Origin of the sequence: Oceanicola sp. 22II-s10i (assembly GCF_002210105.1) — a bacterium.
Classification (GTDB): domain Bacteria; phylum Pseudomonadota; class Alphaproteobacteria; order Rhodobacterales; family Rhodobacteraceae; genus Pseudooceanicola.
This window is the reverse complement of sequence record NZ_AQQU01000001.1, coordinates 1501356-1559026: the sequence shown is the minus strand read 5'-3', so window position 1 is coordinate 1559026 and position 57671 is coordinate 1501356. Positions and strand designations below refer to the sequence as shown.

Here is a 57671-nt window from a genome sequence, read left to right as displayed (position 1 = left end):
CCCGGCGCGCGATGTCGACGACGATGTCGACGGCCGAGTTGCCGATGCCCACGACCATCACGCGCTTGCCCTCGTAGGGGGCGGCAGTGCGGTAGTGGTGGGAATGGATGGTGTCGCCGTCGAACTGCCCGTCGAAGGCCGGCAGGCGTGGGGCCGAGAGGTGGCCGTTCGCGACGACCACCGCGCGGTAGTGGCGGGTCTCGCCCCCCTTCAGCGTGACGAGGAAACCGTCGCCATCGGGCAGAACGCTTTCGACCTCGGTGTTGAACGTCACGAGCGGGCGGATGCCGAAATGATCGGCGTAGCGCTCGAGGTGGCCGAGGAACTGCGCGTGGCTCAGGAAATCCGGCAACGTCGGGTCGATCGGGAAGTCCGGATAGCCGAGGTTGGGCCGAGAGGTGTCGATGTGGAGCGAGGCATAGCAGGACGACTGGCCGTTGTCGTTCTCGTAGCGCCACATGCCGCCGATGTCCGACCCCTTTTCGAAGATGTCGAAGCTGACCCCGGCCGCCTTCAGCGACTTGGCGACCGTCACGCCGGACGATCCCGCGCCTATGATGCAGACCTCGGCCATGTCAGCCCTCCCTGTTGTCCAGATGGTCGCGGATCAGCGCGTCAAGATCGGCGTCCGGTGCGATGCCCAGCCCCGCCGCCGCCTCGGACACGAAATGGCGCGGCCAGCCGTCGACGATGGCCTGCACCTGTGGATCGGGCCTGTAGGTGACCCGGCCGGTGGCCCCGTGGCGCTGCCCGGCGGCGACCATCTCGGCCACGGTCACGGTCAGCGCCGGCAGGTTCAGGGCCCGCTTCTGCGGCAGGTCGGCGGCTTCGGTGTCATGCAGGCGGATGAGCGCGGCGACGACGGCCCCGGCCGAGACGATGGCCACGGGCGTGTCCGGTGCCAGCGGCGCGGTCAGGTCGATACCGGCGAGCGGTTCGCGGATGATCCCGGCGACCTGGTCCGAGATTGCCGGCAATGGCGCGCCGGGCCGCGTGACCACGATGGGAAGCCGCAGGCAGCGACCGTCTATGCGTCCATGCCGGGAATAATCGGCGATCAACAGTTCGTTGATCGCCTTGTGCGTGCCGTAGGTCGTCGCCGGAACGGGGTTCAGCCCGTCGCCGACGCGATCCGGCAGGGTGCCGCCGTGAATGGCGATGGACGAGGTGAAGACAACGCGGGGGCAATTCTCGGCACCGTCGATCAGACGGCGCAGCGGTTCCACGTTGACGGCGAAGGCGCGGGATGGATCGGCCTCGGCCTGAAGCGTGAGGAGAGAGGCGAGGTGGAAGATGGTGTCCGGCCGCTCGGCAACGAGGGTGTCGAGGAACGCGGGGTCGGAAATGTCTCCCTGCCGGGTCACGATGTCGATGCCCCCCGCCTCGGGCACGGGCACCGCGGCAAGGTCGGCCAGCACGAGCCGACCGATCGGGCTTCCGTTCAGCGACCCTGTCGATATAAGCGCGGACGTCAGCCGGCGACCGAGGAAGCCCGCGGCACCCGTGATCAGGACGGTTCGCATCGGATCGCCAGAAAACCGTTGAAATTTCCCATCTTTTTCGCGCCTCCAGTCCGAAGTCTATGCCCGCCACACGGCACGCTCAACCCGCCTGCGCAGGCGCGCACCGGACTCGCCAAGAATGTGAAACGTTGGGGGGTCCAAGGTGCCTGCGGATCGGGCGGCGCTTATCGTCCGGCAGGTAAAACAGGGCCCTCTTAGGGCCGCACGCCGCCTGCCCAGAGGACATCCATGCTGACCGAAGACTTCCTGAACCCCAAATCCGTGGTGCTCTACGGCGCGTCGACCGACCCGAACAAGATGGGCGGGCGGGTGCTCGCCAACATGATCTCGGGCGGCTACACCGGGGATATCTTCGTCATCCACCCCAAATCGGACCTGGTGCAGGGGATGCCGGCCTTCCGCAGCGCGGCGGACCTGCCCAAGGCGCCGGATTGCGCGGTGATCTGCATCCCCTCGGACGGCGTGGAACCGGCCCTGACCGAATGCGCCGCCAAGGGCGTGAAGACGGCGATCATCCTGTCGGCGGGCTTCGGCGAGGAGGGCGAGGCAGGCAAGGCGGCTCAGGCGCGGATCAAGAAGATTGCGCAGGACGCCGGGATGCGGTTCTCGGGCCCGAACTCGCTGGGCTGCATCAGCGCGGCGAACAAGTTCAACGCGACCTTCTCGGGCTACCTGATGGCGAACAAGCCCAAGCCGGGGCATGTGGGGATCATCACCCAGTCCGGCGCGCTCGGCACCCACGTGATGGGCCGCGCCTTCGACATGGGGCTGGGGCTGTCGCACGGCATCTTCTGCGGCAACGAAGGCGATCTGGAGGCTGCGGATTTCATCGAGGCGATGGCCGAGGATCCGAACACCCACGTGATCTGTGCCGCGCTGGAGGCGTGCAACGACGGACCGAAACTGCGCAAGGCGCTGATGGCGGCGGCGCGGGCGGACAAGCCGGTCTTCATGTGCAAGGTCGGCCGGTCGGATGTCGGCGCTCAGGCGGCGATGTCGCACACGGGCCGGATGGCCGGAAACGACGTGGCCTTCTCGGCGGTGTTCGAAGCGACCGGCGCCGTGCGGACGCGGTCGATCGACGATATGCTGGAATACGCGCTTGTGGCCTCGGTCGCAGGGCGTCCCCAGAACGACAAGGTCGCCGTGCTGACCATCTCGGGCGGCGCGGGGATCATCGCGGCGGACGCGGCGGCGGACGTGGGGCTGGACGCGGCCCCGGCCAAGCCCGAGACGCTGGCCAAGCTGCACGAAATCTACCCGCTCTGCATCGGTCAGAACCCGATCGACGCGACCGCGAACGTCGGCACCGACATCGGCAAAGCGGGCGCGCTGCTGGAGGCGCTGGCGCAGGACGGGCAATACGGGACGATCCAGCTCTACTTCGCCTTCGTCGGGCGCAGCGAACGGATCAAGGTGTTCTCGGAACGCGTGATCGAGGTGAAGAAGAAATACCCCGACCTCGCCGTGGTCCTGTCGACCTTCCTCTACGACGAATACCGCCCGATGATGCACGAGGCCGGTATCGCCGACGTGCTGGACCCCGACCGCGCCATCCGCGCGATCGCCGGGGCGTGGAATTCCCGCCGCCTGCAGACGGCGGCCCGCGCGGCCGAGGCCGAGGTGTCCGCCCCCGCCCTGCCCTCCGCGCCGTTCGGGGGCGGGGACGAGGTGGCGGCCAAAAAGTACCTGGAGGGCGCGGGCCTGAAGGGCCCGGCGGAGGTGCTCTGCCAGAGTGCCGACGAGGCGGCTGCGGCAGGGGCGAAAATCGGCTTTCCGGTGGTCGCCAAGATCGTCAGCGAGGACCTGCCCCACAAGACCGAGATCGGCGGCGTGGTGCTGAACATCCGCGACGAGGCGGCGCTGAGAGAGGCCTATGACGGCATCCTCTCCCGTGCGAAAGCCGCCAAGCCCGACGCCCGGATCGCCGGAATCGCGGTGATCGAGCAGGTCGAGGGCGGGGTCGAGATGATCATCGGCGGCTCGCAGGACGCGAATTTCGGACCAATGGTGATGGTGGGCCTCGGCGGCACGGCGGCGGAACTGTTCCACGACGTGGCGCTGGCCCCCGCACCCGTCTCGGCGCGGCAGGCGAAAGAACTGGTGCTGTCCACCAAATCCTCCGCCCTGTTGACCGGCTGGCGCGGCGGGCCGCAGATGGACCTCGACGCGCTGAGCGAGGCGGTGAGCGCGGTCAGCCATCTGGTCGCCGACCCGAAATTCAACATCAGCGAAATCGACATCAACCCCTTCCGACTGAAGGAAAATGGCGGGCTCGTGCTCGACGCCCTGATCGGCACCCGCGACTGAACGGAGACGCAAAATGGAAAACATCCGCTACGAAGTGAAGGACTACGTCGCCGTCGTGACGCTGGCCCGGCCCAAGGTGAACGCCCTGTCGCGCGCCATGCGCTACGAGCTGACCGAGGCCTTCGACGAGATCAACGAACGCCCCGACGTCCGCTGTGCCGTGCTGGCGGCCGACGGCCACGTGTTCTGCGCGGGCGCGGACCTGAAGGACCGGCCGGACCCGTCCAAGGCCGGACAGGGGCCGCTGCACAACCGGATCGTGCGCGAGACCTCGCTGCCCATCAAGGACAACGACAAGCCGGTGATCGCCGCCGTGAACGGCGCGGCGCTCGGGGCCGGGATGGGGCTGGCGATGGCCTGCGACATCATCTTCGCGTCCAAGAACGCGACCTTCGGGATGCCCGAGATCAACGTCGGCCTGGCCGGGGGCGGGTCGATGCTGGCGCAGTTCTTCAGCCGCTCGCGGATGCGGCGCATGATGTTCACCGGCGAGAACTTCGATGCCGAGGAGCTCTATCGGCTGGGCATCATCGAGGCGGCGCTGGAGCCCGAGGACCTGATGCCGACGGTCATGGCGATGGCGCATGACATCGCGTCGAAGAACCCCACGGGCATGAAGATCGCCAAGCGGTCGGCGAACCTCGTCGAACTGATGTCGCCGCGCGACGGGTATATCTTCGAGCAGAAATACACGCTGGAACTGGGGCGGACCGAGAACGCGGTCGAGGCCCGGACGGCGCGGCTCGAGAAGCGGCCGCCGGTGTTCAAGGACGAGTGACGTCGGAGGGGGGCCAGCCCCCCGTCGCGGCCTTCGGGCCGCGTCTCCCCCCGGAGTTTATCGGGCCAGATGAAGCTGGGAATCAGCTCCAGGGACCGTCGTTGCGCGGACGGCGGCGGGTGTTGGGGACGCTCGTCTGCGACATGCGGGGCGCCGCGTTCGCGGTCGGAGACCGGCCCATGGTCTGGGCGAGTTGCTGCAGGGCCGCGACGCGGTTCTCGGTCGCCGGGTGGGTCGCGAAGAGGTTGTCGCGCTTGTGGGCGTGCAGCGGGTTGATGATGAACATATGCGCTGTGGCGGGGTTGCGTTCCGCCGCGTCGTTGTCGATCCGCGCCGCGCCCTGCTGGATGCGCTGAAGCGCCGAGGCGAGCCAGAGCGGCTGGCCGCAGATCTCGGCCCCCGCCTTGTCGGCGGCGTATTCGCGGGTCCGGCTGATCGCCATCTGGACCAGCGCAGCGGCCGTCGGGGCAAGAATCATCATCATGAGCGTGCCGACGAGGCCGAGCCGTTCGCGCGAACCGCCGAAGAACAGGGCGAAGTTGGCCAGCATCGAGATCGCACCGGCGAAAGTCGCGGTGACGGTCATGATCGCGGTGTCATGGTTGCGGATATGGGCGAGTTCGTGGGCGATCACGCCCGCCAGTTCCTCACGCGAGAGGGTGTTCATGAGGCCCGCAGTCACGGCCACGGCGGCGTTCGACGGATTGCGGCCGGTGGCGAAGGCATTGGGCTGCGGCGTGTCGATCAGGTAGACGGCGGGCATCGGCAGGCCGGCGTTCTTCGCCAGTTCACCAACGAGGTCGTGCAGGCCCATCCGGTCGCGGGGCGCCACGGGCTGGGCGTTGTGCATCCTCAGGACCATGCGGTCCGAGTTCCACCACGTGAAGACGTTCATCGCCGCCGCGACCACCAGCGCGATCACTGCGCCGCCGGAGCCGCCGATCAGGTAGCCCACGCCCATGAAGAGCGCGGTCATCGCCGCCATCAGTATCCCGGTCTTCACGTAGCCCATCTGAGCCTCCTTGCCCGCGTGTCGCGGATGAACGCTTTGGATATGGGGAGGGTTTCGCGGGCTGCAAGCGACGGACCGGGGGCGCTGCCTCCGGACCCCGGGCATATTTTCGGCAAGATGAAGCCGGAATGCGGTTAAAGAAATTTGTGGGCAAGCGCGTCCCTGGCCGCCTGCGCCTCGGCCATCAGGCGCGTGACGATCTCGGTCGCGCTCTCGATCCGGTCGGCGTGGCCGACGGCGGAGGAGCAGGACATCAGGCCCTCGTCCATGTCGCCCTCGCCATAGGCGTGGCGACGGGCGTGCGCGCCCATGATGACCTCGCCGAAATCGGCGCGGGTGGCCTGCCCGGCCAGTTCGACCTCGCGCGCCGCGACCCATTCCGAGGTGCGGTTGCGCAGCACGCGCCACGTGTCCTTGAGCGAGCCGAGGACGGCCAGCGTGTCGTCCATCCCGGCCTCGAGCATGCGGGTCTTGTAGTTCTCATGCACCTCGATTTCCGACGCGGTGAGGAAACGTGACACGACCAGCGCCGCCTCGGCCCCCTGCGCCAATGCGCCGAGGATCTGCGCGCCGGTGCCGATGCCGCCGCCGAGCACCACCGGCACGTCGGTCTGCCGGACGAGGTGCGAGAGCAGGACATGGCCGGGATGCGGGTTCATGCCGGGGTGGCCGCCGGCCTCCATGCCGACGACGATCAGGCCATCGGCGCCCTCCTCGGCGGCCTTGAGCGCATGACGGACCTGCGTGGACTTGTGCAGCACCACGCCGCCCGCGTCGTGGATGCGGGGCAGCAGATCGCCGGGCGGGCTGCCCGCCGTCTCGAACCGGGTGACGCCATGGGCCAGCGCGATGTCGAGGCAGGCGTCGTTCATCTCGTTCGAGCGGAAGCGCGAGATCGAGAAGTTCACGCCGAACGGATTGCCGTCGGCGAGGTCGAGGCATTCGGCCACGCCCTCGCGGAAATGATCCGGCGAGTCGAAGCTCTTGGCCGTCATGTAGGCCATCGCGCCCGCCCGCGCGCAGGCGGCGACGAACCTGGCCTTGCTGTGGTGCTGCATGCCCCCGACGATGATCGGATGCGGCACGCCCAGCATCTCGGTCAGCCGGGTGCGGAAGACGGGCGGATGCACCTCAGCGGCCCTTGAACACGGGTTTGCGCTTTTCGAGGAAGGCGGCCATGCCCTCTTTGCGGTCCTCGCTGTCGACGATCATAGAAGCGGCGAGGCGTTCGTATTCCAGCCCCTCCTCGATCCCGACCTGCATCCCCTTGTTGATCGCCTGCTTGATGAATGCGACCGACAGCGGCGGCTGCGCGGCGATCTCGTCGGCCAGTTCGCGGGCGGTGGCCATCAGGTCGGCCATCGGGACGACGCGGTTGACGATGCCGTAGTCCAACGCCTCCTGCGCGGTGATGTGGCGGCCGGTGAACATCAGCTCCTTGGCCTTGGGCCCGCCGATCAGGCGCGGCATCCGCTGGGTGCCGCCCGCGCCGGGCAGGACGCCCAGCTTGACCTCGGGCAGACCGAGTTTCGCATGATCCGCCGCGATGCGGATGTCGCCGCAGAGTGCGATCTCCATCCCGCCGCCCAGGCAGACGCCGTTGATCGCGACGATCACGGGGCGTTCGAATTCCTCGATCAGCCGGGTGAGGTCGTGAGTGAACTTCTGCTTGGCGTAATATTCCGCCGCAGGGGGGCGGTTCGCGGCGCGTTCCTTGATGTCGGCACCGGCACAGAAGGCGCGTTCACCCGATCCGGTCAGGATCACGCAGCGCACGTCGCGGTCGTTCAGCATCTGGTTCTGGAACGCGTCGTAGAGGTCGGGCTTCATCGTGCCGCCGAGGGTGTTCATCCGGTCGGGGCGATTGAGGGTGATGGTGACGACGCCGTTGTCGGCCTTGTCGTAGATCAGGGTTTCGTACTGGGGCATCTCGTCAGTCCCTCTGGAATACATGCGCGATGGAAATGGTGCCGAGGCCGATCATGTGGGCCATGCCGGTGCGGGCGTCGGGCTGTTGCCTGTCGCCGTTCTCGTGCCGGAGCTGGCGGACGATCTCATGGATCTGGCCGATGCCCGTGGGCCCCAGCGGGTGGCCCTGCGCGATCAGCCCGCCGGAGGAGTTGACGCAGCACTTGCCGCCGATGGCGGAACCGCCGTCGCGCAGGTAGTGCTGGCCCTCGCCCTTGGCCGCGAGGCCGAAGGTCTCGGTATAGAGGATTTCCTCGATGGCGAAGGCGTCGTGCAGTTCGACGCAGTCGAGGTCGTCGGTGGTGATCCCCGCCTCGGCATAGGCCTGTTCCGCGACGTCCTGCGCCACGGTGACAGAGGGCAGTTCGCGGCCCTTCTGCGGCTCCTCGGATCGCAGGACCGAGGACAGGACGCGGATCGGTTTCGCGCCGCTGATGCCGAGGCGTTTGATGCCCTCTTCAGAACAGACGATGGCCGCCGCGCCGCCTTCGCCGCGCGGGGTGCACATGAGCGAGGTCGTGGTGCCCGCGACGAGGGTGGAGTTCAGGATGTCCTCGACCGTGCGGGGCTTCTGGAACTGGGCGAAGGGGTTCTTTGACCCGTTCGTGTGGTTCTTGGCCGCGACCATCGCCAGATCCTCCTGGCTCAGGCCCTTCTCCTTCTTCAGGTACTCGGCCATGATCGCGTAGCGGATCAGCGGGATGTTGGCGGTGTCCGAGAGCTTGTTGACGCCCTCCTTCTCGACCGCCCGGACCTGGTCGCCGTACTTGTCGACCCCAACCGCCATCACGCAGTCCTTCAGCCCCGCCGCAACCTCGAAACAGGCCAGCTGGAAGGCCGATGAGCCGGAGGCGGAGGCGTTTTCCACCTGCGTCACGCCAAGGCCGGTGGAGCCCATGTGGTTGAACATGATCCGCCCGGCAGCAAGGCCGATGCCGGTGCAGCCGACATAGGCGCTTTCGATGGCCGGAAATTCGATCCCCGCATCACTCAGCGCACCGCGCACGGCGGTCAGGCCGAGGGTGATGTAGGGCGTCTCGGATGCGAACTGGTAGCGGTGCATGCCGACGCCGACGACGTAGACGGGGCGGAGATCCCTGAGAACCTGTGCCATGCCTCAGCCCTCCGCCGGTGCGAAACGGCAGGCGATGACGGACTTGTCGCCGCGCGTCACCTCGACCGGGACGGCGCGGACGGTCATGTCGTCGGCAAAGCGGTCGCCCGCGCCTTGCAGCATGATCTCCTGTATCCGGCCATTGGCCAGCCGCGCCTCGCCGACGACACAGGGTGCGTCGATCTTGGGCGAAAGCTTCTGGTGGATGGTGATGAAGGTCAGAAGCTGGGCATGGCCGTCCATGTCCTCCTCGACCAGCTTCGCGGGCTCGGCCCCGCAGGCGTTGCAGCCGAAGGGGCTGAGCGGAAAGTTCAGCTCTCCGCAGGTGCCGCAGCGGCCGGCGCGCAGGACAAGCGACGCGCCATCCTCCGCGACCCGGTAAAGGTCCGGTTTTTCGAGTTCCACCTGAATTTCCTCCTCCCGTATCGGCCCACGGGCCGTCATTTACTCCAGAGTAGAATTTATACAGTTAGTCAGCAATGGAATTTCTTGCGGATTTCAAGCATGAGTGGTTATCTCCTGTCTCACGGGTAAATGGAATACCAAGGGAGGAGACGACATGGATCTCGGTCTGACGGGCCGCGTGGCAGCGATCACGGGCGGTGGCGGGGCCATCGGGCGCGCGACGGCACGGCTGCTGGCGGCTGAAGGCGCGGCGGTTGCGCTGCTCGACGTGAGCGCGGACGCGGCGGCGGATGCCAGGGCATGGATCGAGGGCGAGGTGCCGGGCGCCAGCGTGGCGACGGCGGTCTGCGACGTGACCGACAAGGCGAGCGTGGCCGCGGCCTTCGATACGGTCGTGGAACAGCTGGGACCGATCGACATCCTGATCAACAACGCAGGCTTCAGCCGTGACAAGTACATGCTGAAGATGGCCGAGGACGACTGGGACGACGTGCACAACACCGTGCTCAAGGGCACCTTCCACTGCTGCCGCGCCGTGCTGCCGGGGATGATGGAGCGGAACTGGGGCCGGATCGTCAACACCTCGTCGATGGCCTATCTCGGCAACAAGGGGCAGACGAACTATTCCTCGGCCAAGGCGGGCCTGATCGGCCTGACCAACGCGCTGGCGCGCGAGGCGGGCGGGTTCAACATCACCGTCAACGCGGTCGCGCCGGGTCTGGTCGCGACCCCGCGCCTGCGCGCCCGTCCGGATTTCGAGAAGCTGCAGCAGCGCAGCCTCGCCACCACGCCCCTGCCCCGGCTGGCGGACGAAACGGACGTCGCCAAGGCGATGCTGTTCTTCTGTTCCTCGCTGGGGGATTTCATCAGCGCCCAGTGCCTGAATGTCAGCGGCGGCCGCTAGGGCCGCCCGCACGACATATCCGGCCCGCTGCGGCACGGCTCAGCGCGGCCCCTGATCCAGATCGGGGGCCGTTTCGTCGTAGGGGCCCATTCCCTTCAGCCGCACCGGGAACGGCGTGATCGGACCGGCGACACTGTCCTGCATCAGCCCGCGCGCCGCGAAATGTTCGGACGCCACCGCCTCGGCGGGCGTCAGAACCGGCGAGGCCGGAACATCATGCGCGTCGAACAGCGCCATCGCCTGATCCCGCGTCATCGGCGCGATCTGTTCGGCGAGCCGCGCATTGATCGCCTCGGCCTCGGCCCGGCGGGCGGCCGTGTCCTGATACTTCGGATCGGCGAAAGGCCCCATGTCGAGCGCCTTGACCACCGAGCCCCAGAAGTGCCCTTCCAGCGCCGCGACGCTGACCGCGCCGTCGCTGGTGGCGAAGACCCCGTAGGCCGGACGGACCAGCGCGATCCGGCGCTGCGTCTCCAGATCCTCCGCCCCGTCCTGCGTGTAGACCGCGCGGCGGGCGTTGACCCAGTGGGCGAGGCAATCGGTCATGGACAGGTCGATGAACTGCCCCTCGCCCGTCCGGTCCCGCTGGATCACCGCCGCCAGCACCGCCGACAACCCATAGAGCGCGCCGCCCAGATCGGCCACCGGCAGGCCGAAGGTATGCTCCGGCGCGCCACCCGGACGGCCACACAGCGCGGTGACGCCCGACAGCGCGAGGTAATTCAGGTCGTGCCCCGGTGCCTTGGCCATCGGGCCGGTCGCGCCATAGCCATACATCCCGATGTAGATGATCCGCGGATTGACCGCCTTCGCCGCCTCGTAGCCGACGCCCAGCCGGTCCATCACGCCGGGCCGGAAGCCGTCGATCATCACGTCGGCGTCCCGCAGCATCTCCAGCGCCTGCGCGCGGTCCGCGTCGTCCTTGAGGTTCAGCGCGACCGATCCCTTGCCCCGGTTCACAAGCAGGAACAGCCCCGGCAGCGCGTGGCGCAACGCGTCGCCCGCAGGGCGGCGTTCCACCTTGGTGACGGAGGCCCCCATCTCGGCCAGCGCCTGACTCATGAACGGCCCCGGCAGCAGTTCCGAGAAGTCGAGGACCTTCAGCCCGGTCAGCGGCGCCTCAGTCATCCCGGACCACGATCACCGCGTCGAGAGCCTGAACCCCCTCGCCTTCAGCACCCACCCAGACCGGGTTGATGTCCATCTCCTCGATCCGGTCGGCGTTCGCCGCCACGTAATCCGACACCCTTGCCACCAGCAAGGCCAGGGCATCCAGATCACGTGGCGGCTGACCGCGATAGCCGGTGAGCAGCTTCGCGGATTTCAGTTTGCCGATCATCTTCTTCGCCTGGGATTCCGTGACCGGCAGCATGGCGCGGGTCACGTCCTGGAACATCTCGACATAGATCCCGCCCAGACCAAAGGTCATGACGTGACCGAAGACCGGGTCGCGCGACACGCCGACGAATGCCTCGACCCCGCCGGCGGGCGCCATCGGCTCCAGCAGGACACCGTCGAGAGCCGCGTCGGGTTTCGCCTGTCCGGCATTCGCCATGATCTCGTCGAAGACCGCGCCGGCGTCGCCCGGCTGGACGTTCAGCTTCACCCCGCCCACGTCGGACTTGTGGGTGATCTGCGCGCTGACGATCTTCATCGCCAGCGGCTGGCCCATGCGGGCCGCGATCTCTTCCGCCGCCGCGCGGGTCGCGGCCACCTCGGGCGCGGTCGCGGGGACGCCCGCCGCCGCCAGTTCCGCCTTGCCCTCGGCCTCGGTCAGGGTGCGGGTCTTGTCCGCCGGGCCCGGCACGCCGGTCTCGACGATCAGCGGCCGCCAACTGGTTTCGCGTTCGGACAGGTAGGTGCCGTAGTCGATCCAGCGGCGCACCGCCTTGCCCATGTTGCGCAGGCTGCGGAACGGGACGAGGCCGGAGCGCGCGAGTTCGTAATAGCCCTCGCCGATCTTTTCCGAGAACCAGATCGGCACGATCGGCGTCTCGGTCGTGTCCTGCGCGATCTTGAAGCTCTTGGCGTTATGGGCCGTGTAGGGGCCGTAATCCATCGGGATCGGTGCCAGCACCAGGTCGGTATTCGCGTCGTTGGCGCAGGCGATCAGGCTGTCCAGCAGCGCCTGCGGATCGCTGATCGAGATCGAGGTCGTGTCGATCGGGTTCGAGATGTTGGCGTAGCTCGGCAGGGTGTCCGCCAGTTTCTGCGTGGTCTCGGGCGTGAAGGTCGACAGGGTCAGCCCGGCCGTCCCCACGTTGTCCGCGCAGAGCGACGCGGCGCCGCCGGACGAGGCGAAGACCGCCACCTTCTCAGCCCCGGTGGGATGCTTCCGGGTGAAGAGCATGGCGACGTCCATCGCCTCGTCCAGGTCGTCCACCTCGATCACGCCAAGCTGTTCGAACACGGTCGAATTGACCTGTGCCGAACCGGTGATCGAAGCGGTATGTGATTGCGCGGCCTTGGCGCCGTATTCGGACCGGCCGACCTTGAGCCCGATGATCGGCTTGCCCATCTCGGCCGCCCGCGCGGCGGCGGCGGCAAAGCGGGGGCCGTCCTTGAAACCCTCGACGAGGATCGCGATGGCCTTGCAGTCCGGGTCCTCGGCGAAGTGATGAACGAAGTCGGCCACCTGCAGATCGCATTCGTTGCCCGACGACGACCAGGCCGAAAAGCCCATGCCGCGGAAGTTGTGCTGCATCATGTTCCGGCCCAGCCCCCCGCCCTGCGTCGCCAGAGCGATCGAGCCGGGGAAGATGTCGGTCTTGTAGGCCGGGCTGAACGACATGCCGATCGGCACGTTCAGGTTGACGAGGCCGGGGCAGTTCGGGCCGTAGATGCGGATGCCGGTGCGCTTGCCGATCTCGACCAGCTTCTTCTCTTCGGCGATCCCCCACTCGTCGGCCTCGGAGAAGCCGGACGTGAGGATCACCGCGAACTTGCAGCCCTTCTCGCCCGCCTGCTCGACCGTCTCGCGCACGAACTGGGCGGGGACGACGATCACCACCACATCCACCGGTTCCGGCAGCGAGGCCATGTCGGGATAGGCCTTCAGCCCCATCACCTCGGTCTGCTTGGGGTTCACGGGGTAGAGCGTGCCCTCGAACTTCGAATGCTCGACGATGTTCCTGAAAGTGTGGTTGCCGATCGAATGTTCCTTGTCGGACGCCCCCACCACCGCGATGCTGCGAGGATTGAACAGCGGGTTGAGATCCTGGAACTGATAGGGCTGATGCGTGTCTTTCATCTCGGCCTCCCTCAGGTGATCGCGTTCAGGCCGAGGATCTCGCGCCCCGCGATCAGGGTCTGCACCTCGACGGTGCCTTCGGGGATCATGCCCCCCTTGGTGTCGCGGAAGATGCGCTCGATCGGGTAGCCGACGGCGTAGCCGAGGCCGCCGTGGACCTGCAGCGCCATGTCCGCCACCTCGAACGCCGCCTTGGTGGCATACAGCTTGGCCATCGAGCAGTCCTCGCGCGCCTCGAGCCCCCGGTCCAGCGCCTGCGCGGCGGTATACCCGAGCGCGCGGGCGGCCTTCACCCGCATCGTCATGTCGACGATGTATTTCTGGACCAGCTGGAATTCCCCGATGAGCTTGCCGAACTGGCGGCGCGACTTGACGTAGTCGATCGAGATGTCGAGCGCCGACTGCGCCTGCCCGACCGCGCCCATGGCGATGTTGACCCGCGCGGTGTTCAGCCCGGCCAGCGTGCCCGACAGCGCCTTGCCCTCGGGGCCCAGCCGGTTCTCGACCGGGACCTTCACGTTGTCGAGCGTCAGTTCGGACGTGCCCGTCGGACGCAGCACCAGCTTCTCGACGCGGCGGGCGGAATACCCCGGCATACCCTTTTCGACGATGAAGGTGGACAGCTCGCCATCGCATTCGTCCGAGTAGGTCCGCGCGACCAGCTGGCAGATGTCGGCGTTGATGCCGTTGGTGATCCACAGCTTCTGACCCGAGATCACGTAGTGGTCGCCCTGTTTGACCGCCTTGCACTCGATCCCGCGCACGTTCGACCCGACGTTCGGTTCACTGAGCCCGGTGCAGCAGCGGATTTCGTTGTTCAGGAGCGGCTTGAGCCACTTTTCCTTCTGTTCGGGCGTGCCGAACTTGCTGAGCTTCTGGATCGTGCCGTTGGTGATATTGACGATGGTCCGCAGGCTGCCCCAACAGTAACCCGCGCTTTCCATCAGCATCGCCCAGGTGACATAGGGCAGGTCGAACCCGCCGTCCGCCTCGGGGATCTTGCCGCCGAGGTAGCCGAAGTTCTTCAGATCATCGAGGATCTCGAACGGAAAGGTGCAGTCCGCCTCGTGCTTGTTGATGATCGGCGTGACGTTCTCGCGCAGCCACTTGTCGACCTGCTCCTTGAGCATGATTTGTTCGGCGTCGAGGTAGGCGGACATTGCTGGTGCTCCCGTTCCAGTTGCCCCAGCATCGCGATACCGGCTGCGCGATGCATCTGTCGTGGGCGTTTAAGCAAGAACATGGAAGATACCGGGAAACTTTTGACCCGCAAGTAAAATAGTTTTCGGATCAGTAAGCTTTCGGGCTCTGACTGCCCTTGCGGTCGGGGGCCCGGACCGGCCAGGCCCCCGATTTTTCAGTCTGCGGGACCTGCTCCTAGCCGTAGAACAGGTTCGGCAGGTAGAGCGCGATGCCCGGGAAGAGCACGATCAGCAGCACCCCAAGCAAGGTCACGATCACGTAGGGCACGACCGACGAATAGATGTCGCCCATGGTCACGCCCGGAGGGGCCACGCCCTTGAGGTAGAACAGGTTGAAGCCGAAGGGTGGCGTCATGTAGCCCACCTCCATCATGATGATGAACAGGATGCCGAACCAGATCGGGTCGAAGCCCGCGTCGCGCACCACCGGCAGGAACACCGGCAGCGTGATCAGCATGATCCCGACCGGGTCCAGCACCATCCCGAAGAAGAACAGCACCGTCAGCATGAAGAACAGCGCGCCCCATTTCCCGCCGGGAATATAGGCCATCAGGTCCTGGATCAGGTGCTGCGCCCCGAGCGCCGTGTAGGCGGTCGAGAAAGCATGGGCCGCGAACAGGATCCACATGATCAGTGCCGCCAGCTTCAGCGTGGCGATGGATGCGTCGTGGATCACAGACCAGCTCAGCTGGCCGTTCACCGTGGTCGCGAACATCGCGCCGAACACGCCGATGGCCGCCGCCTCGGTCGGGGTGGCGAAGCCGCCGAAGATCGCGCCCAGAACGATGGTCACGATCAGGATCGGCAGGATCACAGCCTTGAGCGACCGCAGCTTCGGCCCCCAGCCGGCGCGTTCCTCGATCGGCAGGGCGGGGCCCATGTGCGGCTGCAGGAAGCAGCGGCCGCCGATATAGATCGACACCAGCACGAACAGTGTCAGACCCGGCCCGACGCCCGCGGCGAAGAGACGACCCACCGAAACCTCGGTCAGCAGCGAATAGAGCACCATCAGGATCGACGGCGGGATCAGGATGCCCCAGCCGCCGCCGGCGTTGATGGCCCCCAAGGCGAGCTTTTTATCGTAACCTCGCTCCAGCATCTTGGGCAGCGCGATGGTGCCCATGGTGACGACCGCCGCGCCGGAAATGCCCGACATGGCCGCGAAGATCACGCAGATCAGGACGGTGCCGATGGCCAGACCGCCGCGCAGACCGCCGAACCAGACGTGCATCATCTCGTACAGGTCGTTCGCGACCCCTGACTTCTCTAGCAAGATCGCCATGAAGACGAAGAGAGGTATCGCCATCAATGTCGGGTTCGACATTGACTCCCACATCTTGGAGGCCAGCAGGTAGAACCCGATCTGCCCCATTTCGAAGTAGAGGAACACGACCGAGATGCCGCCCAGCACGAAGGCCAGCGGCGTGCCCAGCATCACGAACAGCAGCAGGCTGCCGAAGAACAGCAGCGTAAGGATTTCGACACTCATTCCTGGATCTCCCCCGCGGCAGCCTGCGTCGCGGCGGTTTCACCCGCGGCCGGCGCACCGAAAATCTCGTCCGGGATCGGCTTGCCCTGCAGCACCCGGATATCCGACCAAAGACGCACAATGCCCTGCAGCAGCAGGAGGATGGCGGCGATCGGGATGAAGATCTTGGTGGGCCAGAGATATGGCTTCCAGATCGAGTTGGACCGCTCGGAATCCGCGATCGACTCGGACGCGATATCCCAGCCCTGCCACAGCAGGACGCCGACGAAGAGGATGAACAGCGGGTAGGTGATGATGTCGATCAGCGCCTTACGCTTCTGGCTGAAGGCGCCGTAGATGATGTCGACATTGACGTGGCCGCGCTCGGCCAGAAGGAAGCCGCCGCCGATGATGGCGTAGACGCCGAAGATCAGCGTGGCCAGTTCCGCCGTCCAGATGGTCGGCTGACCGACGAGATACCGCATGACCACGTCGGCCAGCAGGAAAGCAAAGAGGATGAGGACGGCGAGCGACGCCCATTTTCCGATAAACCTGTTGAGGCGTGTTATGCCCCCAGCAAGCTGCAACATCGGGCTACCCTTTTCGGTATGAGAGACCAGACGCGAGCGTTCGCGGCCGTCTCACCCCGGTCGCGCGACTGTCTGGTCGAATTGCTGGTGAGGGCGGCACATCCCCCGCAGGACGTGCCGCCCGGTAACGTCAGTCGGACTGCTTACGCGTAACCGAGGTCCTTCATCAGGTCGGTGTAGACGGTGGCGGCGCGCGCCGCGATCTCACCCTTCTGACCCTCGGTTTCGAGGATGTTCTTGGACGCTTCGGCCAGCATCTGCAGCACGTCGTCCGGCAGCTGGATCACCTCGACGCCCTGCTCGGCGATACCCCAGGACAGCGCCTGCGCCTCGCCCAGCTGGTACTCCGACGACCGCTCGTAGAAGCGGGTTTCGTAGGCGGTGTCCAGGACGCCGCGCAGATCGTCGTCCAGATCCTCGTACTGCTGCACGTTCATCAGGTAGCTGTCGGTGGTGAAGCCCAGGGCCGGCTTGTAGTGGTATTTGCAGACCTCCCACAGCGACATCGACTTGGCGCCGATCGCGGCACCCCAGTGCGCACCGTCGACCACACCCGACGACAGCGCCTGATACAGTTCCGAACCCGGAATGTACTGCGGCGCCGCGCCTGCGGCCTTCAGGTAGTCCAGCATCGTGCCCGAGGACCGGATCTTGACGCCCTGGAAGTCGGCGGCGCTTTCGATCTTCTTCGACAGCACGAATTCGGTCGGATAGGCCTTGTCGGACTTGAGCATCACGCCGTCCGGCACCAGCTCTTCGTTGACCATGGCTTCCAGCCCGCCCTGCTTGGTGGCGTACTGCTGTTCCCAGCTTTCGCGGAGCGTGCCGGGGATGCCGTAGACGAAGGACGCGGCCTGCGCCTTTTCCTGGAAGTAGGAGGCCGAGGCGGTGCCCATCGGGACCACGCCCTTGCGGATCAGGTTGTAGATTTCCGGACCCTTGGCGAATTCGCCGGCGCCGAAAAGCTCGAACTGGAACGCGCCTTCGGTCTGTTCCGTGACCCGCTGGGTCAGGACGCCGAGGCTGTCGTCGAAGGATGCCGAGGCCTTGGGCCAGTGCGACTGGACGCGCCAGGTCACCTTGCCCTGCGCGATGCCCTTGCCGATCAGCGCGGGGGTCGCGAGCGCGGCGACGGCACCGCCGCGCAGCATGGCGCGCCGATTCATGTTACCGGATTTGCTGGTCATGTTTTCCTCCCTGGTCATGACACGTGGAATCAAGTTCCACTGTTATTTTGGCACATGCCGTTGGCCCTCCCAACTGGCCAGCAGGCAAGGTGCAACACGGACCAGACCAGCTTTTTACCCATGCGTCAATAATCGAGGCCGCGCAGAACGCGGCCTCAACGAAAATTTATTCCGCATGGCGGTCAGACGTAGCCGAGATCCTTCATCAGCGTCGTGTAGGCGTCCGCGGCCTTGGTCGCGACCTCGCCCCGTTCCGCCTCTTTCGCCAGGATGTCCGAAGACGCCTTGACCAGCATTTCGGACACGTCGGGCGGCAGGTTGATGACCTCGACCCCGTTTTCGGCGACGCCGGAGGCCAGCGCGATGGCTTCCTTGTGCAGGTAGCTCGCCGATCGCCGCCAGAAGCGCGATTCGATGATGTCGAGCAGGATCTGCTGCATGTCATCGTCGAGGTCTTCGAAGGCGGCAAGGTTCACGATCAGGCCTTCGCCGGTCAGGCCGAGCGGCGGCTTGACGTGGTATTTGCAGACCTCCCACAGCGACATCGACTTGGCCCCGATCGCCGCACCCCAGTGCGCGCCGTCGACCACACCCGAGGACAGCGCCTGGTAGAGTTCGGAGCCCGGAATGAACTGCGGCGCCGCGCCCGCGGCCGCGAGGTAATCCAGCATGGTGCCCGAGGACCGGATCTTGAGCCCGCGGAAGTCGTCGGCACTCTCGATCCGCTTCGACACGACCATCTCGGTCGGGATCACCTTTTCGGCCCGGTAGAGAACACCGTCTTCCTGCAGTTCGGAATCGAGCAGTTCCTCCAGACCGAGGTTCTTGGTGAGGTGCTGCATCTCCCAGCTTTCGCGGAACGTGCCGGGAATGCCGTAGTTGAATGCCGCCGACTGCGCCCGATCCTGGAAGTAGGAGGGCGAGCAGGAGCCGATCGGCACCACGCCCTTGCGGATCAGGTTGTAGATCTCGGAGCCCTTGGCAAACTCGCCGTCACCGAACACCTCGAGCGTGAACGCCCCCTCCGTGCGGCGCGACAGCTCTTCCGCGATCACCAGATAGCTGTCGTTGAACGAGCCCGACGCCTTGGGGACGTGCGATTGCATCCGCCAGTTCACCTTGCCCTGCGCGATGGCCTTGCCGACCAGCGCCGGCGCCGCAACCGCGGAAACCGCCGCACCGTGCAGAACGGCACGACGGGAAATCCGACCTTGTGTCATCTTCGTATCCTCCCAAAAATCACCAGCCCTGAGGTGATCGGACGCAGCGTCACCCGGCAAGGGCGGCTTGGGCCAATCACTTGTATGTGCTAATCAGCGGAAATCGACTGGCCGGAACTCAATTTTACTTGCGCGTAAGCTTTGTGTTGCAAGTGCGAAAAAATCTGTAAGGTGGGCTCAGTCCTGTTGTATTGTCCGTCAGGTCGAATAGATGGCCCCGGACGCAAGTCCTGGACCGCAAGGGTAAGAGTATATGGCGAACTGGAATGGCGCAGTGGCGTCGCGGGAAGAAATCCGTGAACTGAAACGTCGGGCCGCCCTCAGGGTCGCTGCACGGATCTTCAACGAAAAAGGCTACCACGCCACCTCGCTGGACGAGATCGCGGACGAGATCGGCGTGACCAAGACCGCGCTCTACTATTATTTCAAGAACAAGGAGCAGCTGCTCTACGAATGCATCAAGGTCACCTATGACTGCGGTGCGAATGCGCGGCTGGAAGCAGAGAAATTCAATGGCACCGCTTTCGAAAAGCTGCAGGAACTCTATCGCCGGTTCATGGAGAACCTGATGGAGGAACGCGGGGCCTATACGACCATGGCCAATATCCGTTCCCTGCCCGCCGAGCAGCAGCAGGAACTGATGGAGCGCCGGCGCAATCTGGACCGCTACTCCCGTATGCTGATCGAGAAGGCCATTGCCGAAGGCTCCGTCCGTAAACTGGACGTGCGGATCACGTCCAACTTCTTTCTCGGCGCGGTGAACTGGATCCTGCGCTGGCACACCGAAGACGACGCGATGAAGCCGAGCGACGTCTCGGCCCATTTCCTCGATCTCTTCATGAACGGCATCGTGCAGCGCCCGGCCTGAGCCAGACGCCCTTTGCGGGACGCGGGCGGGTCAGGTCCCGCCCGGCACCGTGTCGATCTCGTATTGCAGGAACACCGGCACCGGGTCCGCCTTCTTGCGCTTGGACAGGCTGACCGCGCCGCGCGTCGTCTGGCCGAACCCGGCCTCGTCCAGCAGCCCCTTGATCCCCTCGGGCCCCGGCCCCGCCGCGCGGGTCAGCGCCAGCGGGTTCTGTTCGAGGAACGACAGATCCTCGGTCCCCGACTGTCCGCTGACCGGGGTCAGGATCACGATCAGCCGGTCGCGGCCAAAGCTTTCCGGCGCGATCAGGACGAAATCGTCATCCAGCGCCGATCCCGGCTGCATCCTGCCGTTGCCCATGAAGGTGATCGAGTAGTCCGCCCCCACGTAGAGCAGGTTGAAATCGACCGGCGTCTCGCCGTTGTTGGTCAGCCGCAGGCCCACCACGTCATCCGGCACCAGCTTTGGCACATCAGCGCCCTCGACCGCCCGTCGGCTGGTCTGGTCGACCTCTTCCTTGACCGTGTCGAACCGGGCCGTCACCAGTTCCGCATCCACCGGCAGACTGGCCGAGGCGGTCGCCGCGCCGACCTTCATCAGGTTCAGCGCCTTGGCGATGGTGGCGAAGCTGTCGGCCATGACCGCCGCCAGTTCGTCCGCATCCTTGTCGTCCGTGGAAACCGAGGGCGTTCTGGCTAGTTCCTCGGGATCGACCAGCCCGGTCGAGGGCAGGATCCAGATCGCATCGGGGCGCGGGCTGTCGGGGATCACCGCCAGCCGCAGGTCGGCCCCCTCGGTTCCGGCGGGGACGAAGGACACCCGCGCCGCGATCGCCGGTTCGCGCATCATCTGGGCCACCGCGCCCGCCATCGCCTCGGCCGGCGCGCTGCCGTCTTCGGGCAGCGCCACGGTCAGCGAAAAGTCGATGCCGTTCGACATTTTCCTGAGAACCGCGCCCGACGGCACCTCGGACGGTGCCGCCCCTTCGACCGCCGCGCTGGCGGAGAACGTCGTGGCCCCGGTCACGCGGTATTCGGCCAGCATCGCCTCGTCCGGATCGGCGGGCGAAGCGAAGAGCCCCATCACCGTGCCCTGCTGCAGCCCGTGCAGTGTACCGGCGGGCACCTTCAGCCCATCGCCCTCGGGCGCGGCCTGCCATTGCAGGATCAGCCCGGCGCCGCCCTCGCCGAACACCGCCTGATCCAGATCGCCCTCGAACAGCGGGGTCGAGCGGGCGAGGTTCAGGACGGAGTACTTGCGCAGCACCTCCTGCGCCAACTGGCGATAGGTGATGCCGGGTCGTTCGGCCAGCGTTTCGAAAATCGTGTAGGTGAACACGCCCTGCGGCCGCCGGTCGGGCTGGCCACGCGGCATGTTCTTCTCGGGCGTCGTCTCGTTCGTCTGGGCCGCGAAGAAGGCGACCAGTTGGCCCTTGCCCTCGGCCGGGGCCTCCGCGCCCGCCTCGACCGCAGGCGCAGGGCGCGCACGCGGGTCGTCCTTCGGCATCCCGCGGGATTTGCTCTCGGCCTCGGCCATCGCGCTGTCGGGGATCTTCAGCATCTCGGGCTTCAGCTGACGCTGCCGCACCTCGTCGTCACCCGACGGCGCGGCGCGGGTGGCGGTGCCGGAATGGCAGCTGTCGAACACCACCCAGACATCCGCGCCCTTGGCCCGGATCGCGTCGATCATCTGGCCGATCTCGTCGTCGATCAGCGCGTTCTCGACCGTGCCGACGGTATCGTTCCACGGCCCGATGTCGACCGGCAGGAACAGTTCGTCCAGCCCGTCGAGTTCCGTCGACGGGTCGAGCGCCGGAGCCTGCGTGCCGTGACCGGCGAAATGGAGATAGACGAAATCGCCCGCCTCGACCGTCTCGGCCAGTTCGGCAAAGCCCGCCCGGATCGCGGCCAGCGTCGGGGCCTCGGCCCCTTCCAGCCCGTCGGCCAGCACATGAACCCGCTCGGGCGCAAAGCTCATCACCGGATTGGCGAGCAGGTACTTGCGGACCAGGTCGACGTCGTTCTTCGGCCCGTTCAGCCATGCGCTTTCGTCGAGGTTGACGTATTGCGACGCGCCGATCAGCAGCGCATGCGCCTCCTTGGCCAGCGCCGGGCACGCGGCGGTCAGGGCAAGAACGGAAACGAGGCCGATGCGGCGGAGCGTTTTCATCGAGGTCCCCTCAGTTGGTGATCAGCGTGTAGGACGTGCCGCCGCCGCCCTTGTTCTCGACAACGACGGTGAACGCCTCGCTCTTGGCGGGACGCCAGCCGCAATAGGCGATGGCCGATATGTCGGTGTCGGAACAGACCAGCCGCCCGGCGCTGTCAAAGACGCGAACATTCAGGTCGGCGGCGCTGGCGCCCTCGATATAGACCTCGGCATAGGCGTTGCCTTCATACTCCAGCGGCTTGTAGGTGTCCGCGCCGCCCGCCCGGATCTGGCTGATCGAATAGACCTTGCCCGACACCACACCGCGCGCCTGCACCGCCAGCATGTCCTCGGCGATGCCTTCGATGAACGGATCGCCGCCGCCAAAGGCCAGCGCGGTATCCAGCATGTCCTCCCACGTGACCGGGCCTTCGCCTTCGCCCTCCGGCGCGGGGCCGTCGCGTTCCGGCTCGCGTTCGATCTCGGCCCCCAGCACCGACTGGCGCATCCGCGCGGCGGCCAGCGCCAGCAGCGGGTCGCGGTCCTGAAGCGCCGCGTCGAACAGGCGGGCGGAGATCTCGGCCCGCTTGACGACGCTCAGCGGCGCGCCGGCCATGTCGGGGGAAATCGCCTCGGCCCCCGCCGTCAGCGGCAGGAAGGCCAGGCAGAAGCCGGTGAGGGCTGCGGAAATGCGCATGATCGAAATGTCCTCGGTCTTGTCAGTCGGGTCGATAATGTCCGCCATTTCTCAATGATTCAAAGGGATTCTGGGCCCCGGGCCTTCATGACTGAACTTGTCATGTGAACCCGGCAGAGGCAGGCATTACGTATTGGCCAGACTTTCGAGGGACACGCCATGACCGACCGACCGATCCGCTACACGCCGCACCGCGCCGCCCGCCGGCCCTTCCTGCTGTTCGTGCCGCTCATGTCCGCGCTGGTGGTTCTGGTCGCCTCGGTGACCGGCAGCCGCGCGGATGTGGCGGACACCGCGCTGGCCGCGACGCTGGTGGTGGAAAGCGACGACATGGATGCGGCGTTCCTCGGCTCGGCGACGCTCTGGGGCGACGGGACGGTGGCCGTCACCAGCGCGCATGTGGTCAAGGACCGCATCCGCGTCGCCCTGCGCAACCGCGACGGTCTGCGGGTGTCGGCCAGCGTGACCGCCCGCGACAAGGTGCGCGACCTCGCCCTGATCGCGCTCCCCGGCGGCGATTTCGGCGCGGGCCTGCCGCCCGCCACCGACCGCCCGCCGCTCGGCGCGCCCGTCCTTGCCTTCGGCGCGCCGCTGGAGACGGAGTTCTCGATGACCGGCGGCATGGTCTCGGCCCCGGACCGCCAGACCGACCCGGCGATCCCGGTGGCGCTGATCCAGCACGACGCGGCGATCAATCCCGGCTCGTCCGGCGGGCCGCTGGTCGACGCTGCGGGCCACGTCGTGGGCATCAACACCCGCATCGCGGACGGGTCGCGCCTGTTCGCCGGGATCGCGTATGCGACCCCCGCCGCGACGGTCGTGCGGTTCGTTGCCGGGGACCTGCCCGCCGTGGTCCGGCTGGGCCTGACCGTCCGCCCCGTCACGCCGCGCATCGCGCAGGCGCTCGGGCTGAAGAACGGCCGTGCGATCCTTGTCGACGACGTGGAACACGGCAGCCTCGCATGGCGCTCGGGCGTGGAGGCGGGCAATGTCCTCACGGCCCTCGACGCGCATCCCCTCGCCCGGCCAGCGGACCTCGCATGGGCGCTGGAGACCATCGCGGGCGACGAGGCGCAGTTGACGATCATCCGCAACGGCGCCGAAATGCAGCTGCTCCTCGACCTGACCCCCGACACCCCCGCGATACAGGGCACGTCTGCCCCCGCCGCCGGAATGATCGGACGCGTCACGGCCTACACATGGGACAGCCTCGGCGTCTGGTTCGCCGACGGCGGCACGACCGTGAAGGACATCTCCAAGTCCAGCCCCGCCTACCGCGCCGGTCTGGCCGAGGGCGACGTGATCCGCGCCGTCAACGGCGCGCCCGCCACGCCCGAAACGCTGGCCGCCCAGCAGATCGACGGCGCGCTGGTGATCCGCGTCGACCGGGCGGGCCGCAGCCTGCACGTGATCGTGGACCCCTGGACCAACGTCCTGCCCAACGTGCCCATCGGTGGCGCGAATGCCCTTGACCCCGCCGTGTCGGTGTTCTGATCTGAGCGCGAGGAGAGCACGATGACCACCCCCCAGACCCGCATCCTGATCGTCGAGGACGATCCCGTCGCCGCCGACGCCCTCGCCGCAGCTGTGCGCGACCTCGACTGCGACCCCGTCGTGATGCGCAGCTACGAGGACGGGCTCAAGGCCGCCGGCCTCGCCGAATTCCGCGTCATCGTCTTCGACCGGATGCTGCCCGGCGGCGACGGCATCGACGCCATCGCCAAGATCCGCGCCGCCGGATCCTCCGCGCTGGTGCTGGTCGTCTCTGCGCTCGGCCGCGCGTCGAACAAGATCGAGGGGCTGGAGAAGGGCGCCGACGACTACCTCGCCAAGCCATTCGACGCCGAGGAACTGCGCGCACGTCTGCGCGCGCTGCTGCGGCGGCACGACATGGCGGTGCTGGACAACGACCTGATCACCTTCGGCCCGCTGCAGATCCGCACCAAGGCCCGCACCGTCCACGTCCGCAACCAGCATATCCCGGTCAGCCCCAAGGAGTTCGAGCTGATCACCTATTTCGCGCGGAACGCGGGCGAGACGGTGACGCGGATGCAGCTGCTCGAGAACGTCTGGAACCTGCATTTCGACCCGCAGACCAACGTCGTCGACGTCCATGTCGGCCGCCTGCGGCGCAAGCTGGAACAGGCGGCGGGTCATCCGGTGATCCACACCGACCGGGGCGTCGGCTATGTCTTCGACCCGCAGAAAGACCACGCCGAGTGACCCTGCCCCCGCGCCGATCCCCGGCCCGGTCGGCCAGCCTGCGCGTGATGCTGATCGTGGCGGCGGGGATCATCACCCTGTCGCTGTCCGCCATGGCGCTGCAGTACCGCATCACCGCGCAGGCGCTTGAGGCGCGGCAGGCCGAGGTGCTGGCGGCGGACCTGACCGGCTTTGCCCAGTTCTACGAACAGCGCCGCATCCCCGGCCTGCGCGAGGCGATCGAGGCCCGTGCCGCCGTCACGCCGCCCGACGCCGCCCTCTACCTGCTGCAGGACCGCAACGGCACGACGCTGGCGGGCAACCTGCCCGCATGGCCCGAGGGGCTGACGAAGGCGGGCGAGATGTTTGCCCCCCTGCCCGCGCAGGACATCAATCTGCCCGGCGGCCAGTATCGCGGCGTTGCGCGGGACCTGCCCGGCGGATTCCCCCTGCTGGCCGCGCGCTCGCAGGCGCCGGTGACGCAGACCCTCGCGGACCTGCGCGGCACGATCCTGTGGGTCGCGGCGGGCCTGTCGGCGCTGGCGCTGGTCGCGGGCTGGCTGGTCGCCCGCGCCGTGGTGGGCCGCATCCACCGCGTCAACACGCTGGCCGACCGGGTGGCCGAGGGCGACCTGTCCGCCCGCCTGCCCGACCCGCGCGGCAGCGACGAATTCGGCGCGCTGGAGACGCATTTCAACGCGATGCTCGACCGGATCGAGGCGCTGAACCGTGCCACGCACCGGCTGTCGGACAACATCGCGCACGAGCTGAGGACGCCCCTGAACCGCATCCGCCAGCGGCTGGACCGGATCGAGGGGCAGGACGAGGCCGTCGCGGCGATCCGCGCCGACATGGCGGGCACGATCCGCATCTTCGACAGCCTGCTCGACATCTCGGGCGCCGAGGCGGCGTCGGGCCAGCGCCCCGGCCTCGTGCCGCTGAACCTGTCGGAAATCGCGGCGGAGGTGTTCGAGCTCTACGAGCCGCTGGCCGAGGACAAGGGCCTTGCCGCCAGTGCCGCCATCGCGCCGGACGCGATGATCCTCGGCGAACGCAACCTTATCGCGCAACTGGTGTCGAACCTGCTCGACAACGCGATCAAGTATTGCGCCCCCGGCGATGCTGTCTCGCTCACGCTCACCGTCGACGGCGACCGACACGTCCTGAGCCTCGCCGATACCGGCCCCGGCATGCCCGAGGACATCCGCGCCACGATGTTCGACCGCTTCACCCGCAGCGCGCGGGATCGCGAGACGTCGGGCCATGGCCTCGGCCTTGCGCTGGTGCAGGCCATCGCCACCCGGCACGGGGCCAAGCTGACTCTGCCAAGTTCCGATAAAGGTTTCAGAATCGACATCGCCTGGCCTAAGCTTCCCCGGTCCTGACCGGGGATTAGGGGATGTTCAGATTTGTTTCGGGCGCGCTCTTGTCCTGCGCCCTTGCCGCCTGTGCGGTGGTCAACGCACCGCAGAACGCGCCCCTGTCGGCCGATGCAAACGCACCGCTTGTGGCCGGCGATCCGGCAGGCGACGGCGAGCTGTGGGTCGGCCTCGCCTTTTCCGGCGGCGGCACCCGCGCCTCGGCCTTCGCCTACGGCATGCTGGAGGCGATGCGCGAGGCGACCGCCTCGGCCAGTGACCCCGACGGGATGCTGTCGGACGTCCGCCTCGTCACCGGCGTCTCGGGCGGCTCGGTCACCGCCGCCTGGTTCGGGCTGAACGGCGCGGGCGGCCTGCCGGGGTTCCGCGAACGCTACCTCGTCCGCAATGGCGAGGCCTACATGGCGACCTCGGTCCTGAACCCGGTCACGCTGGTGCGCGGCATCTCGGGCGGGGCCAACGGGCGCAACACCTTCGGGCGGTTCCTGGACGAGACGCTGTTTCAGGGGGCCACGTTCGGCGACCTATCCCGCCGGTCGCGGATCAAGACGTGGATCAACGCCTCGGACGTGGCCAACCAGACGACGTTCCTCTTCGCGCCGGAAACCTTCGACGCGCTCTGTTCGGACCTGTCGAAATACCGGCTGGCCGACGCCGTCGCCGCCTCGGCCGCCTACCCGATGGTGTTCGCCCCGATCACGCTGGAAACCCGCGCGGGCCAGTGCAACTACACCGAGCCCGACTGGCTGACCGCCGCCCGCTACAACCCCGAGGCGACGGCGGCGATGAAGGCGCACGCCGCCGCGCTGGAAAGCTACGCGCGGGGCGAGCCGGTGCGCTACGTCAAGCTGCTGGATGGCGGGATCACCGACAATTTCGGGACCACCGGGCTGGCGGTGGAGCGGGCGCGGGCGCAATTGCCCTTCGCCCCGCTCACGCCACAGCAGGCGGTGCGGATGAACCGGTTCCTCTTCCTCGTCGCCAATGCCGGGGTGCAGAAGGACTACACGTGGACCGAGCGGCTGAAGGGCCCCGGCGGCGCGCAACTGGCGATGGCGATCGCGTCCTCGGCCATGGCCTCGGCCTCGCGCACCGGGTTCGATGCGATGCGGCTGCAACTGGACAAGTGGCAGGCGGACCTCGTCGACTATCGCTGCGCGCTTCCGGCCTCCGAGGTCCGGCGCCTGCGTGGCTCTGCCGCCGGATGGGACTGCCGCGATCTGAAGTTCTTCGCGGGTGAAGTTTCCATCCGCGCCCTGCCCCCCGCGATGCAGAAGCAGGTCGACGCGATCCCCACCCGACTCGCCCTGCCGACCGATCAGGTGGACCTGGCCATCGAGGCCGGCAGGAACGCCACGCGAGACAACCCTGAGCTGAACGGCTTCCTCCGCAGCACCCGCCAGTATGGCGGCACCCCCCTGAACGGGGGGGCTGGCCCGGATATTTCCGGGGCCAGACGGATCACACCCGTCAGCAACTGATGACATTTGCGGTCATGTCCCCGTTTCCCTTGATTGCGGGGCCAAACCCTTGCAATCCTTGGGCATCGGAGGAGCGTGGGAGCGCGAATGTCACATTTCCTGAACACCGCGGCGCGGCGGATCGCCGTCGCAGCCACGATCAGCCTGACCGCACCGGCCGCATGGGCCGCGGTCCACGGGCTGGTTATCGGTGTTTCCGATTACGAATATCTCAACGCCGATCTGCGCGGCCCGGCCAACGATATCAAGCTGGTCTCCCGGATGCTGCGCGCCCGAGGTGCCGACCCGGCGCATATCACCATCCTCGCCGCCCCCGACGCGACGGTCGATGACGGCCTGACCATCGCGGGCATGCCCCGCCGCCAGGCGATCCTCGACGCACTCGACGCGCTGGCGGCGACCGTGGGTCAGGGCGACACGGTGGTGTTCTATTTCTCCGGTCACGGTTCGCAGATGCCCGACGCCTCGGGCGACGAGGCGGGCGGCTATGACGAGATCCTGCTGCCCTCGGATTCCAAGAACTGGAAGGGCGCGATCGGGGGCGTCGAGAACGCGCTGATCGACGATGAGCTGGGCGTGAAGATGCAGGCGATCCTCGACACCGGGGCCGAACTGGTGGCGATCATCGACGCCTGCCATTCCGCGACCGGTTTCCGCGCCATCACGGACGAAAAGGTTTCGGCCGCGCGCTACATCGACCCGGCTCTTTTAGGCGTGCCCGACGTCAAGGCGGGCGACAGCCATCCCGGACAGGTCACGCCGCCGCCCACGGGGCAGTTCGTGTTCCTGTATTCCTCGCAATCCGACCAGCGCAGTTTCGAATACCCGGTCGGCGACGCGTCGGACGACACCAACTGGTACGGCGATTTCACCAGCGCGCTGATGCCCGTGCTGACCTCGGCCGACGGGGCAAGCTGGTCGCAGGCGCTGATGGCCGCCGTGGACGGCATGGCCAAGGACGGCCCCGCCGCGCAGACCCCCGATGCCGAGGGTCCGCTGCTGGACGCGCCTCTGTTCGGCACCGCCGCCGAGGCCGATCCGGTCTGGCCGGTTACGGGCCGCAGGATGTCCGCCGGATTGCTGAGCGGCATCGACACGGGTGCGCAGGTCGCCGTCTATGCCGACGCCGCCGCCACGGGCGAGCCAGTGATCGCCGAAGTGACCGAGGCGAAAGCCGACAGCGCAACGCTGTCCGCCGAGGGCCTGCCCGCCGAGGGCTATGCGAAACTCCACCGTCCCGCCCTGCCGCAACCGCTGAAGCTGGGCGCGCCGGTGATGGCGGAGCAGGGCGAGATCGGCGATCTGGCCGACATGCTGCGCGACCTGACCGACACGATGGAAGGCATCACCGACGCCGCGCAGGGCGCGCCGGACTTCGTGCCCGTGTTCACCGAGGGCACGCTTGCACTGGCCGGGCGCGACGGCGTTCTGGATGGCCTCGGCGCGGGCAGCAGCCCCCGGCTGGCCGCCGGAGCGGACCGCGCGCAGATGGCCGAGTTCCTGGAACGCGCGATCCGCGCGCACCGCCTGCGCGCCGCGTTGAAGGCGGCCGAGGGCGGGACGACCACAAGCTTTGCCCTGCCCGGCGTCGGTCTGACTGTATCGCTGTCCAAGACCGATGTGCCCGGCACCGACGGTGCCTGCGGCGAGCCCGGCGCGGACAGCCCGGCGCAGGGCGAGGTGATCGCCTCCGCCTGCGACCAGCTCTGGCTGACCGTCAAGAACAACTCCAAGACCGCGCGGGACATCACCGTGCTGTATGTCGACCGCGATTTCCGGATCACGCCGATCTATCCCGACGGGGCCCTGTCGAACCGCCTGAACTTCGGCGAGACCGAGGAGATCGGGATGCTGATCCAGAACCCCGGCGACACGCCGGGTCAGGAAGAACTCGTCGTCCTCGCCGCCCCCGCCGTGCAGGGCGCGCCGCGCACCGTGCTGACGGCGCTGGCCGATCCGGTCCAGATGCGGGCGATGGACACGCCCGATACCCCCGCACTCGGTCAGTGGCTCATGGCCGCGGCCGACCCGGAAACCAAGTCCCGCAACTTCAGTTTCGGTGGCGCTCTGCCCTCGCTCGAGGTCACGCGCTTCCGCATCACGCTAGCGCCCGCCGGCACACCCTGACCACTGCAATTACGTAACCAAAGAGAGACCCAAGACATGAAACTCATTACCCGTCTGGCCCTCCCTGCCGTGGCAGCCTTCGCGCTCGCCACGCCGGGGTTCGCCCAGTCCCTCGACGCCGCGCCGGAAGCTGATCCGACCGTGTCGTCGCCCTTTGCATTTGCAGAAACGAATAAGAAGGAAGAACAGGCCGAGGAGCAGCGCAAGGCGGCCGAGGCGGCCGGCGGCCGCGTCATCGGCGGCGAGATCGCGGCGCAGGGTGCATGGCCCTGGCAGGTCGGCCTGCTGATCGCAGGGCGCCCGGTCGGACCGGAATCGCATTTCTGCGGCGGCTCCATGATCCTCGACCAGTGGGTGCTGACCGCCGCGCACTGCGTCTACATGCAGGACAAGGACGGCTATTTCGACCTCCAGCCCCAGCAGATCCAGGTCATCGTCGGCACCAACAAGCTGGCGCCGGGCATGGGTGACGTCGTTCCGGTGGCGGGCATCTTCCGCAACACCAGCTACAACCCCGACGGGTTCGACAGCGACATCGCGCTGATCAAGCTGGCCCGGAAACCGAACGCGCCCTACCAGACGATCAAGGTGCCGGACAAGAACTTCGGCGAACAGATCGACGTCACCGGCGTGCCGACCATCGTCACCGGCTGGGGCCTGATCAACGGCGGCTCGCACCCCACCGACATGTACCAGGCAGAGATCCAGATCCTCGGCCGCGACCAGTGCAACGGCGCGATCCTCGAAGCCCGCGCGCAGGCCGCAGCCCAGCCCTTTATCCAGGCGCTGCAGATCCTCGACGTGAAGGGCGACAACGCCCAGCAGGCGTGGAACGCGCTGGTGTCCAAGGCCCGGATCCCGCTGTCGGACAACATGCTGTGCTCGGGCACCTACGAGGGCGGCAAGACCTCGTGCCAGGGTGACTCCGGCGGTCCGCTGGTGGTGCCGCTGAACGACGGCTCCTACGTGCAGGCCGGTGTCGTGTCGTGGGGTTTCGCCAACAAGGAAACCATGACCTGCGTCGAGACGGCGCTGTTCTCGGCCTATACCAAGGTCTCGAACTTCACCGACTGGATGAGCCAGACGATCAATGCCAACTGACGTCCATACCGGACACCGCGGCGGGGCCTTCGGGCCCCGCCGCACCCTCGGGGCCCTGCTTCTGACTGCCGCCCTCCTGCTGACCGCACCGCAGGTCATGGCGCAGGACAAGAGCGACGAGATCATCAACAACACCGCCGAGGCCATGGGCTTCATCATCGAGGACCGCCTGCGTCAGGCCCGGATCCCGCTGGACGAAGCGCTCGCACTCGCCGAAGACCCCGACCTCCCCCCCCTCGTCCGCACATTCCCGCGCATGGCGCAGGCCCTGATGGCCTACTGGGATGGTGACTGGGCCGGGACGATCGAACACGCCACCGAATTCGAAACCCAGATGAACGCCTACGGCGCGGGCGACCTGCCCTACCGGGTGCAGGCGACGATCCTGCGGGCCGCCGCGCTCTACATGTCGGGCGAGGTCGAAGAGGCCCTGCCGGTCCTGCGTCAGGCCGTGACCGAAAGCGAGGCGCTGGAGGAAGACGAGGCCGCCGAGGAACTGGCGCGCTACTTCCTCGCCCTTGCCGCCACCAGCGCGGGCGCACCGGACGCGGCCGAGCTGCGCACGGCCTTCCTCGACTACTACCGGGGCTACGGGTTCGTCACCCCCGGCAACACCCAGATGGTCCGCTACGCCGATCTGGCGATGGACATGACCCTGCCGGGCGGCTGGCGCGACCGCACCCTGACCGAGGACGAGGTCATGGACATGGCCGACGCCGGTCTGGATCTGGCTGACGACGGCCAGTTCGACGCGGCCTATCGCGTGCTGGAAAAGGCCAATGACACGACGTTCAAGCAGGACTTCCCGCTGCTGGTCGATCACTACCCGAACCTCGCCTTCGCCCGCTATCACTACATGCGAGAGAACTGGGACGAGCTTCAGCGGTTCGCATCCTCCGTCGCATCCGCGCTGGACCGGGACGAAGGCGTGAACCACCCCTACCGGATCGAGGCGACGATCTTTCAGGGCGTGGCCCTGTTCGAAAAGGACCGCCCCGGCGAGGCCGAGATCCTGCTGCGCGGCGCCATGGCCGACAGCGCCGACGACCCCGAGATGGGCGACCTGAACGAACTGGCTCATTACTTCCTCGCCCGCGCCGCCACCGACAACAACGCCACCGACGCCTCCGAACTGCGCGAGACGTTCATGGCGCGCTTCACCGGCGAGAACCTCGTCACCAACTCGCAGGCGCTGCTGCTGCTCTACCTGTCGCTGAACGCCGCCCTGCGCGAGGACGAGTCGCCCGAGCAGCTGATCGAACAGTCCAGCCAGATCCTCGAACTGGCCGACGTGCTGGACGGGATCGAACCGATCTACCGCTCCTACTTCCGCGGCAACCACGGGCAGTTGCTCTACCGTGCGGGCCATTACGCCGAGGCACGCGTCTTCTTCGAGGAACGGCGCGCCTTCCTGACCGAGAACAACAACCTATCGACTGACTACGCCGTGACCGCGCTGCGCCTCGGGAACGCGGTGGCCCGGACCGACGGGATCAACGAGGCACGGGCGCTGATGATCGAGGACCTCGCCCTGTTGAAGGACGCGGGCAGGGCCGATGACTGGTCGATCGCGGACCTGATGGGGCAGATCGCCTTCACCTACCAGTGGCAGAAAAACGAACTGGACGCGCAGGACTACTTCCGCCGCGCCTATTCGGAACTGCGCCGCAACCGGCGGGTGACGGACAACAAGGTGAAATACTACGCCGGTCTGATCGACCCTGCCGATCCGGGGATGCAGGGCTATCCGCTGGCCGCCGAGCTGGGCGTGATCGACCAGGCGTCCTACGAACTCAAGAGCGGGGGCGAGGACACGATCCGCATGTTCCTGGAAGGGAACTATGCCGGGCTGGAGCGGCTGCTGGACGCCTACGCCCAGCGGGACGAGGACCAGTCGCCGGAATACCTCGTCAATCTCGCGCTCTACAAGGCGATGGTCGGCGCCTATTCCGAAAGCCAGACCGCACTGGACGAGGCGCGGCGCAAGGCGCGCACGACGCTCGGGTCGTCGATCCCGGCCAATGCCGCGATCTTCGACCTGATCGACCTCGTGGCCAAGGTCTGGGGCACCGTCCATCTGGCGGACAAGGCGGGCGACGCGATCGCCCGGCTGCAGGCGCGCGAGGCCACCCTGCCGCGGCCGCAGCTCAGCCTCTACCTGACGCTGCGGGCCCTGTCGAAATACCAGTCCGGGAACGAGGCCGGCGTCCGCGCCGACCTGCGCCGCTGGATGGAGGTGCAGCCGGACCCCCGCACCGACCCTCCGACAGTGCTGGAGAAATGGGCCTACGCCCTGACCTGCGAGATGATCTATTCCTACTTCGGCCCCGCCGAGGGCGACGAATGGATGGAGAAGATGCTGGGCTGGCTGGACCTCGATCCAGGCAACCGGCTCTCGCTGGTGCAGGACACGATGCTGCTGACGCGGTCGTTCTCCTCGCCCGCCTATTTCACCTCGAACCTCGCGATTTCGGAGCTGAGCGGCATCGCCACCTCGATCCTCGACGAGGTGCCGCGCGACCATGCCCTTGTCGCCGCGACCCAGTTCAACGTCGCCAATGCCTTCTGGAACCGCAACATGTGGGGCGATGCCCTGCAATGGATGCAGCGTGCGACGGACAGCTGGCGGGCGAACCCCTATCACCGCAAGGACACGCTGGCCTTCCTCATCACCCGGCAGTCCAGCCTGTTGATGGGAACCGGGCAGGTCGAAATCGCGGCGACCCTCGCGCGCGAGGCATTCGACATGATCGACCCGATGACCGCGCGCGGCGATCTGGCCGCCGGGGTCATCATGACCTACGCCTACGCCTCGCGGCAGCGTCACGACGACGCCAAGCGCGGGGGCGAAGTGCTGCGCCCCTTCATCGAGAATGAGGCGTTCATGAAGCGCCTGCCTGCCCGCGACCAGATCTACATGCACCAGTCCTATGCCGACATGCTGGCCAACTATGCCCCCATCGACGAGGTGCTGGCCCAGCTCGACGCCGCCGAAAGCAAGGTGCCGGACGACGGTCTGGAATGGCGGCCCGACCGGTCGTCGCTGGTGATGACGCGGGCCATCGCGGTCTACTGGGCCAAGGACAACGCGGCGGCATGGCGCGACATCACCCGGTCCAACGATATCAAGGAAGACTGGCGCCGCGACACCATCCGCGACGGCGACGGCGAGGACGTCAGCGCGACCGAGGTCCGCAACCGCGCCGCGTGGGAGGCGATCATCGGCTGGGACTACGCCCAGACCCTGCCGCCCGAACCGCCGGAATGATCCTGCGCGGCGGCATACTGGCGGCGATCCTTACGCTCGCCCCGCCCGGTGCCGCCGTGTCGCAGACCCTGCCCGAGGTCATGCGCGACGTGGATGCCGCGTTGGCGGCACAGCCCGAAGACGCCCGCCGCACCATCGTCGAGATCGGCCGCGCCCTGCCCGCCGGGACACCGCCGGACGTGCTGGCCTATCCCGCCCTGCGGCTGGCCGAGCTCTTCTACCGCCACGGCGCCATCGACCGGGCCGAGGGCATGGCCGGTCAGGCCGCGCACTTGCTCGACACCGCCGCGACGCGGGACCATCCGTTCCGCATCCGCGCCCTGATCCTGCAGGGCATCGCGCTGGTCCGCCTGCAACGCCCCGCCGATGCGCTGGCCACCCTGCGGCCCGCCGTGGAGAAGGCGGCGGAAATGCCAGACCTTGCGCGGGACTTCCGGCGCGGGCTCTACCACCTCGCCGTCGCCGCCACGCGCACGCGCGCCCCTGACGCCACCGGCCTGCGCGGCGCCTACTGGCAGACGCGGCAGGAGAGCGACGGGATCACCGACGCCGACATGCTGAAGCTGGAGATCGAGGCGCTGTCGCTCGACCTGTCGGTCAGCGATCCGGACATCACCGACCTTCTGGAACGGTCGCGCATCCTGATAAAGGTCGCGCTGGCAACCGACCACCTGACGGCCGAGAACATGGCCCTGTTCCGGGCACTGCACGGGAGGATTCTCTACCGCGCCGAAGCCTACGACGAAGCGGCCGAGGTGCTGGAAACCCTGCGCGAAACGGCCATCGCCGAGGGGCGCTATGACGCCGACTACGCCGACATGGCCGACCTGCTGGCCCGCGTCTTCGCCCGGCGTGGCGACATGGCCGGCGGCGCGCGCATCCTCGCCGAGGCCGAGGAGCGGCTGACGACCGCCGACATCCCCGACCGTGACCGCGCCCGGCTGATCGCCACGCGCGGCCGCTTCGCCGACGCGCTGGACCGCACCGCCGAGGCGCAGGACCACTATCGCCGCGCCTATGCCACGGCCCGCAACTCGCTGCCCCGATCGGACCGGATGGTCACCCAGATCGCCGCGCTGATCGACGTGGACGCCCCCGGCATGGCCGCCTTCGCGCTGGCCCCGGAATTGCGCCCCGTTGCCGCCGAGGCTTTGCTGGATCCGGGCGGCGAGGCGGTGCTGCGCACCGTGATGTCAGGCGGTCAGGGCAACCTGATCATGGCCTTCGACGCTTTGTCCAAGGGCGCCCCCGATCCGATGATCGCCGCCAGCCGCGCCTATTTCGAGGCGCTGCTCGGCCAGACCGACTCCGCCCTGCAATCCGTCGAGTTCGCCCGCCGCATGGCGCGCGCGGGGATGGGCGGGACGCTGTCCGACACCGACCCGTTCCTCGACCTGATCGCGGTGACCGCCGTCTCCTTCGGCTCCAGCCGCCCCGCGACCGAGGTCGCCGGCGAACGCGCCCGGCTGACCGCCGCCCTGCCCGGCCTGTCACCCGACACCGCCCTCCTTGCTCGCGCGCTGGAGATCACCGCCCGCGTGGACCTGACCGGCGACACCGGTGCCGCGACCCGCGCGCTGATCGCCGAATGGATCGCCCTGTGGCAGAGGCTCCCTTCGCCTTCCGCCAGCGCCGATTTCGCCGCGGCGCTGATCGCGCCCAGCCTCTACGACGACATGCCCTTCGACGCGGCGGAGGCGATCCTCGCACCCGTCCGTGCCCGGAACCGCGCCCCCGGCGGGCTTCAGCTTCTCGCGGACCAGATGCGTTTCGACATGCTGTCCGAGACGCCGGACCAGACCGGGATCGAGGACCGCCTGTCGGAACGCGCCTCGCTCGCGCTGACGATCTCGGGCGTGCTGCCGCGCGATCATCCGTGGAACATGTGGAACTTCTCGAACGTCTCCAGCCAGCTCAGCACCCTCGGCCGGTTCGCCGAGGCGCGCGACTGGCTGGCCGAGGCGATCCGGCTGCTGCGTGAACGCGACAACAGCCCCGCCGATCTGGAGGCGATGTTCCTCAACCGCCTCGCCACGATCACCGGCAACATGGGCGACGACCGGGGTGCTGCGACCTACGCCCGGCAGGCCTATGACATGATCGACCCGATGACCGCCCGGCCATGGGCCGCACATCAGGTGATCCTGAGTTATGCCATCGAACAGCCCGGCACCGACGACCTGCTGGCCGGGGCGGACATCATCCGCGGCTGGCTGGACCGGCCCGACTTCATGGCGCGCCTGTCGCCGGACGATGCGCTCTACATGCGCTACATCCACGCGCATCTGCGCGCGATGTATGCCCAGCCCGATGCCGCGCTGGCCACCATCGCCGACTACCGCGCGATCCTGCCCGACGACGGACAGGACCGGCGCGACGAACTGGCCGCGCTGTCGATGCTGGAGGCCGAGGCGCACGGCATATCGGGTCGCTTCCCGCAGTCGTGGCACAGCATCACCGAGGCGGTGGACACCGACCGCGCATGGCGGCAGGACACATACGGCCCGCTGGCGGATGCGACGGGCCAGTTCACCACCGACGCCATGCGCTCGCTGGAGGCCGAGATCGGCTGGCTCTACGCGCAGTCGCTGCCGGACTGACCGCCTAGCGCTGGAACGCGGCGGCCAGCAGACGCTGGGTGTAATCCTCTTTCGGCGCGTCGAAGATCTCGGTCGCCGTGCCCTGTTCGACAATGTCGCCCTGCTTCATCACCACGACGCGGTGCGACATCGCCCGCACCACCTTGAGGTCGTGCGAGATGAAGAGGTAGGCCAGCCCGTATTTCTGCTGAAGCCCGCGCAGCAGGTCGACGATCTGCACCTGCACCGTCATGTCGAGCGCCGAGGTCGGTTCGTCCAGCACCACCAGCTTGGGCCGCAGGATCATCGCCCGCGCGATCGCGATCCGCTGCCGTTGGCCGCCGCTGAATTCATGCGGGTAACGGTCCATCGTGGCGGGGTCCAGACCGACCTCCTGCATCACCTCGGCCACCAGCTCGCGCTGCGGCTTGTCGGTGGGAAGCTTGTGGACGGTCAGACCCTCGGCGATGATCTGCTCCGCGGTCATCCGGGGACTGAGGCTGCCGAAGGGATCCTGGAACACGATCTGCATGTCGGCCCTGAGCCGCCGCAGGTCCTGCGTGGACAGTGAGCGGATGTCGCGACCGTCGAAGGTGATCCCGCCCTCGGACGCGATCAGGCGCATGATCGCCAGCGCCAGCGTCGTCTTGCCCGAGCCGGATTCGCCCACGATCCCCAGCGTCTCGCCCGCCTGCACGCTGATCGACGCGTCGTTCACCGCCTTCACGTGGCCCACCGTCTTGCGGAACAGGCCGCGATAGATCGGGAACCAGACCTTCAGATGCTCGGTCCGCACCATCTCCGTCGCCTTGTCGGCGACCGGTCCGGGCGAACCGACGGATTCCGCCGCCAGCAGCTTCTGGGTGTAGGGGTGCTGCGGGTTGACGAAGATCTCCTCGGTCGGCCCCGTCTCCACCACCTCGCCGTGCTGCATGACATAGACGCGATCCGCGATCCGTCGCACGACGCCGAGGTCGTGGGTGATGAACAGCAGGCCCATGCCCTCTTCGCGCTTCAGCTCGGCCAGCAGTTCGAGGATCTGCGCCTGGATCGTCACGTCGAGCGCGGTCGTCGGCTCGTCCGCGATCAGCAGCACCGGCTTGTTGGCCAGCGCCATCGCGATCATCACCCGCTGCCGCTGCCCGCCCGACAGCTGGTGCGGATAGGCGCCCAGCCGTTCCTCGGGGTCGCGGATGCCGACCCGGTTCAGCAGTTCGAGGATGCGCGCCCGTTGCGCGTCGCCGGTCAGGCCCTGGTGCAGGGCGAGGCTTTCCCCCAACTGCTTCTCGATCGTGTGCAGCGGGTTGAGCGAGGTCATCGGCTCCTGGAAGATGAAGCTGATGTCGTTGCCGCGCACCGCGCGCAGCTCGCGCTCGGAGGCGCCGATCATCTGCTTGCCCTCGAAGGTCACCGACCCCGTCACCTGCGCGTTGTCACCCAGAAGCGCCACGGTGGACAGGGCCGAGACGGACTTGCCCGACCCGGATTCGCCCACGATCGCGACCGTCTCGCCCTTGTCGACGCTGAACGAGACGCCCTTGACCGCCTCGACCACCCTGCCGTCCTGCCGGAATCCGACACGCAGGTCCTTCACCTCGAGAACGCTCATTGAAAGGTCTTTCTCGGGTCGAAGGCATCCCGCACGCCTTCGAAGATGAAGACGAGCAGCGACAGCATGATCGCGAAGGTGAAGAAGGCGGTAAAGCCCAGCCACGGCGCCTGCAGGTTCTGCTTGGCCTGCAGCGTCAGTTCACCCAGCGAGGGCGAAGAGGACGGCAGGCCGAAACCGAGGAAGTCGAGCGAGGCGAGCGAGCCGATGGTGCCGGTCACAATGAACGGCAGCATGGTCAGCGTCGCCACCATCGCGTTCGGCAGCATGTGGCGGAACATGATCGTGGTGTTCGACACCCCGAGCGCCTTGGCCGCCCGCACGTATTCGAGGTTCCGCGCCCGCAGGAATTCGGCCCGGACCACGCCGACCAGTGCGGGCCAGCCGAAGACGATCATCAATATGACCAATAGCCAGAAGCCGCGACTGAGGATCGCGAATAGGATGATGATGACGTAGAGCATCGGCATCCCCTGCCAGATCTCGATGATCCGCTGGAAGGTCAGGTCGATCCAGCCGCCGAAATAGCCCTGCACCGCGCCCGCCGCGATGCCGATCAGGCTGGCGCAGGTCGTCACCAGCAGCGTGAACAGGATCGACAGGCGGAAGCCGTAGATCACCCGCGCCAGCACGTCGCGCTTGGTGTCGTCGGTGCCCAGCAGGTTCTGCCCGTTCGGCGGCAGCGGCGCGGCGCCCGGACGATCGACCGGCGCGTCGTAGGAATAGGGGATCGGCGGCCAGATGGCCCAGCCGGTTTCAACGGGCTGGCCTTCGAATTCGCCGTCCAGCACGTCGAGGCTGACGCCGTCCGGATCGTCGAAACAGGCATCCAGCCCGCCGCTGGCGATCAGGCACTGGACCTCGGGGTCGCTGTAGATCGCCTCGGTCTGGAAATCGCCGCCGAACGCCGTCTCGGGGTAGAAGTTGAAGATCGGCGTAAAGAGCTCGCCCCGGTAGGACACGATGATCGGCTTGTCGTTGGCGATGAACTCGGCGAACAGCGACAGGGTGAACAGGATGGTGAAGATCACCAGCGACCAGAACGCCCGCCCGTTCCGACGGAAGTTCCGCCAGCGCCGCTTGTTGAGCGGCGACATGTACATCGAGCGCGATGTGACGGCCTGCGGCTGCGGACCCAGGTGCCCGGTCAGACCGGGCTCGGGCCGTTCCTCATGGAAATGCCCGGTATCCGCCGGCTCGGCCCCACGGATGGGACGGGACGGCGGCACGTGGGCGGTGCCGGTGTGATAGACGCCCTTCGGGGCCTTGTCGTCGGGATCGTTGCCGTTCGCCATGCTCAGCCCTCCCGCCGTTCGAAGTCGATCCGCGGATCGACAAAGACATACATCAGGTCCGACAGGATCCCCACGACCAGCCCCAGCAGTGAAAAGACGAAGAGCGTCCCGAAGATGATCGGGTAATCCCGCGCCACAGCCGCCTCGAACCCGAGCCGGCCGAGGCCGTCGAGCGAGAACAGCGTCTCGATGATGATCGACCCGCCGAAGAACACGCTGACGAACAGCGCCGGGAAACCCGCGATCACGATCAGCATCGCGTTGCGGAAGACGTGGCCATAGAGCACGCGGCTTTCCGACAGCCCCTTGGCGCGGGCGGTCATCACGTAGTGCTTCTTGATCTCGTCAAGGAACGAGTTCTTGGTCAGCAGCGTCAGCGTGGCGAAGGACGAGATGGTCGAGGCCAGCACCGGCAGCGTGATGTGCCAGAAGTAGTCGAGGATCTTGCCGCCCCACGACAGCTGGTCCCAGTTGTCCGAGGTCAGGCCGCGCAGCGGGAAGATCTGCCAGTAGGACCCGCCCGCGAACAGCACCAGCAGCAGGATCGCGAACAGGAAGCCGGGGATCGCATAGGCCGCGATGATCACGCCGCTGGTCCATGTGTCGAACTTGGACCCGTCGCGCACCGCCTTGCGGATCCCCAGCGGGATCGAGACGATATAGGCGATCAGCGTCGACCACAGGCCCAGCGTGATCGACACGGGCAGCTTGTCCGCCACCAGTTCCAGCACGCCGCGCTTGTTGAAATAGCTCTCGCCGAAGTCGAGCCGCATGTAGTTCCACATCATGTTCAGGAACCGTTCGAGCGGCGGCTTGTCGAAGCCGAATTCCCGCTCCAGTTGCTCGATGAACTCGGGCGGCAGGCCGCGTGCGCCCTCGTACTTGCTGTCAGATCCGACCGCGCCGACGCCCTGCCCCGGCCCGGTCGCGCCCCCGTCCGACCCCGAGCCCGAGATGCCCTGAAACACGTCGCCTTCGCCCTGAAGCTCGGCGATGATCTGTTCGATGGGCCCGCCCGGCACGAACTGGGTCAGGGTGAAGTTGATGATCATGATCCCGAGCAGCGTCGGGATCACCAGCAGCAGCCGGCGAAGGATATAGGCTCCCATCTCGGGCTTACCTCAGCGCGCCGGTGGCCCGAAGCTGTTCGCCCTTCTCGGCGTCGTACCACCAGTAGTCGAGATACCCGAGGTCATAGGGCGCGATCGTTTCGGGGTGATCGTACATGTCCCAGTAGGCCACCCAGTGATCCGCCTTGTACCAAGCGGGCACGATGAAGAATTCGTTCCGCAGCACCCGGTCGAGCGCACGCATCGCGTTGTCCTGCTCTTCCTGGCTGTTGGTTTCCAGCGCCTTGTCGATCAGCTTGTCCACCAGCGGCGAGGCAAGCCCGGCCGGGTTGAACAGCGAGAACTCGGCCTCGCCCGACCCGAAAACCTGCCGCAGACCGGTGCCGGCGCCGAGGAACACGCGGTAGGCGTCGAAAATCACGTCGTAATCGCGGTCGCGGCGGCGGTTGGTGTATTGCGAGGGGTCGACCTTTTCCATCTTCGCGTCCACGCCCATCTGGCGCAGGTTCTGGACAAATGTCTCCACCACGGATTCCAGCGTCCCGGACCCGGACGAGTTGATCGGGATCTCGATCGTCAGCAGGTTGCCCGCCTCGTTCCGGCGCATGCCGTCGCTACCGACCGGCCAGCCGGCCTCGTCCAGCAGACGCATCGCCTGCCGCAGGTTGCGGCGGTCGCCCAGACGGGCCGCGTCCGAGGTGTGCGCCATCACCGGTTCCTGCGTCAGCACCTCTTCGGGGACGAGGTCGCCGAGCGACTTCAGCAGTTCCAGCTCGGTGCCTTCGGGCACGCCCTTGGCTTCCAGCGGGGTGTCCTGGATGAAGGACGAGCGCTGCTTGAACAGGCCGTATTGCAGGCTCTCGTTCGTCCATTCGAAGTTGTAGGCCAGCGCCAGCGCCTGCCGGACGCGCTTGTCCTTCAGCGTCTCGCGCCCGAGGTTGAAGACGAAGCCCGAGTTGGCGGGCGGCGACCCGTCGGGGATCTCCTCCGTCCGCACAAGCCCGCGCTGTGCGGCGGGGAAGTCGTAGGCGGTCGCCCAGTAGCGGGAATTGCCTTCCTCGCGGAACGTGTATTCGCCCGCCTTGAACGCCTCAAAGGCGGCGGTCTCGTCCGCGAAGTACTCGATCCGGATGCGGTCGAAGTTGTGCCGCCCCACGTTGATGGGCAGGTCCTTGCCCCAGTACTCCGGGTTCCGCTTGTAGACGATGCGGCGGTTCACCTCGAAGTTGTCGATCATGTAGGGGCCTGAACCGGGCGAGGTTTCCAGCCGCGGCTCGTCCAGACGGGCGCCGGTTTCCTCGTACCACGCCTTGGAGAAGACGGGCGTCGATCCGACCTGGTCGATCAGCGACCGACGCGACATGTCGTCGGCGAAGGTGAACTTGACCGTGTAATCGTCCAGCGCCTCGGCGCCCAGCACCCGCTTCTTCACCGCGATCGCGTAGGACGGCAGACCCTGTTCGAGGAACAGGTCATGGGTGAACACGACATCGTGCGCGGTCAGCGGGGTGCCGTCCGAGAACTTGGCGTCCTGCCGCATGTGGAAGATGACGTAGGTCTTGCCCGCGTCGTATTCGAGGCTTTCGCACAGCAGGCAGTACTGGGAGCCGTATTCGTCGGCCGGCGCGCTGCCGTCCATCAGGCTTTCGTACATCGTCGACGACAGCGCCGCCGCCCGCCCCTTGCGGGTATAGGGGTTCAGGCTGTCGAAGGTGCCCGATGCGTCCAGCGCGATCTCGCCGCCCTTGGGCGCCTCGGGGTTCACATAGTCGAAATGGGCGTAATCGGCCGGATATTTCAGTTCGCCGAAGTAGTTGTAGCCGTGGCTCTTGATGACCTCGGCATTGTCCTGCGCGGGCAGTTGCGCGGCCAGCACCGCCGCCGTCAGCACGCCGAGCGCCAACGTCGTGGCGACGCGGGGGATTCGGCGGGCAAGGGTTCGGGGTGCTGCGCCACGGGCGCGGCTTTGAGTCGGGTGCATCCTGTCCTCCGGGTCCGGCGAAAGCTTTCGCCCTTCGAGATAAGCTAAAGTGTGGGCCGGACCACGTTCAAGTTGAGATTGCGTGACGACGCCGTGATTTACCCGTCATCCGCGCAATAAAAAGGCCGCCGACACAAAAGGTCGGCGGCCCCTTGACCGGCGGATGGCCGGACGGATCAGTTCAGGGTCTGAAGATAGGCGATCAGGTCAGCCCGCTCTTCGACCTTGCGGAGACCGGCAAAGGACATCTTGGTGCCCGGAGCCGCGCTGCGCGGGTTTTCGAGGAAGGTGTTCAGGACCTCGGGGGTCCAGGTGTCGCCGAGCTGCTCCAGCGCGCCGGAATAGGCGAACCCGTCGACCGCGTCGATGGCACGGCCCACGACGCCGTCCAGATGCGGGCCGGTGGCGTTGGTGCCGTCGATCTTGTGGCAGGCGCGGCACTTGCCGAACACCTTGGAGCCGGCTTCGACGTCGGCGGAGGCAAAGACCTCTTCGAACGACGGGCCTTCTTCCGCGGCGCCGGACGATTCCTCGGCCCCGGTTTCGATCACGTAGGCCTGAGCATGTTCGTCGCCGTGGCCGCCGCCGGTGGTGTAAAGCGTTTCAGCCACCCAGTTCCCCAGCAGGAAAACCAGCAGCGCCCCGCAGAAGCCGCCAACGACCTTGGTCATCGTCATCGTATCGAACATGGATTTCGCGCGCCCTTTGTTGGAGTCCGAGTGTTTGCGGGGCTATGTATCCGCTTCACCTCCGGATGCGCAAGGTGTAGTTAGCGCGACCAAACGCCCCTACGGGGCGCAGAGGGACAAGGATCAATGACCGGACGCATCGCATTTCAGGGCGAACTTGGCGCCTATTCCCACGAAGCCTGCGTCGCCGCGCGCCCGGATCACGAAGCCGTGCCCTGCCGCACCTTCGAGGATGCGATGGACGCCGTGCGCTCCGGCGTTGCCGATCTCGCGATGCTGCCGGTCGAAAATTCGACCTACGGGCGGGTTGCGGACATGCATTCGCTGCTACCGCATTCCGGGCTCTACATCATCGAGGAACACTTTGTCCGCGTCCGCATCGCGCTGATGGCGATGCCGGGCGTGCGGCTGGCCGACGTGAAGAAGGTGCGCGCCCACCTGGTCCTGATCCCGCAGGCGCGCGGGTTCCTCCGGGCCAACGGGATCGAGGCCGAGGCCGCCGCAGACAGCGCGGGCGCCGCGGCGGAACTGGCCAAGGCGGGCGACATTACCTCGGGCGTGCTGGCCAGCGAACTGGCTGCAGCGACCTACGGCCTGAACGTGCTGGCCAAGGATCTCGAGGATCACGGCCACAACACCACCCGGTTCCTGCTGATGTCGCGGGAAAAGGACATGACCCCGCGCGGCGATCACGGGATGATCACGACCTTTGTCTTCGAGGTCCGCAACATCCCCGCCGCGCTTTACAAGGCCATGGGCGGTTTCGCGACCAACGGCGTGAACATGACCAAGCTGGAAAGCTACATGAAGGACGGTAGCTTTACCGCGACGCAGTTCTACGCCGATATCGAAGGGCATCCCGACGATCCGGCCGTGCAGCGCGCGCTGGACGAGCTGGGGTATTTCACGACCGAACTGGAAATCCTTGGCACCTATCCCGCCGACGCGCGGCGGCGCTGAGGCTCAGGCGCGCTTCTTGGCCCGTTCCTGCAGGGTCTGCGCATAATCGGTGACCTTGAGCTGCAGGCGCTTGGTCAGGTTCGTCTTGGCCAGTTTCAGCGACTGGACCAGCAGGCGGGCCGACAGGTTCTGCGGCTTGATCTCGATATCCAGCCGCAGGCGCGTCCGGTTGCGCGACAGCGCGACCAGTTCCACGTTGCCGAAGGCGTGAATGCTGGGCGACACCGCCTCGAACTTCATCAGGGTCGGCTTTTCGTATTCGGTCAGCGTCAGCTCCACCTCGCGGCGACGGCCGCGCAGATCGAACTTGGCATCCCACTTCATCCCCGGCGCAGGCTGGTCAAGCTGGTCCTTGCGCACGATCTTCGCGCCACGGCGCATGGCCTGGCGCTGGAACGCCTCGAAATCCGAGACTTCCATGAACACCAGTTCGATCGGTGCCTCGATGTCCTCTTTGGCAACGAATTTCATTCTGCGCCTGTTCCTGTTCTGCTCTAGGTTAGGCCCCCCGGCGCGGATAGTCCCCTCAATCCAGCCGGTCCGCAAGCCAGTTGCGCAGCAGAAACTCTGCAATTGCGCCCCGGCGCGGCGAACGGATCACAGGGTGTTGCCCCGCGAATACATCCGCCATTTCTTCGCGCGGGACCCAGATCGCATCCTCAAGCTCGGCCGGGTCGACGGTGATGGCATCGCCCGTCGCCTCTCCGTAGCAGCCAAACATCAGCGAATTAGGAAAGGCCCAGGGCTGGCTCGACAGGTATTCGACGCGCCCGACGGGCACCTGCGTTTCCTCCATCACCTCGCGCCGCACCGCCGCCTCCAGCGTCTCACCCGGCTCGACGAAGCCCGCCAGCAGCGACCACATCCCCTGCGGCCATCCGCGCGACCGGCCCAGCAGGACGTTGTTGTTGTGCACGATCAGCATGATGACGACCGGATCGGTGCGCGGGAAATGCTGGCCGCCGCAGACGTCGCAACTGCGCTGCCAGCCCGCCATGACGATCTGGCTGGGCTGTCCGCAACGGGCGCAGAACTTGTGCGTGGAGTGCCAGTTGTAGAGCGCCTTGGCCGTGGCCGCGAGCTCCGCGTCGCGGGTCGTCAGATCGGCCATGACCGCCCGCAATTCGACGAACAGATGCGCCTCGTCCTGTTCCGGGTGATTGGGCAGCGGCTGGCTGCGGCTGCGGCCCGGACCGGATTCGAGGAACGGCGTGCCCTCGGGTTCCCAGCCGGAAATGTCCTGCGCGAACAGCAGACCGGTTTCGTCCCGGCCCAGCAGAACCGGTTCCTCGTCTCCGACCGCCAGCAGCGGATGGTCCATCGGCAGCCGCGCCAGAACCGGCGCGTCCGATCCGCTTTCCAGCAGCGGGTTGCCCTTCCACAGCACGATACAGCGCGACGATCCGGCCCCGCGCGCAAAGCGCAGCACGTCGTCATTGCCCCGAAGCTCGGCCGCCCGGTCCAGCCCCGATCCCCCGAAGGTCACCTCTTCCGCGATCCGCATCCGTCGCCTCTCCCTCTTGTCCGGCGCCACCCTGCCGCCTGCCCCGGCGGAATACAACGCCGCGCAAACAGGTCACACACCCGAAGCCGGGTCGCAGGCCGGTATACTTTGCGCGGCCATTGTGCGAAGATCTGCCCGTAAGACACGCGCGAATACAATTCGGACACGCACCTGTCACAGACACCGCTACTCTCGACAGTGAACAGAATCGGGAGAGTCGGGATGGGCAACGGGTCCGGGAACGGTTGGACACGCCGGGCATTTCTGTCCGGCTCATTCGCGGGTGCCGGTTTGATCGCACTTCACCCCTTCTCTGCGCGGGCCTCCGCGCAGCAGGCGCATCTCAGGATCATGGAGACGACCGATCTCCATGTGCACGTCTTTCCCTACAACTATTACACCGACAGGCCCGACGACACGGTGGGGCTGGCCCGGACCGCCGCCCATGTGGCCGCCATCCGGGCCGAGGCGACGAATGCCCTGCTGGTCGACAACGGCGACTTCCTGCAGGGCAACCCGATGGGCGATTACATCGCCTACGAACGCGGGATGAAGGACGGCGACCTGCACCCGGTCATCAAGGCGATGAACGCGCTCAGTTTCGATGCCTCGACGCTGGGGAATCACGAATTCAACTACGGGCTGGATTTCCTGATGAAATCCGTCGCGGGGGCCGAGTTTCCGGTCGTCTCGGCCAATGTCGTCAAGGAACGGGGGGCGACGCCGACGGCGGATGCCACGCTGGTGAAGCCCTACGTGATCCTCGACCGCGTGGTGCTGGACGGGGCCGGGGCCGAGCATCCAATCCGCGTGGGCGTCATCGGTTTCGTCCCGCCGCAGATCATGACATGGGACCGCCGCCATCTGGAAGGCAACGTTCAGGCGCGTGACATCGTCGAAACCGCCCGCGCTTGGGTGCCCCAAATCCGCGAGGAGGGCGCGGACATCGTGATCGCCCTGTCGCATTCCGGCATCGGCTCAGCCAGGCACACCGAAGGGATGGAGAACGCATCCGTCCCTCTGGCCGAGATCGACGGCATCGACGCCGTGCTGACCGGCCATTCGCACCTCGTCTTCCCCTCGCCGACCTATGACGGATTCGCGGGCGTGGACGTCGGCAAGGGCACGATCCACGGCAAGCCCGCGACCATGGGCGGGTTCTGGGGCTCGCACCTCGGGGTGATCGACCTGATGCTGGAACGGGACGGCAATGAATGGCGGGTGCTGACCCATGACGTCTCGGTCCGCCCGATCTCGAAACGGAACGAGGACCGCTCCGTCTCGGCCCTGGTGGAGAGCGAACCGGCCGTGCTCGCCTCGGTCGAGGCCGAACATGAACAGACCCTTGCCTATGTCCGCCGCCCGGTCGGCAGGACCGCCGCGCCGCTGCATTCGTATTTCGCGCTGGTGGCCGACGACCCGTCGGTCCAGATCGTCTCCATCGCGCAGGCGTGGTACGTGACCGAGATGATGAAGGGCACCGCGCACGAGAGGCTGCCGGTCCTGTCAGCCGCCGCGCCCTTCAAGGCCGGGGGTCGGGGCGGGCCGGAGTATTACACCGACGTCCCCGCGGGCGACGTGGCGATCAAGAACGTGGCCGACCTATACCTCTATCCCAACACGATCCGCGCCGTGCGGATCACCGGCGCGCAGCTGAAGGGCTGGCTGGAACGCTCCGCCGGGGCGTTCAACCGGATCGAGCCCGGTGCGCAGGACGCCCTGCTGCTGAACCCGGACTTCCCGAGCTACAATTACGACGTGATCGACGGGGTGCGGTATCAGATCGACCTCAGCCAGCCCTCGCGCTTTACCGCCAAGGGCGAGCCGCTGAACGCCGACGCGAGCCGGATCGTCAACCTGACCCACGACGGCGCCCCGGTGACGGATGACATGGAGTTCATCGTCGCCACCAACAACTACCGCGCGGGCGGCGGCGGTGCCTTCCCCGGCGCCATGGGGGATACGGTGGTCTTCGAGGGGCCGGACACCAACCGCGACATCATCGTGCGGTATATCGTGGAGAAGGGGACGATCGAGCCCTCCGCCGACGCGAACTGGACCTTCGCACCGCTGCCGGGAACGACGGTGTTGTTCGACACCGGGCCGAAGGCGGCGGACTATGCCGACAAGGTGCCGGGCGTCAGGATCGAACCCGCCGGAGACGGCCCCGACGGCTTCGCCCGTTTCCGCATCACGCTCTGAGCGGTGGCACGCAGGACCGTGGCCGCACTCCGGCGGGTGAGGTGCGGGACGATCACCGGGCTATGCATGTTCGAAGCTGGGACAACAGTCCCGCCACGCTCTGAGATCTGCACAGAGGACCGTGACCGCCCCTGGGCGGGCGCCTAGCAGCGCCCGAACCGCGCGTTTTATGGCAACACGCCCCTCATGCCTGAGGCATGAGCGGGCGGCACCCATGCGCCCGCCCGAGGGAAGGGGCGGGCGCGGTCCGGGCTGGTCGCCCGAACCACGGCTGATCCGGCGCAGGGGAAGAAACTCATTATCAGAACCGCATAGTGGGTAGAGATCTCCGCGGAGGGCCGTCTTCGAGCCTGAGCGGGCGCCGCTGTCCATCCGAGCGGAGTGATTCATGGCGACACGCCCCTCCTGCCTGAGGCATGCGTGGGCGGCACCCATGCGCCCGCCCGAGGGGAAGGGCAGGCGCGGTCCGGGCTGGTCGCCCGAACCACGGTTGATTCGACCTCATCTTCAGACCGTGTGGAGCCTGTTCGTCAGGCATGCACCCCCGGCCCGCGTGTGCCCGGCGCTGGCGGCGGGTTCGGCGGCCCGGCGAAGCACTGGGCGTTCGCCATCCACGCCTCGGCCACCGGCCCCCGCACCGTCAGCCCGACATCCGCGATGTTCCGCGTCTGCGTCACCACCTGGCAGAACTCGGTCGCCGAGCCCTCGACCACGTCCTCACCCCCGGCGAATGCCCATTCCTCCCCGGACGGAGCGACCAGCCGCACTGTCGGACGTTCTCCGGGTGGCTCCATCCCGCGCGTCTTGAAGGTCCAGCCGAAGGTATTCACCCCCAGCACCGCGATCGAACGGATCCGGTCCCCGTCCTCCCGCACCCGGCCCAGCAGGTCCCAGACCTCCTGCCCGTGCGCCCAGGTCTCCATCAGCCGGGCCGAAATCGAGGACCGTGCCGACATGCTCGGCCCCGCCCATTCCACGCGTGTCGCGGGATCGGCCTCCAGCCAGCGCGGCGCCATCGCCTCGGCCTGCGCGATCAGCGCGTCGCGCAGCGCGTGGCCGGTCAGTTCGCCAAGGATCTGCCGCGAGGCGCCGACCATGCCCAGCCCCTCGTCCCGCAGCCCTTTGGCCCGGCCGTATTCCACGCGGAACCTGTCCGGATCGAACATCGAGAGGTCGGCGAGGATGTTGTAGTGGTGCAGGTGCTGCAGCACGTCATCCGTGCTCCACCCCTTGAAGGCCGTCGGTCGGGTAAAGTCCCCGGCCTCCATCCCGGCGGTCAGATCGTTAAGCGACCGCGTCTCGACCAGAAAATCCTGCGCCTCGGCGATCATGCGCCCCTCCCTTGCTGCTCCGGGGCGCATCATGCGTCAGCGGTCGGGCGGGGTCCAGTCGGCGGGCGGCACATTGCGCCGCCTGAGCCGCAGCGCCAGACCGCAGGCGGTGCCGACTCCGATGGCGACCGTCAGGTCGGCCACCACCGTCAGCACCAGCGTCAGCGCCAGCACCGCCAGGTCAGCGCGCGGCAGGCCCAGATGCCCGCGCCAGTGCTGCGGTTCGGCCATGTTCCACGCGGTCAGGATCAGCACACCGGCCAGCGCGGGCATGGCCAGCATCCCGGCCAGCGGCGCGGCCAGCATCATCACGGCGAGAATCGTCACCGCATGCACCATCCCCGCCACCGGCGTTCGCCCCCCGGCCCGCACGTTGGTCGCCGTGCGTGCAATCGCCCCCGTCGCGGGCAGCCCGCCGAACAGCGCCGAGCCGACGTTCGCCACCCCCTGCGCCAGGATCTCGGCGTTCGGGCGGTGGTGACCGCCGATCATCCGGTCCGCGACCATCGCCGACAGCAGCGACTCGATCCCGGCGAGGAAGGCGATCACCAGCGCCGAGGGCAGCAGATCCTTGAGCCGTTCGAGCGTCACCTCGGGCAGGTGCGGCATCGGCAGATGATCCGGCAACGCCCCGAACCGTCCTCCGATCGTATCCACCGGCAGGTTCAGCACCGCTGCCGCGCCCGAGGTCAGGGCGACTGCCACGATCAGTCCCGGCCATTTCGGCGCGGCGCGGCGAAACAGGACGATCAGCACGACCGTCGCCCCCGTGACCGCCAGAGCGGCCCATGACACCGTGGCCCGTGCGCCCCACATGACCGCGATCTTGTGCAGGAAATCGGCGGGCAGCGCCGCGGTCTGAAGCCCGAGCGCATCCTTGATCTGGCTGGTCCCGATGATGACGGCGATCCCGATGGTGAACCCGTGGATCACCGGCTCCGGTATCCAGCGCACCAGCGCCCCCGCGCGCGACAGGCCCGCGATCAGCAGGATCACCCCCGCCATCAGCGTCGCCAGCACCAGCCCGTCATAGCCATGCGCCGCGATCACACCGTAGACCACGACGATGAAGGCCCCCGTCGGCCCGCCGATCTGCACCCGGCTGCCACCGAAGGCCGAGATCAGGAACCCCGCCACCACCGCCGTCACGATCCCCGCCCCCGGATCCGCGCCCGAGGCGATGGCGATGGCCAGCGACAGAGGCAGGGCCACCATCGCGACGGTGATCCCGGCCAGCACATCGGCGCGGAACGCCGCGCGGGTGTAACCCGGCAGCGTGCTCAGTATCTTGGGCCGCATATGCGTGGCCTCAGGTGCCCCGCATCAGGTCGTCCTCGTCATCCGAGATTTCCAGCCCGAGCGCTTCCATCCCCGCCTCCAGATGGTCCGCCAGATGCGGCGAGCCCAGCAGGTAATCCGCCGTCGGGGCGGAGGCCTCGTTGAACGCGGTTTCAACCGCTTCGTCCCAGTCGTCGGCGTCGAAGGTGCCGCGGCCGATCCAGTAGACGGCGACGAGGTTCGCCGCCTCGTCCTCGTTCAGCGCTTCGATAAAGGCGCGCAGCTCGCCCTCGGCGCGATCCATCTCGTGCGCCATCAGCACGACCTGCGCGATCTTGCGTTCCGAAATGTCCATGACATCCCCTCCTGTTCACGCTGTCAGCGTGCCACCGGACGGAAGCCCCGGCTTTGACCTCAATCAAATCGGAATGTCAGACGCAGGTTTTCATCCGGCCCGGCAGGCCGCCGCCACGGCCCGCGCCGCGCAGCGGTCCGCCTCGGTCAGCGGGCCCCGGCCCCATGGCCGGAAGCGCATCCGGAACGTGTCCAGCATCAGTGCATCGTCCGCGCCTTCCGGCGCCCGATACCCGATCGCCGCAAGGTCCGCGTCGAAATCCCCCGCCGCGCCCTGCTCGGGCCAGACAGCCAGCCCCTGCCGCGCCAGCCGCCGCCAGTCGAAGCGCGGGCCGGGGTCGATCTTGCGCCCCGGTGCCATGTCCGAATGGCCGATCACGCCTGCCGGACCGATCCGCCAGCGCGTCATGATCCCGGTCAGCAACCCCTCCAGCGTATCCATCAGCGGCGCGGCGAAGGGGCTGTCGCCGTCGTTCGCCAGCTCGATCCCGACCGAATGCGAATTGACGTCTTCGCAGCCAGCCCAGTTGCCCGCCCCCGCGTGCCAGGCCCGGTCACGCTCGGCCACCATCTGCCAGACCTCGCCCCGCTCACAGACAAGGTAATGCGCCGACACGGCCCCGCCATCCGCCGGCGCGGGGTCGCACAGACGGTCGAGCGCCGCGCGGGCGCTCTTCATCGCAGTGTAGTGGATGACGATCAGGTTCGGGTCGCCGCCATGTCGGCGCGGCCCGAAGTTGGGCGAGGGATGCCAGACCGCGCCGGGGTGATCCGGCGCGGGTGCGTCCTCAGCCACGCGCGTTGCGGAACGGGCGCGGATCCCATGTGCAGGCGAACCCGTCGCCGTCCGGGTCCAGCCCCTTGCGGTCGCGCTCCGGCCCGCCGCTCTTCAGGAAGTCCGACTGCGCGAGGTCGGGCGAGGCATAGCGCCCGCAGTTCGCGCGGCTGCGTTCGGCCGAGGTGAAGCCGGACCGAGAATAGACCTTCTGCCCCGGCTGGTTGTTCGTCGACAGGGCGTAGGTGACAAGGTTCGGCCCGGTGTCGGTGCGTTCGGGCAGCGCCGTCGGCTGAACCTGCTGGTACTGCGAACGCACGCTGGCGATCCGCTGCTTGTCATCCTCGATCGAGCGCTGTTCGCCGACCGCGCCGAAATCGTTCTCGCGCGAGATGCCGAAGGAGTTCACGGCCTCGGGCGGCGGGTTGTTCGGATCGGCCTGCACCGGCGTCTGGCCGGAATTGGCCGAAGACGCCGCCAGCGCCGCCTGCGTTTCGCGCGCGATGTCCGAGGGGCTGTCGCCGCCGGTCGTTGCGGGCGCGGTGCCGTTCAGCGCGCCACCGGTGGCCGACATCGGCGCACCGGCCGGGGCGGAGCCCAGCGTCTCGCTCGACACCGCCTGTGCGGGCGGCAGGGCAGCGACGCTCTGACCACGCAGTTCGGCTTCGCGCCGGGCGACGTAGGAATCGTATTCGTTGAAACCCACGCCGGCCCCGCTGTCGGGCACCTGCTGGGTGCACGCGGCAAGCACGGCGGCGGCGGTCAGCGCCAGACCGGAAGTCAGAAATCTCATGGGACGGTCCTGTCTGCTCATATTCTCGTCTTGCAGTCTGTTTACCACCATTTCGCCGGTTTCGCCACAAACCCTGCGGCGGTTTCCAGCGCATAGGCCGTGTTGAGCAGATCGCCCTCTTCATACGGACGTCCGATCAGCTGCAGCCCCAGCGGCAGGCCCTGACGGTCGATCCCCGTGGGCACCGCGATCCCCGGCAGCCCGGCGAGGTTCACCGTCACGGTAAAAACGTCGTTCAGGTACATCTGCACCGGATCGGCCTCTGCCATCTCGCCCAGCCCGAAGGCGGCGGACGGCGTCGCGGGCGTCAGGATCGCGTCCACGCCCTGCGCGAAGGCATCTTCGAAGTCCTTCTTGATCAGCGTCCGGACCCGGCGGGCCCGGTTGTAATAGGCGTCGTAGAACCCGGCGGACAGCACGTAGGTCCCGACCATCACGCGGCGCTGGACCTCCTTGCCGAAGCCCTCGGCGCGGGTCTTTTCATACATCTCGGTGATGCCGTCGCCCTGCGCCAGCCGGGCGCGGTGGCCGTAGCGCACGCCGTCATAGCGGGCGAGGTTCGACGACGCCTCCGCCGGCGCGATCACGTAATAGGCCGGCAGCGCGTATTTCGTGTGCGGCAGGCTGATGTCGACGATCTTGGCCCCGGCGTCGCGCAGCATCTCCTTGCCGCGCGTCCACAGCGCGTCGATCTCCTCGGGCATCCCGTCCATGCGATATTCGCGGGGAATCCCGATGGTCTTGCCCCGGATGTCTCCGGTCAGCGCGGCCTCGAAATCCGGCACCGGAATGTCGGCACTGGTCGAATCCTTGGGATCGTGGCTGCACATCGCGTTCAGCATGATCGCAGTGTCGCGCACGTCCTTCGCCATCGGCCCCGCCTGATCGAGCGAGGAGGCGAAGGCGATGATGCCCCAGCGGGAACACCGGCCATAGGTCGGCTTGATCCCGGTGATGCCGACGAAGGCGGCGGGCTGGCGGATCGACCCGCCGGTGTCCGTGCCGGTCGCGCCGAGGCACAGGTCGGCGGCCACCGCGCTGGCGGACCCGCCCGAGGACCCGCCCGGCGTCAGCGCCGTGTCGTCGTTGCCGCGCCGCCACGGGTTCACCGCGTTGCCGTAGGTCGAGGTCTCGTTGGACGAACCCATGGCGAATTCGTCCATGTTCAGCTTGCCCAGCATCACCGCACCCGCGTCGAACAGGTTCTGCGTGACGGTCGATTCATACTCGGGCTTGAAGCCGTTCAGGATGAAGGACGCCGCCTGCGACGGGACGCCCTTGGTGCAGAACAGGTCCTTGATCCCCAAGGGAATGCCGTTCAGCGACGGGGCGTCCGGCGCGTTGCGGGCATCGGCGGCCCTGGCCTGCTCCATCGCGATCTCGGGCGTATCGTGGACGAAGGCGTTCAGTGCCTTCGCGCCCTCGATGGCCTTCAGGCAGGCCTCGGTCAGTTCGACTGACGTCACCTCGCCCTTGCGCAGCGCGTCGCGCGCCTCGGCGATCTTCAGCGTGTTCAGATCGGTCATCGGCTCACTCCACCACTTTCGGCACGGCAAAGAAGCCCTCGCGGGCGTCGGGGGCGTTGGCGAGAATCTTGTCCTGCTGGCCGCCCTCGGTCACGACATCCTCGCGCCGCTTCAACCGCATCGGCTCCACGCTGGTCATCGGCTCCACGCCCTCGACGTCGACCTCGTTCAGCTGCTCGATGAAACCGAGGATGGTGTTGAACTCCTGGGCGAGCGCGGGCAGCGCCTCGGGTTCGACCTTGATCCGGGCGAGCTTGGCCACGCGGGCGGCGGTGTCGGTGTCGATGGACATGGGTCCTCACGGATGGGTTTTCGGATTTGCGGTGGTTTATCCCCGTGCGGGGTTCGCCGCAAGGCGGCGCGGGCCAAACCCTTGCGGCATTGGACCCGTCGCGGCAGGGTCCTGCGGACTGTCGGAGTTCATGGAAAGCGACACGGCGCGATGATTGCCCTGACCCAACTGCTGGAACTCGCCTTCCTGGCCGCGGCCCTGCTGGCCCTGCCCCTGGCGGCGCGCGCGGGCTGGCGGAACCGGCCGCGCGGGCTGATGACTGCGCTTGCGGCGGTCACCGCGCTGGCCCTGGCGGCTGGCGGTCTGCTGGCATGGCTCATCTTCACGGACGCCTATCCGCAGGCGACGGGGATGGAGGCGCTCGCCCTCGTCATCCTTGCCGCCATCTGGGCCGGGTCCTGCCTGCTGGCCAGCCTCGCCTTCCTGCTCGCCCGCCGTATCGGCGCGCGGCGGAGGTGACGCTGCCACCTGCCGGTCCGCGCTCGGCGATTCGCGATCCTGCTCAGCGATGCAGTTCCACCCAGCGGCGCCAGACCTCGATCATCCAGCCGAGCATCACCGCGTTCAGGATGTGCCACATGAAGTGCGTCCCGAGCGGCCAGGCCGCGCAGACCTGCATGTCCACCGTGCGGAAGGTCAGCGACACCATCAGCAGCACGGCACCGATCCACAATCCGCGCGACACGTAGGGCATGCGACGGCGCAGGATGGTACCATAGGCGATGATGACCAGCGGCACCGGCGCATAGGCCGCCGAGCTGCCCAGCCATTCGTAATCCCCGAAGCGCCAGCCCATCAGGCCGATGAGGATGAACATCAGCACCGCCCCGACCGCCGCGCGCCACGGCACGAGGTCGAGGTAGTCCCGGTTCGCCACGAAGATATAGGCGATGATGAAGACCATGATCGGCACGACGTCCGCGAGGCCGGACCACGCCTGCGCGTGCGAATGGAACAGCCACGATCCGACGCCGATCACGAAGAGGATCGCCGACAGTGCCCGTCCGGTCGTCCGCCCCTCCACGCGTCGCCACATGATGACCGCGGCGATCATGAAGGCGAGGTTGGTCAGAAGGTTCACCGGCTCGGCCCAGTAGCCGGGACCAAGACGTTCGCAATAGGCGTCGACCGCGCGTGTCCAGTCCATTCAGGCCTCCGCCCCGACCGGAACGCCGACACCCATCGCATCGGCAATCGTCATGAAATCCTCCTCGGACACCGAGATCAGGCTGCCCCGGAACGCCATGCCCCAGTGCTTGGGATCGCGCACGAAAGACAGCTTTTCGAGGAGCGGCCTGACCGCGGCCTCCTCCGCATCGAGGTAGTGAACGTCGCGGCGGGCCGGGTGGAACCCCTCGCCCTGTTCGGCCTCGTAGCTGTCGCCATCGCGCACCCGCCCGATCGCGACGAAGCGCTGCACCGGGTCCCTGCCCTCGACCGTCTCGCGCGGGGCGTAGTAGACCAGCCAGTCGCCGGGCGACAGGCGCCGGATGGGGGCCATCCGGCCATGGCCAAGCTGGCAGAAGCCGCCCGCGACTCCGCGCAGGACATGGGCACGGGCCGCCACGCCGATCCAGTAGGCCGTCATTCCGGAACTCCTTTGGGGACAAAGCGGATCTGGGGTCTGCGGCGCCCGCTGTCCAGTGCCGGTCCACCCGGATGCTGCCAATCGCCGTCATCAGATGGACAGCCCCGCCCCGCCGCCCTACCCTTCCCGCGAACAGACACGGAGGAGACATCCGCAATGAAACTCATCTGGCTCGGCCACGGCTCGTTCCGCATCGAGATCGGGGGCAAGGTCCTGCTGATCGACCCGTTCCTCTCGGCCCCGACCTTTCCCAAGGACCGCCGCGACGAGGCGATCGGCGGCGCGACCCACATCTTCGTCACCCACGGGCACGGCGATCACGTGAGCGATGTCGCGGGCATCGCCAAGGAACTGGGGATCCCGGTCTACGGCATGGTCGAACTGATGGGCTGGCTCGGCGCGCAGGACGATGCGCTAAAGTGCACCGGCTTCAACAAGGGCGGCACGATCGACCTGGGCGGCGTGACCGTCACCATGGTGAACGCGACGCATTCCTCCTCGACGCCGGACGGGAAATACGCCGGGTCGGAATCGGGCTTCGTGATCTCGGGCGAAGGGCACACGATCTACTTCTCGGGCGACACCGACGTGATGGCCGACATGGGCGTCTTCAACGCGCTGCATGCGCCGGATATCGGCATCCTCGCCGCCGGCGGGTTCTACACCATGGACATGAAGCGGGCGGCCTTCGCGGCGAAGACCTTCTTCAACTTCAAGATGGTGATCCCGATGCATTACAAGACGTTCCCGGCACTGGCGCAGGATGCCGAGGAGCTGAAGGCGGGTCTGCCGGGGGTCGATGTGCGGACGCCCGAGGTTCTCGAGGCCATCGAGATCTGAGTTCCGCGCCGCGTGCGGCGCGGCCGGAGCGAGGGGGCTTTGCCCCCTCGCGCTCCCCCAAAGTATTTATAGCCAGAGGAAGCAGGGGAACCTGTGAGTGTCGCGGAGGCTGTGCCCCGCGGGACGGCGGGCGGGGCGTCGGCGCAGCCGCGCGCCGTCGTGCGGCCTTTGTCTACCACGACTGCTCCACGAGCAGCGGCTGACAGCACGGCCTCAGTTGAAGACAGCTACGACCTGCCGGGCCACGGCGACGCGGCGGCCGGCTTCGTCCCAGATGTCGGTGTGTTGCAGCGAGTAGCCGTCGGCGGCCTGTTCGCTGACCGAGCGAAGGATGTGCCAGCCCCGTGACGTGACCGGGTGGAAGAAATCCACCGTCCAGGTCATCGTCGAGATCGGCGCCTTTTCCGTCATCTGCACCATCGCGGCGGGTGGAAGGCCGTCGCCGAGGACCAGCGGGATCATCACCGGGTCCATGCCCTCGTCGTTGATCAGCCGCGACCAGAGGTAGACCTCGCACTCGCCGCCCTCCATCGGGCGGCGGCCGCCGAGGCGGCGGAGGTCGAAGTTCATCGGGAAGCCCCCCGCCCGCTGATGGCCCGGCGGATGGTAGGCGGGCGCCTCGTCCGGGGTGATGACCTGCGGCGCGGGCTTGAGGTCGTGGGTGATGACGCTGTCGCGCGCCGCCGCGAAGGTCAGCAGGGCGCGGCCCGCCAGCACGTCGCCCGAGCGTGCGTCGACCGAGATGATGGCCGAGTTCTTGCCCCGGCGCAGCAGTTCGGCGGTCAGGACCAGTTCGCCGGTCG

The 57671-nt window shown here is 67.4% G+C and carries 49 protein-coding genes (2 of these 49 cut by a window edge); 16 read left to right on the top strand and 33 right to left on the bottom strand.

Translation table 11 applies throughout. The annotated features are described in order from the left end of the window. Window positions 1-574, bottom strand: the 5' end (the start) of a protein-coding gene (locus tag ATO6_RS07760) for an NAD(P)/FAD-dependent oxidoreductase (RefSeq protein ID WP_088623307.1). The gene continues 746 nt to the left of window position 1, outside the view; 574 of the gene's 1320 nt are visible here — the first part of the coding sequence; the start codon lies at window positions 572-574; its stop codon lies off the left edge, out of view. A 1-nt stretch (window position 575) separates the two neighbouring features. Further along, window positions 576-1523: an NAD-dependent epimerase/dehydratase family protein gene (locus tag ATO6_RS07755; protein WP_088623306.1), complete on the bottom strand. Its 948-nt coding sequence runs from the start codon at window positions 1521-1523 to the stop codon at window positions 576-578. Between the two features lie 228 nt (window positions 1524-1751). Here ATO6_RS07755 and ATO6_RS07750 point away from each other — a divergent pair, with 228 nt between their 5' ends. Further along, window positions 1752-3833 carry an acetate--CoA ligase family protein gene (locus ATO6_RS07750; protein ID WP_088623305.1) on the top strand — a complete coding sequence of 694 codons (2082 nt, stop codon included), beginning with the start codon at window positions 1752-1754 and terminating at the stop codon, window positions 3831-3833. 13 nt (window positions 3834-3846) lie between these two features. Continuing rightward, entirely contained in the window at window positions 3847-4611 is a 765-nt protein-coding gene (locus ATO6_RS07745; RefSeq protein WP_088623304.1) for an enoyl-CoA hydratase/isomerase family protein, read from the top strand. An 82-nt stretch (window positions 4612-4693) separates the two neighbouring features. On the opposite strand, the gene htpX is transcribed toward ATO6_RS07745, so the two are convergent. The 5 genes from htpX to ATO6_RS07720 all read right to left on the bottom strand — a co-directional run bounded on the left by htpX (window position 4694) and on the right by ATO6_RS07720 (window position 9110). Beyond that, entirely contained in the window at window positions 4694-5623 is a 930-nt protein-coding gene (gene htpX / locus ATO6_RS07740) for a zinc metalloprotease HtpX (RefSeq protein ID WP_088623303.1), read from the bottom strand. Between the two features lie 134 nt (window positions 5624-5757). Then, complete coding sequence (locus tag ATO6_RS07735; protein ID WP_088623302.1) at window positions 5758-6753, bottom strand: nitronate monooxygenase family protein; 996 nt, start codon at window positions 6751-6753, stop codon at window positions 5758-5760. Window position 6754: 1 nt separating this feature from the next. Continuing rightward, entirely contained in the window at window positions 6755-7552 is a 798-nt protein-coding gene (locus tag ATO6_RS07730) for an enoyl-CoA hydratase/isomerase family protein (RefSeq protein ID WP_088623301.1), read from the bottom strand. 4 nt (window positions 7553-7556) lie between these two features. After that, a complete protein-coding gene (locus ATO6_RS07725) occupies window positions 7557-8705 on the bottom strand; it encodes a thiolase family protein (protein ID WP_088623300.1) in 1149 nt (382 codons plus the stop codon). A gap of 3 nt (window positions 8706-8708) precedes the next feature. Continuing rightward, the gene (locus ATO6_RS07720; RefSeq protein ID WP_088623299.1) at window positions 8709-9110 is read right to left on the bottom strand and encodes a Zn-ribbon domain-containing OB-fold protein; all 402 of its coding nucleotides are present in this window, start codon (window positions 9108-9110) and stop codon (window positions 8709-8711) included. Between the two features lie 154 nt (window positions 9111-9264). On the opposite strand from ATO6_RS07720, the gene ATO6_RS07715 reads away from it, so the two are divergent. Next, window positions 9265-10014: an SDR family NAD(P)-dependent oxidoreductase gene (locus tag ATO6_RS07715; protein WP_088623298.1), complete on the top strand. Its 750-nt coding sequence runs from the start codon at window positions 9265-9267 to the stop codon at window positions 10012-10014. Window positions 10015-10053: 39 nt separating this feature from the next. Here the strand turns inward: ATO6_RS07715 and ATO6_RS07710 are convergent, their stop codons facing one another. From ATO6_RS07710 to dctP (ATO6_RS07680), 7 genes are all read right to left on the bottom strand, one after another. Further along, the gene (locus ATO6_RS07710) at window positions 10054-11142 is read right to left on the bottom strand and encodes a CaiB/BaiF CoA-transferase family protein (RefSeq protein WP_088623297.1); all 1089 of its coding nucleotides are present in this window, start codon (window positions 11140-11142) and stop codon (window positions 10054-10056) included. Continuing rightward, window positions 11135-13264: an acetate--CoA ligase family protein gene (locus tag ATO6_RS07705; RefSeq protein WP_088623296.1), complete on the bottom strand. Its 2130-nt coding sequence runs from the start codon at window positions 13262-13264 to the stop codon at window positions 11135-11137. Before ATO6_RS07705 ends, ATO6_RS07710 begins: the two co-directional genes overlap by 8 nt. A gap of 11 nt (window positions 13265-13275) precedes the next feature. Continuing rightward, the gene (locus ATO6_RS07700) at window positions 13276-14424 is read right to left on the bottom strand and encodes an acyl-CoA dehydrogenase family protein (RefSeq protein WP_217898978.1); all 1149 of its coding nucleotides are present in this window, start codon (window positions 14422-14424) and stop codon (window positions 13276-13278) included. 217 nt (window positions 14425-14641) lie between these two features. Next, window positions 14642-15955 (bottom strand): TRAP transporter large permease subunit, encoded by a 1314-nt coding sequence (locus ATO6_RS07695; protein ID WP_088623295.1) that lies wholly within the window; start codon window positions 15953-15955, stop codon window positions 14642-14644. Continuing rightward, window positions 15952-16524, bottom strand: a complete 573-nt coding sequence (locus tag ATO6_RS07690) for a TRAP transporter small permease subunit (RefSeq protein ID WP_088623294.1) — start codon at window positions 16522-16524, stop codon at window positions 15952-15954. The genes ATO6_RS07695 and ATO6_RS07690 overlap by 4 nt, the downstream gene beginning before the upstream one ends. Before the next feature lie 143 nt (window positions 16525-16667). Next, a complete protein-coding gene (dctP, locus tag ATO6_RS07685; protein WP_088623455.1) occupies window positions 16668-17711 on the bottom strand; it encodes a TRAP transporter substrate-binding protein DctP in 1044 nt (347 codons plus the stop codon). Between the two features lie 182 nt (window positions 17712-17893). Beyond that, window positions 17894-18931, bottom strand: coding sequence for a TRAP transporter substrate-binding protein DctP (gene dctP, locus ATO6_RS07680; RefSeq protein ID WP_088623293.1), 1038 nt, complete (start codon window positions 18929-18931; stop codon window positions 17894-17896). Between the two features lie 253 nt (window positions 18932-19184). On the opposite strand from dctP (ATO6_RS07680), the gene ATO6_RS07675 reads away from it, so the two are divergent. Beyond that, window positions 19185-19799: a TetR/AcrR family transcriptional regulator gene (locus ATO6_RS07675; RefSeq protein ID WP_088623292.1), complete on the top strand. Its 615-nt coding sequence runs from the start codon at window positions 19185-19187 to the stop codon at window positions 19797-19799. 30 nt (window positions 19800-19829) lie between these two features. On the opposite strand, the gene ATO6_RS07670 is transcribed toward ATO6_RS07675, so the two are convergent. Beyond that, complete coding sequence (locus tag ATO6_RS07670) at window positions 19830-21968, bottom strand: caspase family protein (protein WP_088623291.1); 2139 nt, start codon at window positions 21966-21968, stop codon at window positions 19830-19832. Between the two features lie 10 nt (window positions 21969-21978). Next, the gene (locus ATO6_RS07665) at window positions 21979-22692 is read right to left on the bottom strand and encodes a hypothetical protein (protein WP_088623290.1); all 714 of its coding nucleotides are present in this window, start codon (window positions 22690-22692) and stop codon (window positions 21979-21981) included. Window positions 22693-22803: 111 nt separating this feature from the next. Between ATO6_RS07665 and ATO6_RS07660 the strand changes: the two genes are divergently transcribed. The 8 genes from ATO6_RS07660 (at window position 22804) to ATO6_RS07625 (ending at window position 36802) form a co-directional block, all read left to right on the top strand. Further along, complete coding sequence (locus ATO6_RS07660; protein WP_088623289.1) at window positions 22804-24138, top strand: S1C family serine protease; 1335 nt, start codon at window positions 22804-22806, stop codon at window positions 24136-24138. Between the two features lie 21 nt (window positions 24139-24159). Beyond that, window positions 24160-24867, top strand: coding sequence for a response regulator transcription factor (locus tag ATO6_RS07655; protein ID WP_088623288.1), 708 nt, complete (start codon window positions 24160-24162; stop codon window positions 24865-24867). Continuing rightward, window positions 24864-26231, top strand: a complete 1368-nt coding sequence (locus ATO6_RS07650; protein WP_088623287.1) for an ATP-binding protein — start codon at window positions 24864-24866, stop codon at window positions 26229-26231. The genes ATO6_RS07655 and ATO6_RS07650 overlap by 4 nt, the downstream gene beginning before the upstream one ends. A gap of 14 nt (window positions 26232-26245) precedes the next feature. Beyond that, a complete protein-coding gene (locus ATO6_RS07645) occupies window positions 26246-27706 on the top strand; it encodes a patatin-like phospholipase family protein (RefSeq protein ID WP_088623286.1) in 1461 nt (486 codons plus the stop codon). A gap of 87 nt (window positions 27707-27793) precedes the next feature. Continuing rightward, window positions 27794-29833 (top strand): caspase family protein, encoded by a 2040-nt coding sequence (locus tag ATO6_RS07640; protein ID WP_088623285.1) that lies wholly within the window; start codon window positions 27794-27796, stop codon window positions 29831-29833. 36 nt (window positions 29834-29869) lie between these two features. After that, entirely contained in the window at window positions 29870-30934 is a 1065-nt protein-coding gene (locus ATO6_RS07635) for a serine protease (RefSeq protein WP_088623284.1), read from the top strand. Continuing rightward, window positions 30924-34202 carry a hypothetical protein gene (locus tag ATO6_RS07630; RefSeq protein ID WP_088623283.1) on the top strand — a complete coding sequence of 1093 codons (3279 nt, stop codon included), beginning with the start codon at window positions 30924-30926 and terminating at the stop codon, window positions 34200-34202. The genes ATO6_RS07635 and ATO6_RS07630 overlap by 11 nt, the downstream gene beginning before the upstream one ends. Beyond that, window positions 34199-36802 carry a hypothetical protein gene (locus ATO6_RS07625; RefSeq protein ID WP_088623282.1) on the top strand — a complete coding sequence of 868 codons (2604 nt, stop codon included), beginning with the start codon at window positions 34199-34201 and terminating at the stop codon, window positions 36800-36802. The genes ATO6_RS07630 and ATO6_RS07625 overlap by 4 nt, the downstream gene beginning before the upstream one ends. A gap of 4 nt (window positions 36803-36806) precedes the next feature. Here the strand turns inward: ATO6_RS07625 and ATO6_RS07620 are convergent, their stop codons facing one another. From ATO6_RS07620 to ATO6_RS07600, 5 genes are all read right to left on the bottom strand, one after another. Beyond that, window positions 36807-38390 (bottom strand): ABC transporter ATP-binding protein, encoded by a 1584-nt coding sequence (locus ATO6_RS07620; RefSeq protein WP_088623281.1) that lies wholly within the window; start codon window positions 38388-38390, stop codon window positions 36807-36809. Further along, entirely contained in the window at window positions 38387-39493 is a 1107-nt protein-coding gene (locus tag ATO6_RS07615) for an ABC transporter permease (protein ID WP_088623454.1), read from the bottom strand. Before ATO6_RS07615 ends, ATO6_RS07620 begins: the two co-directional genes overlap by 4 nt. 194 nt (window positions 39494-39687) lie before the next feature. Further along, the gene (locus ATO6_RS07610) at window positions 39688-40794 is read right to left on the bottom strand and encodes a microcin C ABC transporter permease YejB (RefSeq protein ID WP_088623280.1); all 1107 of its coding nucleotides are present in this window, start codon (window positions 40792-40794) and stop codon (window positions 39688-39690) included. A gap of 7 nt (window positions 40795-40801) precedes the next feature. Continuing rightward, window positions 40802-42736, bottom strand: coding sequence for an extracellular solute-binding protein (locus ATO6_RS07605; RefSeq protein WP_088623279.1), 1935 nt, complete (start codon window positions 42734-42736; stop codon window positions 40802-40804). Window positions 42737-42912: 176 nt separating this feature from the next. Beyond that, window positions 42913-43425 (bottom strand): cytochrome c family protein, encoded by a 513-nt coding sequence (locus ATO6_RS07600; RefSeq protein ID WP_088623278.1) that lies wholly within the window; start codon window positions 43423-43425, stop codon window positions 42913-42915. A 126-nt stretch (window positions 43426-43551) separates the two neighbouring features. Between ATO6_RS07600 and ATO6_RS07595 the strand changes: the two genes are divergently transcribed. Next, window positions 43552-44385, top strand: coding sequence for a prephenate dehydratase (locus ATO6_RS07595; RefSeq protein WP_088623277.1), 834 nt, complete (start codon window positions 43552-43554; stop codon window positions 44383-44385). A gap of 3 nt (window positions 44386-44388) precedes the next feature. Here ATO6_RS07595 and ATO6_RS07590 read toward each other — a convergent pair whose 3' ends face one another. Both ATO6_RS07590 and nudC read right to left on the bottom strand, forming a co-directional pair. Further along, the gene (locus tag ATO6_RS07590; protein WP_088623276.1) at window positions 44389-44856 is read right to left on the bottom strand and encodes an SRPBCC family protein; all 468 of its coding nucleotides are present in this window, start codon (window positions 44854-44856) and stop codon (window positions 44389-44391) included. Between the two features lie 55 nt (window positions 44857-44911). After that, window positions 44912-45889 (bottom strand): NAD(+) diphosphatase, encoded by a 978-nt coding sequence (nudC, locus tag ATO6_RS07585; protein ID WP_088623275.1) that lies wholly within the window; start codon window positions 45887-45889, stop codon window positions 44912-44914. 222 nt (window positions 45890-46111) lie between these two features. Between nudC and ATO6_RS07580 the strand changes: the two genes are divergently transcribed. Beyond that, a complete protein-coding gene (locus tag ATO6_RS07580; RefSeq protein WP_088623274.1) occupies window positions 46112-48091 on the top strand; it encodes a bifunctional 2',3'-cyclic-nucleotide 2'-phosphodiesterase/3'-nucleotidase in 1980 nt (659 codons plus the stop codon). Window positions 48092-48621: 530 nt separating this feature from the next. Here the strand turns inward: ATO6_RS07580 and ATO6_RS07575 are convergent. The 7 genes from ATO6_RS07575 to gatC all read right to left on the bottom strand — a co-directional run bounded on the left by ATO6_RS07575 (window position 48622) and on the right by gatC (window position 54440). Then, window positions 48622-49422, bottom strand: coding sequence for a TIGR03084 family metal-binding protein (locus tag ATO6_RS07575; protein ID WP_254919085.1), 801 nt, complete (start codon window positions 49420-49422; stop codon window positions 48622-48624). Between the two features lie 36 nt (window positions 49423-49458). Beyond that, window positions 49459-50721, bottom strand: a complete 1263-nt coding sequence (locus tag ATO6_RS07570) for a SulP family inorganic anion transporter (RefSeq protein WP_088623273.1) — start codon at window positions 50719-50721, stop codon at window positions 49459-49461. 10 nt (window positions 50722-50731) lie between these two features. Further along, entirely contained in the window at window positions 50732-51055 is a 324-nt protein-coding gene (locus tag ATO6_RS07565; protein WP_088623272.1) for a DUF3775 domain-containing protein, read from the bottom strand. Between the two features lie 90 nt (window positions 51056-51145). Then, on the bottom strand, window positions 51146-51850 hold the full coding sequence (locus ATO6_RS07560) for an N-acetylmuramoyl-L-alanine amidase (protein WP_088623271.1): 705 nt from the start codon (window positions 51848-51850) through the stop codon (window positions 51146-51148). Then, window positions 51843-52622, bottom strand: a complete 780-nt coding sequence (locus ATO6_RS07555) for a hypothetical protein (RefSeq protein ID WP_088623270.1) — start codon at window positions 52620-52622, stop codon at window positions 51843-51845. Before ATO6_RS07555 ends, ATO6_RS07560 begins: the two co-directional genes overlap by 8 nt. A gap of 41 nt (window positions 52623-52663) precedes the next feature. Then, entirely contained in the window at window positions 52664-54148 is a 1485-nt protein-coding gene (gatA, locus tag ATO6_RS07550) for an Asp-tRNA(Asn)/Glu-tRNA(Gln) amidotransferase subunit GatA (protein WP_088623269.1), read from the bottom strand. Between the two features lie 4 nt (window positions 54149-54152). Then, entirely contained in the window at window positions 54153-54440 is a 288-nt protein-coding gene (gene gatC, locus ATO6_RS07545) for an Asp-tRNA(Asn)/Glu-tRNA(Gln) amidotransferase subunit GatC (RefSeq protein ID WP_088623268.1), read from the bottom strand. A 150-nt stretch (window positions 54441-54590) separates the two neighbouring features. On the opposite strand from gatC, the gene ATO6_RS07540 reads away from it, so the two are divergent. Then, window positions 54591-54899: a hypothetical protein gene (locus ATO6_RS07540; protein ID WP_088623267.1), complete on the top strand. Its 309-nt coding sequence runs from the start codon at window positions 54591-54593 to the stop codon at window positions 54897-54899. A 43-nt stretch (window positions 54900-54942) separates the two neighbouring features. Here ATO6_RS07540 and ATO6_RS07535 read toward each other — a convergent pair whose 3' ends face one another. Then, window positions 54943-55587, bottom strand: coding sequence for a ceramidase domain-containing protein (locus tag ATO6_RS07535; protein ID WP_088623266.1), 645 nt, complete (start codon window positions 55585-55587; stop codon window positions 54943-54945). Next, window positions 55588-56028, bottom strand: a complete 441-nt coding sequence (locus ATO6_RS07530; RefSeq protein ID WP_088623265.1) for an EVE domain-containing protein — start codon at window positions 56026-56028, stop codon at window positions 55588-55590. Between the two features lie 156 nt (window positions 56029-56184). Here ATO6_RS07530 and ATO6_RS07525 point away from each other — a divergent pair, with 156 nt between their 5' ends. Further along, on the top strand, window positions 56185-56868 hold the full coding sequence (locus tag ATO6_RS07525; protein ID WP_088623264.1) for a metal-dependent hydrolase: 684 nt from the start codon (window positions 56185-56187) through the stop codon (window positions 56866-56868). Between the two features lie 213 nt (window positions 56869-57081). On the opposite strand, the gene ATO6_RS07520 is transcribed toward ATO6_RS07525, so the two are convergent. Beyond that, window positions 57082-57671 carry the 3' portion of a thioesterase family protein gene (locus ATO6_RS07520; protein ID WP_088623263.1) on the bottom strand. Its footprint extends 196 nt past the window's final position, so the window shows 590 of its 786 coding nt (coding positions 197-786); its start codon lies off the right edge, out of view; it ends in the stop codon at window positions 57082-57084.

Coding starts and splice junctions, on each gene's coding strand:
- ATO6_RS07705 (WP_088623296.1), bottom strand. CDS start 13,264: ATGAAAGACACGCATCAGCCCTATCAGTTCCAGGATCTCAACCCGCTG.
- ATO6_RS07605 (WP_088623279.1), bottom strand. CDS start 42,736: ATGCACCCGACTCAAAGCCGCGCCCGTGGCGCAGCACCCCGAACCCTT.
- ATO6_RS07565 (WP_088623272.1), bottom strand. CDS start 51,055: ATGGACATTTCGGAACGCAAGATCGCGCAGGTCGTGCTGATGGCGCAC.
- ATO6_RS07625 (WP_088623282.1), top strand. CDS start 34,199: ATGATCCTGCGCGGCGGCATACTGGCGGCGATCCTTACGCTCGCCCCG.
- ATO6_RS07730 (WP_088623301.1), bottom strand. CDS start 7,552: ATGCCCCAGTACGAAACCCTGATCTACGACAAGGCCGACAACGGCGTC.
- ATO6_RS07725 (WP_088623300.1), bottom strand. CDS start 8,705: ATGGCACAGGTTCTCAGGGATCTCCGCCCCGTCTACGTCGTCGGCGTC.
- ATO6_RS07665 (WP_088623290.1), bottom strand. CDS start 22,692: ATGGCGGACATTATCGACCCGACTGACAAGACCGAGGACATTTCGATC.
- ATO6_RS07540 (WP_088623267.1), top strand. CDS start 54,591: ATGATTGCCCTGACCCAACTGCTGGAACTCGCCTTCCTGGCCGCGGCC.
- dctP (WP_088623455.1), bottom strand. CDS start 17,711: ATGACCAGCAAATCCGGTAACATGAATCGGCGCGCCATGCTGCGCGGC.
- ATO6_RS07630 (WP_088623283.1), top strand. CDS start 30,924: ATGCCAACTGACGTCCATACCGGACACCGCGGCGGGGCCTTCGGGCCC.
- ATO6_RS07750 (WP_088623305.1), top strand. CDS start 1,752: ATGCTGACCGAAGACTTCCTGAACCCCAAATCCGTGGTGCTCTACGGC.
- ATO6_RS07690 (WP_088623294.1), bottom strand. CDS start 16,524: ATGTTGCAGCTTGCTGGGGGCATAACACGCCTCAACAGGTTTATCGGA.
- ATO6_RS07595 (WP_088623277.1), top strand. CDS start 43,552: ATGACCGGACGCATCGCATTTCAGGGCGAACTTGGCGCCTATTCCCAC.
- ATO6_RS07755 (WP_088623306.1), bottom strand. CDS start 1,523: ATGCGAACCGTCCTGATCACGGGTGCCGCGGGCTTCCTCGGTCGCCGG.
- ATO6_RS07615 (WP_088623454.1), bottom strand. CDS start 39,493: ATGTACATGTCGCCGCTCAACAAGCGGCGCTGGCGGAACTTCCGTCGG.
- ATO6_RS07635 (WP_088623284.1), top strand. CDS start 29,870: ATGAAACTCATTACCCGTCTGGCCCTCCCTGCCGTGGCAGCCTTCGCG.
- htpX (WP_088623303.1), bottom strand. CDS start 5,623: ATGGGCTACGTGAAGACCGGGATACTGATGGCGGCGATGACCGCGCTC.
- dctP (WP_088623293.1), bottom strand. CDS start 18,931: ATGACACAAGGTCGGATTTCCCGTCGTGCCGTTCTGCACGGTGCGGCG.
- gatC (WP_088623268.1), bottom strand. CDS start 54,440: ATGTCCATCGACACCGACACCGCCGCCCGCGTGGCCAAGCTCGCCCGG.
- ATO6_RS07645 (WP_088623286.1), top strand. CDS start 26,246: ATGTTCAGATTTGTTTCGGGCGCGCTCTTGTCCTGCGCCCTTGCCGCC.
- ATO6_RS07590 (WP_088623276.1), bottom strand. CDS start 44,856: ATGAAATTCGTTGCCAAAGAGGACATCGAGGCACCGATCGAACTGGTG.
- ATO6_RS07530 (WP_088623265.1), bottom strand. CDS start 56,028: ATGACGGCCTACTGGATCGGCGTGGCGGCCCGTGCCCATGTCCTGCGC.
- ATO6_RS07580 (WP_088623274.1), top strand. CDS start 46,112: ATGGGCAACGGGTCCGGGAACGGTTGGACACGCCGGGCATTTCTGTCC.
- ATO6_RS07570 (WP_088623273.1), bottom strand. CDS start 50,721: ATGCGGCCCAAGATACTGAGCACGCTGCCGGGTTACACCCGCGCGGCG.
- nudC (WP_088623275.1), bottom strand. CDS start 45,889: ATGCGGATCGCGGAAGAGGTGACCTTCGGGGGATCGGGGCTGGACCGG.
- ATO6_RS07660 (WP_088623289.1), top strand. CDS start 22,804: ATGACCGACCGACCGATCCGCTACACGCCGCACCGCGCCGCCCGCCGG.
- gatA (WP_088623269.1), bottom strand. CDS start 54,148: ATGACCGATCTGAACACGCTGAAGATCGCCGAGGCGCGCGACGCGCTG.
- ATO6_RS07675 (WP_088623292.1), top strand. CDS start 19,185: ATGGCGAACTGGAATGGCGCAGTGGCGTCGCGGGAAGAAATCCGTGAA.
- ATO6_RS07620 (WP_088623281.1), bottom strand. CDS start 38,390: ATGAGCGTTCTCGAGGTGAAGGACCTGCGTGTCGGATTCCGGCAGGAC.
- ATO6_RS07610 (WP_088623280.1), bottom strand. CDS start 40,794: ATGGGAGCCTATATCCTTCGCCGGCTGCTGCTGGTGATCCCGACGCTG.
- ATO6_RS07640 (WP_088623285.1), top strand. CDS start 27,794: ATGTCACATTTCCTGAACACCGCGGCGCGGCGGATCGCCGTCGCAGCC.
- ATO6_RS07525 (WP_088623264.1), top strand. CDS start 56,185: ATGAAACTCATCTGGCTCGGCCACGGCTCGTTCCGCATCGAGATCGGG.
- ATO6_RS07695 (WP_088623295.1), bottom strand. CDS start 15,955: ATGAGTGTCGAAATCCTTACGCTGCTGTTCTTCGGCAGCCTGCTGCTG.
- ATO6_RS07670 (WP_088623291.1), bottom strand. CDS start 21,968: ATGAAAACGCTCCGCCGCATCGGCCTCGTTTCCGTTCTTGCCCTGACC.
- ATO6_RS07655 (WP_088623288.1), top strand. CDS start 24,160: ATGACCACCCCCCAGACCCGCATCCTGATCGTCGAGGACGATCCCGTC.
- ATO6_RS07600 (WP_088623278.1), bottom strand. CDS start 43,425: ATGTTCGATACGATGACGATGACCAAGGTCGTTGGCGGCTTCTGCGGG.
- ATO6_RS07700 (WP_217898978.1), bottom strand. CDS start 14,424: ATGTCCGCCTACCTCGACGCCGAACAAATCATGCTCAAGGAGCAGGTC.
- ATO6_RS07710 (WP_088623297.1), bottom strand. CDS start 11,142: ATGACTGAGGCGCCGCTGACCGGGCTGAAGGTCCTCGACTTCTCGGAA.
- ATO6_RS07575 (WP_254919085.1), bottom strand. CDS start 49,422: ATGATCGCCGAGGCGCAGGATTTTCTGGTCGAGACGCGGTCGCTTAAC.
- ATO6_RS07535 (WP_088623266.1), bottom strand. CDS start 55,587: ATGGACTGGACACGCGCGGTCGACGCCTATTGCGAACGTCTTGGTCCC.
- ATO6_RS07715 (WP_088623298.1), top strand. CDS start 9,265: ATGGATCTCGGTCTGACGGGCCGCGTGGCAGCGATCACGGGCGGTGGC.
- ATO6_RS07555 (WP_088623270.1), bottom strand. CDS start 52,622: ATGAGATTTCTGACTTCCGGTCTGGCGCTGACCGCCGCCGCCGTGCTT.
- ATO6_RS07745 (WP_088623304.1), top strand. CDS start 3,847: ATGGAAAACATCCGCTACGAAGTGAAGGACTACGTCGCCGTCGTGACG.